The organism is Inhella sp. (genome assembly GCF_041912635.1).
Lineage (GTDB): Bacteria > Pseudomonadota > Gammaproteobacteria > Burkholderiales > Burkholderiaceae_C > Inhella.
Map to the genome: position 1 here is coordinate 1 of NZ_JAYRMO010000035.1, position 54,329 is coordinate 54,329.

Genomic DNA, 54,329 nt, shown 5'->3' on the forward strand with positions numbered 1-54,329 from the left:
CGAATTTGCAAGAAATCAAAGTCCATTGGATTGATTTCTTGCAACCCGCGCCATCGGCATTGGCCCGCTCACGGCATCTGCGCTCCTATGAGAACGAGGCCGGAGATGGGTTTTTCAGGGTCGACTAATTAGCTTCGCACCCGCAGCGACTGCCCCACCTCTTCCTTCGCCAAATCACCGCCAGCCGCTCCACCTGCCGATGCATGTCCAGATACAAATCAGCCCTTAATCCGTGTCTTGAGGCTTCCTAGGCGATTGGCCGCCCATCCGCTCGCCTTCTGAAAGGCTGCGGCAGAAGTTCGACCGACACCACCGGCCAGCTCTTTCGTGGCTTGAACTGATTGGCTCATACGACCTTCAGGACCACGCTGCATCGCCTTAAGAGCAAGGTCCAGGGCTTGCCTTTCTGCCGGCTCCAAAGGCCCAGCGGACTCAAGCATCTGCTCAAGGAATACACCGAACTCTTGGGCAATCGTGCGATGGTTGCAGTCTGGGTTTGCCGACAAAAACGAGCCCAGTTCGGTGGCCAGTTCCTCCACCGACGCCGAGAGCGCTCGGGGTGCAATGGCCGCAATTCCCTTGGCCACGAAGACTGGATCCAGACCCCACTCTTCGACCAGGTGGTCACCGATGCACCGCCACTCTTCTGCATCGACCTGACCATCGACGGCAGCAAGCCGGAGTGCAAGGGGGGTCATCAAATCGAAGATCGCCAGGCCGAGCGTGTCGAGCGGCGTGTTGAGGAACCTGGGAATCTCGATGACCCGTGATCCCTTGGAGTTGCCCAACACCCTATACAGGCCATAGCAAGCCCCGCCCGACGCCAGCGCAGCAAAGGCCACCCAGCCGATGGGTGTGGCGGCGGCACCAATACCAAGGGCACCAAGCAGTCCGCTGGGGGCAAAGAACGCGGAAGCAACCAACCCGGACTTCGCCACTGCCGCGCCGGTCGCGGCAGAGCCCAAGACGTCCCAGGCTTCCCGAGCAAGGTTGACAGTCCGAAGGGACGTGTATGCGGCTTCGCCAATTGCCAGCTTCGCCTTGAAGCGGAGCGGCTCAGCGACAACTTGCTCGACACCGTCCAGCAGGCCACTCTGCAGGAGCGAATCCGTGCTGCTCATGCCGCCAATCCGCGGAACTGGCCAGCAAATGCACGAACGCGTTCCGCCAAGTCGCCCTGCTCAAGTTCGGCTTGCGCGCCAACAGCCACGCCAAGCGCGAGAAGCAGGGGCGTGATCGCCGCGCCCAATAGCGTTCCCAGAACGGGCACGAACCCGAGGAGCACGCCCAGGACGAGCGCAATCAATGTGGCAAAGCCCAAGTGGGGAAATTGCTGGAGCAACGATAGCGCGAAGTCCAGGATCTTGCGCCCAATGCGAAGCATGGTTTGCCCGACGCGAGTTGCCAGCCGGAGCATGTCAGAAAGCAGTGCCTTGGCATCGGCCGAAACCGGCAGTGCTTCAATCTTGCGAAGAATCTGCGCGTCTGACCGCTCGGTCTGATTCACGAAGGTTTGCAGCTCTTGAATGGCCGCAGCGTCGACAGTCTTTGCCAAGTCCTGCATTGGGGCTCCCTGTTTTGAATGGAATCGAAGCGTACTGCAACAAGTTGCGACAAAAGAGGGGCGCTGGGGTCAGGAGCTATGGGCCCTTAATCCGAAGGGTTCCGCCACATGGCCTGGCCGCCCGCTCATAGCCGCCCCTTGGCCTTGCCCCGATTCGGCTCGTCGGGCTGCACAAACCCGATCGGCCGCTTCGGCGGCGCTGGCGGCTCCACGGGCGTCATCAACTGCCGCAAGGTATCAAACACCTGCTTCAACTGAGCCCGGGTATTGCGCCCCAGCAGTTCGTGGTCCAGCTCCAGCGAGGCCGTCTTGTCCTCCAGCTCGCTCAGGCGCAGGGCCAGGTCGGCATGGGTGGCCGCCAAGGCACGTACACGCACGAAGGTACGCATGATCTCGATGTTCACCGCGATGGCGCGCGGGCTGTTCAGCACCGAGGACAACATGGCGACGCCTTGCTCCGTGAAGGCGAGCGGCGGGGTGCGCCGGCCGCCATGCTCCACAGCGGGAAGGGCGGCACTTGAGATCACAGTTTGTGATCTCAAGTCGGCAAACTCCTCCGCGCTGAGGGTGAACATGAAGTCCTCGGGAAAGCGCGCGACGTTTCTCTTGACGGCTTGCACCAGGGCCCGGGTTTCGACGCCGTAGAGCTGGGCGAGGTCAGCGTCGAGCAGGACCCGCTGACCGCGCAGGGTCAGGATGCGGCTCTGGATCAGGGGCTGCAGCGCTTGGCTCATCGCGAAGCCGGCTCAGCCGCAGCGAGCCCCAGTGCGACGCGTACCGTCTCCCAGGGCACAACTTGCAAGGGCTCTGCCTCATGAGCCGCAAGCCGGCGCCGCAGTTCCGCCCGCTGAGCCGAGCTGGGCAACGGGGCATGTCGACGCCGCTGCTGGGCCTTCTCGGCAATGGTTCGACCCGTGACTGAAACCGGCACTTTCAAGCTCCCCCTGTGTGCCTGCCCCTTCGATGAAGACATGGCGCCAAGCTTTGTAGCGCAGCGGCCGGCTTCTTCCATCGGATCAGACCCCAGCTTCTCCAGAGGTGCCGGCCTCAGGCTCTTAGTTTGTAGGAGTTCAGATCAGGGGCCTGACGCCGAAGCCACCGACCCCGAAGCCTCGGCTACTCCACCACAACCGCCGTGCCGCTGGCCGACACCATCAGCATGCCGTTGCCCTGGCCCAGCACTTCATAGTCCAGGTCAATGCCCACCACGGCGTTGGCGCCGGCCAAGCGGGCGCGTTCGCTGAGCTCGGCCAGCGCGATCTCCCGCGCGCGCTGCAGCTCCTTTTCGTAGGTGGCCGAGCGACCGCCCACCACGTCCCGAATGCCTGCGAACAGGTCTTTGAACAGGTTCGCGCCCAAGATGGCCTCGCCCGTGATGACGCCGCAGTAGCGGGTGATCTTTTTGCCTTCGACGGAGGGGGTGGTGGTCATCAGCATGACAGGTACCTTCTGTGAAAAGTGCGCTCGTGCCTTGTGTGCCCGGCGATCGCGCAGGGTTTGAATCAAAGGGAAAACAGGACGTGTGGGTGGGGGCGATCGGCTTTGTTTGGCGCAGGGCTCAAGACTCAGGTTGCGCCTTCTGCCCCTTCACCCACTCCGACTCCACCGCCTCATCCTTCGCCAGATCCCCCGCCAGCCGCTCCACCTGCTCATGCAGCGCCTGGTCCACTTCCAGCCGCTTCTCGGTGGCCGAGATCAAGGGCATCAGGATCTTGCGGTACGTGATCGATAGCTGCAGCAAGGCCTCGGCCATCTTCAGTCCCTCGGTGGCCGGCGGGTTCAGCTGCAGGTCCTTGACGGCACCGGCCACGTCGAGCAGCGACGCCGCGATGCGCGTGTGCCCATCGCTGCCCTCGCCGCCGAGCTTCTTGCCGCGCACAAAGCCGTCGCAGATCGCGCGCCAGCGCGCGCTCTCTTCGGGCGTGGGCGAGCCGAGCAGGTGTGCGAGCTTGAGCAGGTTTTCCTCGGCGCCGCTGGTCAGCGTCTGCGCCTCGCCGCGGTAGTGGTCGCGTAGCAGAGCGTCCAGCTCGTCGTCGCGCATCAGCGCGGTGATCTTGGCCGCCAGCTTGCCCATGTTGCGGTAGCTGCCCTGCAGCTTGAAGGGCGGCTCGGTGCGGTAGCTGTCCGCCTGCGCGGCGCTTTCGATATAGGCGAGGTTGACCTTGAGAAGCAGGTCGCGCGCCTTGAAGAGGCGCAGCAACAGCTCGCGCAGTTCATCCAGTTCGGCCGCGCTGTAGGGGTGGGCGAAGTCGGTGGCGGGCACGTCCTGGCCTTGGGCCAGGCGCACCAGGCGGTGCAGGTCGGCGGGGTCGCGGCTGGAGAGGGGCTGCAGCGCCGGGTTGGCGGTCAGCGCGTTCTCGATGTAGCTGAGCGCGAACAGCTGTTCGCGGCCGCTGAGCACATCGCCCAGGTTGTAGATGTCCGCCCGGTTGGCCAGCATGTCGGGGATCTTGAAGACCTCGCCGCTTTCGGTGTACGGGTTGCCGGCCATGACGATGGCGAAGCGTTTGCCGCGCAGATCGTATGAACGCGGCTGGCCTTGCCACACGCCCTCCATACGGCGCGTGCCGTCGGCCAGGGCGATGAACTTCTGCAGGAACTCGGGGTTGGTGTGCTGGATGTCGTCCAGGTACAGCATCACGTTGTTGCCCATCGCAAGACCCAGGTTGAGCTTCTCCAGCTCCTGGCGCGCGGCGCTGTGCGTGGCGGCGCTGGGGTCGACGGACGTGATGTCGTGGCCCAGGGCCGGGCAGTTGATGCGCACGAAGATCAGGCCGAGGCGTTCGGCCAGGTACTCCATCAGAGTGGTCTTGCCGTAGCCGGGCGGGGAGATGAGCAGCAGCAGGCCCATGCGGTCGGTGCGGGCGCCTTCGCCCGCGGTGCCGAGCTGCTTGGCGAGGTTGTCGCCCACCAGGGGCAGGTAGACCTCGTCGATCAGGCGGTTGCGCACGAAGCTGGAGAGCGGCTTGGCCTGGAACTGCTCCAGGCGCAGGCGCTGCTTTTCCTGCTGCACCAGTTCAAGCCGGCGCGCTTGCAGGGCTTGGAAGGCGGGCAGCACCACGGTTTGGTGCTGGGCAAAGCGGCGCCAGAAGTCGTTCAGGTTCAGGCGCAGCTGGCCCTGCTGAAAGCGCGGGTGTTCGCTCAGCAGGCCGCTGACTTCGTGCTCCAGCTCCACGCCCAGGCGTTCGCGCGGCAGCTTGAGGGCCAGGCTGCTGGCGGCGTCGTCCAGCCATTGCAGCTGGTTCGGGTGCTCGGCCTGGGCAAAGGCCTGCAGCCAGGCGCGGGCCAGCTGCCAGCGCTCGGCCGGCGGGGCGGCGTCCAGGTCGTGGCGCAAAGCGCCGGCCTGGCCGCTGCGCTCCAGCGTGCGCCAGAGCTGGTCGGCCAGATCGCCGGCGGCGTTGGCGAGCGGCCAGCCGGGGTGGTCGGCCGCGAGCTGGCGCGCGAGGTAGGCGGCGGCGCGGGGGCTGTCGGGCGCTTGCTCGGGGGCGAAGGTGGCGAGTTGCTGCGCCAACTTGGCTTCCAGTTCCGCCTGCGGGGCCGTGGCCTTGAAGAGGGCGCGCATCTGCGCCGCCGCGCGGGCGCGGCGCTGCAGCGTGGCCTGCGCGTCGGCGTCCAGCGCCCAGGCCCAGAAGCGCATGGCCAGGGCGCGGGCGGCGGGTTCGAAGGCGAGCAGGCCGGCGCTGTCCTGCATCACCAGCAGGGGGGCGAGCAGCTTGGCGGCGTCTTCGTCGTGCACGCCCTTTTGGTAGCCCTCCTGGTAGCGCGGCGCAGCAAAGCGGCGCACGGCTTCCAGCAGCGCGGGGTGGCCATCCGGCCCGGCCAGTGCATGGCCCAGCAGCTCGGGTTGGCTGATCCCTTCCTCACCCGCCAGCGCCGCCTGCAGCAGGCTGCCGGCCAGGTATTCGGCACGGCTCAACTCAGGCGTTTCGCTCACCAGGGCCTGCTGCCAGTAGGGCGCCAGCTCGGCCAGGCGGGCGTCCTGCACGGGGGCGTAGTAATCGGTGCCGGTGAGGTGGAAGCACAGGACTTCACCACGCGGAACGAGCGTCAGTTCCAGCGCCTGGTGGTTGACGCTGAAGGCGTGACGGCCGAGCTTGAGCGCGTTGCCGCCGTCGCTGGCAAGGTCCTTCTGGTCGCGCACCACGCGCAGGGCGTTGTCGCGGGCGGTCTTGAGGCGGGTGTCCAGCTCGTCCGCGGCCACGGCGGCGCCGAGCTCGCGCAGGTCCTTGATCAGGCTGCGCAGCTTGCCCACCAGGGGGTCGGCGGCGAACAGGCTGTGCACCGCCGCTAGATCGGCCAGATTGCCCAGGCGGCGCGGCAGGCCGTCGAGGATGCGTCCTGCCGCGTCGGTGATGGCCTGGGCGCGGCGCTGGCGCGCGTCCACCAGGGTTTGGCGGCGCGCGGCAAAGGCCTCGACCACGGCCTCGCGCTTGTTGGTGATGTCGAGCAGGAACTCGTCGTGCTCGGCAAAGCGGCCTTCCAGCTCTTCCAGCTGGGCCAGCAGGCGGGTCAGGGCTTCGTCGCAGGCCTCGGGGGTGTCGGCAAAGGCGACGGCGTTGTCCAGCGCCTGGCCGAAGAGCTTGAACTGGGCGCCGAACTCGGCCTGGGCCTCGGCCGCGCCCATGCTCTTGCGGCGCTGGCGCGCTTCGGCGCGCAGCTTGTTGATGTCGGCGTAGAGCGCCGAGATGCGGTCGAGGATCTGCGTGCGCGTGACCGCGTCGCCACCGGGCAGGCTGCCCAGCTGCTCGGTCAGCAGGTCCAGGCCGGCGGCCTGCTCGTCCAGCGTGGCCAGCAGGGTGGCGATCTGCGTGGTCGTGTGGGCCTGTGGTAGATCGGCGGCCAGCTTGGTCAAGGCGGCGCGCTGGCTGTCAAAGGCCTTGTCGCCGGCCAGGAAGGCGAGGGCCTTTTCGCCGACGCGCTGCTGCTCGGTGGCGAGGGCCTCATCGAAGGCGGCGATGCGGGGCAGATCGGCGTAGCGCAGCTCCTTCAAGAGCTGCAGCTGGCCGCGGCGTTCGCGCAGGCGGGTCAGCGCATTGATGAAGTCGTCCGGCTGCTTCCACAGCGTGCTGGCGATGTCCGTCAGCAGCTCGCGCTGCAGGCCTTCGGCCTGCGCAAAGGCCTTGGCCGTGTCCTGGCGGATCGCCTCGACCTTCTCGAACTCGGTGAGGGTGGCGCGGGCGCCGTCCTGGATGTTCCTCAGCGCCTGCAGCAGGCCGCCGGCTTCCGCTTCATCCAGCCAGAAATAGGCGTCGACCACACGGCCGCATTGGCGCAGCAGGTCTTCGTAGGCGGTGCGGGTGGGCGGCTGATCGGCCAGCGCGCGGGCGATGCCGCTGAGCTCGGCAATGCCGCGCACCAGCTCGGCGTTGCCGATGCGGCCGAAGAAGCCCTCGGCCTTCGGTTGCGCCAGCGCATGCTCTTCGCTGAAGAAGGGCGTCTGCCACAGCTGCATGGGGTGCACGCGCGTGGGCTCGGTGCCTTCGGCCAGGAAGACCAGCACGCGGCCATCGGGGTAGCGCGCGTAACCGTTGGCCAGCAGGGGGGTGGCCAGGGTCTTGTTGATGAGGTTGTAGGTGAAGAGCGCGTAGTGGCCGCTGGCGGGTTCGTAGAAGACGAACAGCACGTCCTCGCCATTGGGCGAGCGCAGCATGCGCTTGAAGCGCAGTCCGTCCAGCACCTCGGCGGGCAGGTCGAAGCGCTTGGTTTCGCCGCTCTGCAGGTAGCAGCCGCCGGGGAAGAGGATGCCGTGGTCCTCGGGCAGCTGCACGCAGGAAGAGCCGATGGCGTCGATGCGCTCGACCGCGCGGGTGCGGGTGTTGAAGACCAGGTAGCGCGTCACCGTCTCGCGGTAGGGCCTGATTTTCAAGAGGATCAACGCGCCGAGCCGCGCGTAGGCGATCTCGGCATCCGCCAGGCTCTGGTTCCTGTCCTCCACCGGCTCGCTGTAGATGCCCAGGCCGCTCTCGGTGTTGTTCTCCACCTTGACGGTCAGGTCGCCGCCGGTGGTTTCGACGAACACGGTGTCGAGGATGTTGACGTGCGGGTGGCGGCCGGCCACCTGGTGCTCGCGCGCGGTCAGCGTCCACTCGAAGTCGTGCGTGGGCGGCAGGGCGATGTCGCGCTCGCCGCGGTTGTCGATGTACTTCAGCGAACCATCGCGCTCGATCTGCCAGCGGAACACGCGCAGGTCGTGCAGCTGCTGGCCGATCTGGAAGGCGGCGAGCAGCTTGTCCGCGGTGACGCGCAGCTGGATCAGCGTGGCGTTCTTGTAGTACGCGTAGAGCTCGCGGAAGTCCTGCGTGAAGCGGGCTTCGTCCAGGAAGCTGCCGGCCAGCGGCAGGGCTTCGAGCTCATCGCCGACACCGAGGCGGTAGAGCGCGAACACGTCCGACACGGCCGTTTCCTTGCGCAGGCCGATGAAGACGTTGAAGCCGAACAGCAGCTGCTCGCCAATGCGCACGATGTCGCGCGCATGGCAGTTGTTCTCGGTGCGGGCGCGGGTGCGCAGCAGCAGGGCCAGGTCGCTGCGGCCGAAGGCCTGCAGGCGCGCTTCGTTGAGCGCGCGGGTCTGCGCGGCCAGCGCCTCGCCCTGGGTGGCGAGGCGTTTTTTGAGCAGCTCGAAGCTGGCGCTGTCGGCGGCGTCCACGGGGGGAGATGCCGACATCGCTTATTGCTTCAGACCATTGATCAGAGTCGCCAGCGCGGCCTTTTGTGCATCGCTGCCGTCCTTCGCCACCTTGGCCAGCAGGTTGGCCACGGTGAGGTTCTGTAGTTCGCCGGCGGAGCCGCCCAGCGCGCCCACCAGGCCCTTCAGATCGCCCACCAGATCGCGCTCGCCGGTCAGGTGGTCCTTCAGGCCCACCTGCAGGGTGCGGCTGTTCTGGATCACGCCGTCGATGCCCTTGCCGATCGACAAGGCGCGGACGAAGCGGTCGAAGTAGTCGCCCTCGCCGCCGACGATGTCGATGTTCGCCTTCGAGAGCGCGCCGCCCAGCACCTCGGCCTGCTCGCGGGCGATGGAGGTCTGGGCATCGATGCCCTTCATGGTTTCGGTGTGCTGCTTCTCCAGCGCCATGCGGAACTCTTCGTGCTGGCGGGTGTCCGGGCTCATGGCCTTCATGGCGTCGAACTTCTCGCGCAGGCCCTTGGCCTCGGCCTGGAAGCGCAGCTCGATGTTGCGGGCCTCGGCCTCGCCGACCTTGATCAGCGCGTCCGATTCGGCGGCGCGCACATGCACGTCGGCCAGGCCGAGCTTTTCCTTGCCCTCGGCCTCGGCCAGCAGCTTGGCCTGCACCACCTGGGCTTCGGCCTGGCCGGCCTTGAGCGTGGCATCGGCCTCGGCCGTGCGCACCTGCACCTCGGCCATGCCGATCTTCTGCTTGCCGGCGGCCTCGGCTTCCATCTGCGCCAGCTTGGCCTCGGCACCCACCTTGGCCACCTTGGCCTGGGCAAAGCCGGGCGCGGCGGTGATGGCCTCCAGGCCCTCGGCTTCGCGCTTCTTGGCCTCGGCCTCGCGCTCGGCCACCTTGAGCTTGGCATCGGCCAGGGTGAGTTCCTCGGCGGCCTTGTGGCGGGCGCGGCGCTCCTGCGCCTCGGCGGCCTTCACTTCCAGCAACAGCTTCTCTTCGGCCTGGCCCTCGGCCATGACCACGGTGGCCTTTTTGTTGCGCTCGGCCTCGGCCACGGTGCGCAGTTCCTTGATGGCCTCTTCCTGCTCGGCCACGGTGCGCTCCACCACGATGCGCTCGCGCACCACGTCAGCAATGGCCTTCTTCTGCACCTCCACCGCGCGGTCCTTGTCGATGCGCTGCAGGGTCACTTCCTTCTCGCGGTCCACCACCTCCAGCTCGCGGGCGCGGGTGACCTTTTCCTCTTCGATGGCGACGGCGCGCTTGCGGTTGTTCTCGGCCACTTCCTTCTCGCGCAGCACGTTCTCCTGCTGCACGGCGAGCTGCTGCTCGGCCTGCAGGCGGGCCAGCTCGGCCTTGGTGCGCTCCTCGGCCTGGATCTTCTGGGTCTCGGCTTCCTCGCGCGCCTTCACGCTGGCGATCTCGCGGCTCTGCTTGGCCTGCGCATCGGCGGCCTGGCGCTCCAGCTCCAGCATGGTTTCCTGGGTCTCGACGTCCTTCTTCTTGATCTGCATCTCGCCGTTGCGGCGCAGCTCGTTGGTACGCACGTGCTCGACGGCGGTCAGCTCGGTGATCTTCTTGATGCCCTGGGCGTCGAGGATGTTGTTGCTGTCGAGCTTCTGGATCGGCGTCTGCTCCAGGTAGTCGATGGCGGCGTCTTCGAGCACGTAGCCGCTCAGGTCGTCACCGATCTGGCGCAGGATCTCGTCGCGGAAGCGGTCGCGGGCCTGATAGAGGTCCACAAAGTCGAGCGCCTTGCCGGCCGTCTTCAGGGCCTCGGAGAACTTGGCGGAGAACAGCTCCTCCAGGGTTTCCTGGCTGCTGGCGCGGGTGCAGCCGATGGCCTGCGCGACCTTGAGCACATCGTCGGCCGTCTTGTTGACGCGCACGAAGAACTTGACCTTGATGTCGGCGCGGATGTTGTCCTTGCAGATCAGGCCCTCGTTGCCGCTGCGGTCGATCTCGATGGTCTTGAGCGAGATGTCCATCAGCTCGGCGCGGTGAATGATGGGGTAGACCATGCGCCCGGTGAAGGTCACCTCGGGCTCGGCGCGCAGGGTGTTGACGATCAGCGCATAGCCCTGGTCGATCTTCAGATAGAACTTGGCGAACAGCGCCACCATGCCGAGCAGCAGGACGGCGAGGATGACGACAGCAATGATCAGAGGCTCCATGTGGCTTCTCCAGGTTGTTCTTAGACGGGTTCGATGCGGTAACGCGCACGCTGCGCGTCGTATTCGGCAATGCGGGCGGTGGAGCCACGCTTGAATTCATTTGGGCTAGGCGCCCACACGCGCACGTTCAGGCTGGCGCCGGACTGTTTGATCTCGGCTTGGCCGAGCTTCTCGTCCACGCTGCCGGTGAGCACCGTGCAGGCCTGGCCGACCAGGTCGGCATTCAGCTGGGCCTGGTGGGTCTTGAAGAGCGGGCGCAGCGGGCGGATCAAACGCGAGGTGAGCAGCACGCCCCAGGCCAGCGAGAGCAGCAGCACGCCGGTGCCGGCGCCGATCTGCATCAGCAGCCCCGGCTCGGTGGGCAGCACCCACATGGCGGCCAGGCAGCAGAAGGTCCAGGCCAACAGCACCACCAGGCTGGCGGCGATGGAGAAGGGCACACCACCCAGGCCCAGGCCCACCAGCAGCGCGGCGGCGCCGCTGAGTTCGCCGGCGTCCACATCGGCCTGCCATTCCAGGCCATCGGTTTCAAAGTCCGCCAGGCCCACCAGGGCCAGCAGCCAGTACACCAGCACCACGGCCAGCAGGGCGCTCAGCAAGCCCGTCGGGTAGCTCAGCGCGGCGTCGATGAATTCCATCAGCTCTTCCCCTTCTGGCGCAGCGCGGCCTTGCGCGGCAGCGCCGGGTGTTGTTCGGCAAAGGTGATCAGCTCGGCCGTCACCTGCTCCTTGATGGCGAGGCGGTCCTCCGGGTCCAGACCATAGCGCGCGGCCAACAGCGCGTAGTCCTCGCTTCCGAGGGTGACGGTCAGGCGCGGACGCTTGGGGCGCTCGGCCGTGGGCAGCTGCAGCAGGCGGCGGATCTGGTCCGAGGGCGAAACCTCGGCCAAAAAGGCCGCGGTGCGCACCGCGTCCATCACGCTGAGCTCGACGTCAAAGGCGACCTGCACGGCTTTCAAGGCCTCGTCCGTGCTTTTCCAGCGGGCGGGTTTGCGGATGGCCATCAGCGCAGATCCTGGCTGCGCGCGCGCAGGCGCTCGAGCAAGCGGCGGCGCGGCTCGCTGGCGGGGTCGGGCATCAGCCCGGCCTCCACCAGCTGGCGCTCCAGCGCGTCTTCGCCGGCCATCTGGTCCGCCATTTGGGCGGCCGCTGCGCTGCGGTCGGCCTCGGCCTGGCGGCGCTCGCGCAGGCGGCGCAGCGCCGCGCCATCGGCGAGCTGATCGGCCACCGTGCGGGTGGTGCGCGCCACCGCGGCGCGCGTCTCGGCCATCTGCAGCTCGCGCTCGAACTCGCGCAGGCGCGCCTCGGCGGCCTGGATCTGCGCGCGCAGCTGCTGCGCCTGGGTGCCCAGCAGCTCCAGCTGCTGCAGGCGGGCCTGGGCGTCGGCCTGCTGCGCCAGGATGCGGTCGGCCAGCGCCTCGGCCAGGTCCTCGCGCCCCTGGGCCAGGGCCTTGGTGGCCAAGTCTTCCAGGCGCGCAGTTTCCTGCGCCCCCTGCTCCTGCTCGCGGCCCAGGCGCAGCTGCTGCGTCAACAGCGTCTCCAGGTGCTGGCGCGCGTCGCGCAGATCGGCCCGGGCGGACTGCAGGCGCTGGGCGTCCAGCTCGGGGCCGAGCAGGGTCTCACCCAGTTCCTGCACGCTGGTGCGCAGGCTGGTCAGCATGTGGCGGATGGCGTTGGGCATGGTCACTCCTCGATCAGGAACTCGGCCAGCGCCTCCAGCGCGTCGAGTGCGTTGTCGCTCAGCACGGCCAGCTCCTTGGCCACGTCCTGCACCGCGGCCTCGCGGCGCAGCGCGCCGATCAGCACATAGCGCTCGCCGACGCGGCCGAAGTCCGACAGCGGCACGGAAGGATTCAGGTCCAGCAGGGTCTCCAGCAGCTCGGTGCGGCGCTCGGGCCGCACCTGGGCTTCGTCCCAGAGGTAGCAGATGCAGAGGATCTGGTGCTCGGAGCCGGTCAGGAAGATCGGCAGCTCCTCGCGCCCTTCAATGCTGACCTGCAGCACCGTCACCGCACCGGGAATCGGCTGCAGCTGCACGCTCAAGGACCCGAGCTGCTCGCTCAGCAGCCCGTCCAGGCCCTTCAGCACATCCATCAAGGGGGTTGCCAGGCTCACCGTGTTCTCCAGACATAACATGTCGGCACACGATAGCGGCCTGACATTTCATGTCAAGCCGTTCTTTGTGAGGATCTGTATCAGCGGCAGCTGGCGTAGGGCGCGCGCTCGCCCGGCAGGCGGTCACAGACCTTCAGCGGCGCCAGCTGCTGGAAGCGCGCGGCCCATTGCTCCATGACCAGCGCCGGTGCCTGCTCCAGCGCGGCCGCGCGCTCGGTCCACTGCAGCGTGAAGTACAGCTCGGCGCGCTTGATGCTGACCACCAGCACCTGCTCGGCGCGGCGCTGCGCGCCCTCGCCCAGCGCGCCGCAGCCCAGCACGGCGGCATGCAGGGGGTGGCCCTCGGGCAGGGCGGCATCGGCCAGGGTGCGGGTGGCAAAGCTGCGCGGGCAGGCCTGCTGGTAGGCGGCCGCCAGGCCGCGCACCAGCGCGCCGGGCGAGGCCTCCAGGCCGTCGGGGCTGCCGCGGTGCACCAGCACGGTCAGCATCTGCGTCCAGTTGCCGCGGTCCTCACCCTCGGGCAGGGCCTCGCGCAGGTAGAGCCCGCCCTGCTGCTGCTCGCCCAGCAGCACGAAGCCGGCGGGCTGCTGGAACACGAGCAGTTGGCCGTGCAGGGGGATGACGATGCGGGTGCCGGGCTCTGCGGCAGCAGCCTGCGCCCGCAAGGGCGCGCCGTAGCAGGCACAGGCAGCCAGGGCCAGCAGTCGGAACAAGGTCGCCAAGGGCATGGGGCAGGGCACGCGGAGTGAGTGAGCCGCAGTGTGACCCGTTGGCGCGCGCGGCCCCGCCCCCGAAGCGCAAGCCTCAGGCGCCGGTGTGGACGCCAAGGCAGCTGAGCAGGTGTCCGATCTTGAAGGGCTTGCCCAGCACATGCTGCACCGCCAGGGCCTTGAGGCGGTTGGCGTCATCCGGGCGCAGCTCAGCGGCCAGCACGATCACCGGGATGTCGGACGGGCTGACGAAGTCCCCGCGCCTCAAGGCGCCCAGCAACTCGAATGCCGCTGTGCTGTCCTGGAAGTCCAGCACCAGGCCGGCAAAGGCCGTGGTGCTCAGCTGCGGCCGGGCGCGATCGATGCTGCTGCATTCGTCCAGCTGCAAACCGGCGTAGTCCCTTGCCACGGTGACGATGGTGCGGCGCAAGACAAACTGCGGTTCCACCAGCAGGTAGCGGAGCGACGAGCGATTCATGCCTCGTCCCCCTCGCCGTTCAGGGCCTCGTTCACCAGCCCGCGCAGGGCTTCAAGAATGGAGCGCTCCAGGGGGCTGAGCGCCCGTGGCACGGTGTCGATGACGCAGAGCGTGCCAATGGCGTGCCCATGCGGCCCGCGCAGCGGCGCGCCAGCATAGAAGCGGATATGGGGGGCGCCGGTGACCAGCGGGTTGTCGGCGAAGCGCGGGTCGAGCTTGGCGTCTTCCACCACGAACAGCTCGGGCCTCATGATCGCGTGGCCGCAGAAAGAGATGTCGCGCCCGGTCTCCGGCGCAGCCAAGCCGATGCGAGCCTTGAACCACTGGCGATGCTCGTCCACCAGGCTGACGAGGGCGATCGGCATGTCCAGCTGCTCGGCGGCAAAGCGCACCACGCGGTCAAAGCGCTCCTCCGGCGGGGTGTCCAACAGCAGCAGCTCGTGCAGTTCGCGCAGACGTTCGGTCTCGTTGGCGGGAATGGGGGCGGGGGTCATGGGGACGCTCCGTGGAGGATGTGAAGGTCGGGCAGGGACCTGAAGCGCTCAGCCCAGCAGATGGGCGATCTGGACCAGATCCACCACCACCAGATTGGCCGCGGCGGGTGAGCCCTTGGCATGGATCAGGCAGAGCTCTCCCATGGTGCCCATGCGCATGCCACTGCGCTCGGCGCTGTGAGCCGGCAGCCAGTCGCGCAGGGACTTGATGGCGATGCCGATGGGCGGCGCCTGCGCGTCGGGCTGGACCATTACGGCCAGCTGCGCGTCCATGGCGCCGGCGGGGGTACCGGCAGGCCCGGCAATGGGCGGCAGCTTGACGACGTGAACCGCACGGCCGCGCCAGTCCATCACGGTGCGGGAGGCCTCACGCAGCGCATCGCGCGCCGCGGGGGGCAGCTCGATCACGCCGACGATGCCGTCGACCGGCGTGGCGTAGGCCTGGTCGGCCTCGAACACCAAGTAGGGCACAGGCTCGGTGGCCTCGGAGGGTGCACCCGCCGCAGGCGCTGCCGCCGACCGCAGGCTGATCGCAGCCTCAGGCGTCCGGCTGAAGAGCTTGGCCGGCTCCAGCACGCGCAGGCGGCCCCACTCCGGCCGCACGGCGATGCCCGCCAGCAGCGCATCACCGGGCGTGCAAGCCAGCGCGTCGTCATCCAGATCGACAAAGCCCATGCAGGCGGACACCGTCAAGCCCAGCGCCAGCGGGCCCTGGTGCAGCAGCACCATCCAGGGCGCTTGCTGGTGGCTGCTGGCCTGGCCGCCGGTGCTCAGATCCACCAGCGCCAGCTTGCGCCCTTGCCATTGGCCGATGGCCCAGCTGAGTTCGCCGCGGCGCAGGTCCAGCTCGGCCGCCGGTACCGGCACCACCTGTCCCAGGGCCTCGATCGGCACCGCCCAGCGTTCGGTGCCGATCTCGAACACCGCATGGCGACGCGCGCGCTGTGCGGGCGCTGCCGGCGCGGGGGGCTCGGGCGGTGGCGCCGCTTCAGCGCCGCGCTCGCTGTGCGCGCACCAGGCTTGGGTGAGCCGCATCAGCCGCGCCACCTCCAGCAGGCACAGCGCCGGGCCGTGCGCGCCAGCGGGCAGCACGGACTGGAACAGCTCCTGCTCGTCGTCCCCATGCGCCACCCGCTGCAGGCCGCCGGGCGGCACCTGCTTGACGCCCAGCACCGCGTCCACCCGCACGGCGACCCGTGCATCCTGATGCTGCAGCACCAGCAGGCGTTGCTGCGCCGGGTCACCGCCGGCCTCCATGGGCAGCCAGCGCTCCAGTGCCACCACGGGCACGGCCGCGCCCTCGGCGTCCACCAGGCCCAGCAGGGCCCCGCTGCGCCGCGGCAGCGGCGTCAGGCCCTGCGCGGGCAAAGGCAGGGCGAAACGGACCTGCCCGACCGGAATGGCCACATCACAGCGGCCCACCCGCACATGGACATGCGCGCCCGCGGCAGCGGGGAGCGCCGGCGCGCTGGGCGGGTTCATGCCGACGCGCTGGACCCACCGGCCTGCAGGGCCTGCAGCAGATTGGCCACGTCCTGCGTCGCGCCTTCCTGCTCCAGGGTGGCCGTGCGAATCTCGTTGATGGAGCGGGTGGTGTTGTCCACCGCGCCGAGGATGCGCGCCAGCGCGGCTTCCACTTCCTCGGAAAGTCGGCTGCCCTCGGCCACGCGGCCGACGGTCTGGTGGATCAGCTTGGCAATTTCGCGGGCCGCCAGCGAGGACTTCTCGGCCAGCTTGCGCACCTCATCGGCCACCACCGAGAAGCCCACACCATGCTCGCCGGCACGCGCCGCCTCGATGGCGGCGTTGAAGGCCAGCAGATGGGTCTGGCTGGAGATGTCGCTGATCGTGTCGACGATCTCGTGGATGTCCGCCGAGGAACGCTCGATGGCCAGATTGGCTTCGCGCGAACGGCGCACCAGCTGGCTGCCCTCGCCCGCCTCGCGCTGGGTCTGCTCGGCCAGTTCAGAGGAGCGCTCGGCGCCGCGCGCCAGGCGCTTGATGGAGCCGCTCATGGCCTGCAGCACGGCGGTGATGTCCACCACCTTCTGTGCCACCGCTCGCTCGCGCAACACCTGGGCCGTCACGTCCACCGCGTACTTGACCACCTTGTAGGGCCGGCCGTCGACGTCCAGGATGGGGTTGTAGGTGGCCTGGATCCAGACCTCGGCGCCATGCTTGCCGATGCGCCGGTAGCGCGCACTCTGGAACTTGCCCTCGCCCAGGTCGGCCCAGAAGTCGCGGTAGGCCTGGCTCTTCACCAGATCGGGCTCGCAGAACAGGCTGTGGTGCCGCCCCTGAACCTCCACCAGGGTGTAGCCCATGGTGCGCAGGAAGTTCGGGTTGGCGCTGAGCACATTGCCCTGCATGTCGAACTCGATGACCGCCTGCGACAGGCTGATCGCGTCGAGCTTGCCCTTGGTCTCGGCTGCCAGGGCCATGTCGCGCGTGATGTCGGTGGCGAACTTGACGACCTTGTAGGGCTTGCCGGCGGCGTCCAGGATGGGGTTGTAGGTGGCCTGGATCCAGACATGCTGGCCGTTCTTCGCCAGCCGGCGGTAGCGCCCGGCATTGAACTCGCCGCGGCCCAGGCGCTCCCAGAAGCTCGCGTACTCACCGGAGCCGGCGAACTCGGGCTGGCAAAAGATGCGGTGGTGCTGGCCGATCAGCTCTTGCGCGGTGTAGCCGAAGCTGGCCAGGAAGTTCTCGTTGACATCCAGGATGCGGCCACTGAGATCGAACTCGATCACCGCCTGCGCCCGGTTGATGGCCGCGATCTTGCCCTGGTAATCGGCCTGCAAGCGCAGGCGCTCGGTCACATCGGTGGCCAGCTTGATGACGCCGATGGTGCGGCCTTCGGCATCCAGCAAGGGGTTGTAGGAGGCCTGCAGCCACACCGGCTGGCCGCTCTTGGTCAGACGCATGAACACGTCCTCGCGCACCTGGCCGGTGCGCAGGCTCTGCCACATCGCCGCATAGGCCTCGCTGGCCACCACCTCGGGCGGGCAGAAGATGCGGTGGTGCTGGCCCCGGATCTCATCGGCCGTGTAGCCCATCAAGTCCAGAAACAGCGGGTTGGCGCGCAGCACGCGACCGTCCAGGTCGAACTCCACGACGGCCTGCACCCGTTCCAGTGCCGCCACCAGCGCCGCCAGGCGCGCCACCTCGTGCTGCGAGGCAACGGGCAATTCGGTTGAAGCATTCATGGGATTGAGTCCGTTTGGGGTGGGCCTGCGGAGAGCGCGGCGGTGAGGCCGCGGGGAGCGACCCATTCTGCGGTGGGGCCGCCAAGGCCTGCGGGCTGTGGGGCAACACCATCAACCAGCCGGCGCAGTTTTCACGCTCTGGCGCACGACTCCGGGGCGCAGCGGCCCAACTCAAGGCAGCCCTGCGGACTTGCAGCACCGAAGCGGGGCGAATCAGCGGCGCCGGCAGGCGGCCCGGGCTGGCACGCCGCTTGCGCTAAGGAAGGAGCCGGGGCGACGGGCCCCGGGCACTCAAAGGAGTTCACACCATGAAGACCTTGACCCTTGCGCAACCGCTGACCGTGGTGGCCCTGGCCCTGAATCTGGCTCATGCACCCGCGCAGGCGGCGGTGCCGGAGGCGGCGCCGCAGGCCACCGCCCCGGCCACGGCCGTGCGCGCGCTGTGGGACGCCGAAGGCGAGTACGAGCTGCAGGACGGGCGTTCGCTCTCCCTGCATGTGCGCGGCCAGCGCGTCAGCGTGGCCGTCGGCTTCCAGCCCGAGGAGCGCTGGCAGCTCGTCAGCCCCGAGCTGATCGTCAGCCCCGATGGCCTGCAGCGCCTGCATTTGCACCGCAATGCGACGGGGCGCGTGGAGCGGGTGAGCCTGGAGCTCAAGCGCGCGCCTTGAACAGGAACGGCGCCAGCGGCGCTGGCGCCGCGTCTCAATCCCCGCGGGCCGGCAGGCGCTGCAGCAGCGCCTGGATCTCCTCGATCACCAGCCAGGGGTCCTGCTCGTCGAACAGGTGCGAGGCGTAGTGCATGCGGCGCTGGCGGGTGTCGCTGGACTCCTGCGCCAGGCGAGCCTGGGCCACGTCCCAGCTGGCGTTGTAGGCGTCCACATCGGCGTAGCTGAAGCGGGCCTGGCGCAATTGGGTGTGCGGTATGCCGCGGCTCAGCACGGTGACCGGCAGCGGCAGCGCGCGGCGGCGCGCCTGCACGCTCTGCACCGCCTCGGCAAAGTCTTCGTGCGCGTGCACGTCGCGCTCCCAGCGAATGATGCCCTGCATCAGCTGCCAGCCCGCCGGGCTGAGGGCCTGCTGCATGCCCGCCCACCAGGACTCGTGCACGGCGTCCACGAACACGATGCCGCGCACCTGCTCGGGGTGGTCGAGCGCAAAGGAGCGCGCCACCAGGCCGCCGAAGGAATGGGCCACCAGCACCATCGGGCCCCAGTTCAGCGCCTGGGCCAGGCCGGCCAGTTCATCGCTCAGGGCCTGCAGCGGGCGTGCCGCCTGCAGCGGGCTGCTCTGGCCCACGCCGGCACGGTCGTACAGGCACAGGCGCACGCCCTCCACGGGGAAGTGGCGGTAGGTGTTGCGGAAGGTGGCGCGCACGTCCAGGCCCATGCCGGCCACCAGCACCACGGTTTGCGGGCCGCTGCCGCGGCATTCCCAGGAGAGCTCGTGCGCGCCGACGCGCTGGCGCGCCTCGGTGCGCGCCGGCTCGGCAGCCTGGGCCAGGGGGGCGAGGGCGAGCGTGAGCAGCAGGCCGAGGGTCGGGTGGAGAAGCTTCATGGGTCAGGTCCTTGGGAAGGGTGGGCTCAGCCGTAGTGCAGTTCGGTCGCCTTGCCCCAGAACACCCGGTAGGCGAACACCGTGTAGCCCACGATGGCCGGTACGGTGATGGCGCAACCGATGCCGATGACGATCAGCGAGTCGACATGGCTGGCGGCTTGCCAGAGCGTGAGCCGGTCCATCACCACATAGGGGTAGAGGCTGTAGGCCAGGCCCAGGCTGGCCAGCACGAGCAGCAGCACGCTGAGCGCGAAGGGCAGCCAGCACAGGCGGCCCAGCACGCGCTCGCTCTTCAGCACCGCGCGCTGCGCGCCCAGTGCCAGCAGGGTGCACAGGGGGATGGGCAGCAGGGCGATGAACTCGGGCAGCGCGAACCAGCGCTCGCGCACGGTGGCGCTGACGATGGGCGTGGCGATGGAGATCAAACCGATGCCCAACAGCACCGGCCACCAGGCCTGGCGTGCCCAGTGGCGGGCGCGCTGCTGCAGCGGGCCTTCGGTCTTCATCAGCAGCCAGCTCGCGCCCAGCATCACGTAGGCGGCGGGCAGGGCCAGGGCGATGAGCAGCGCGAAGCCCTGCGCCGCCCAGCCTTCCGCAAAGCCGGTGATGTAGCGCCCGAGCATCCAGCCCTGGGCCGCGGCGGCCAGGCCCGAGCCGGCGACGAAGGCGGCGTTCCACCAGCCCTTGTGGTGCGCCTCGGCCTTGCTGCGGAAATCGAAGGCGACGCCGCGCAGCGTGAGGCCGATCAGCATCACGGCCACCGGCAGGTAGAGCGCGGTGAGCACCAGGCCATGGGCCTTGGGGAAGGCGATCAGCAAGACCCCCACGCCCAGCACCAGCCAGGTCTCGTTGGCGTCCCAGAAGGGGCCGATGGAGGCGACCATCAGGTCCTTGTCGGCCTCGCTGCCGGCGCGCGGCAGCAGCAGGCCGACACCCAGGTCGTAGCCATCGAGCACCACATAGGCCAGCATGGCCAGGCCCATCAGGGCCAGGAAGACTTGCGGCAGCCAGTGCGCGGCGTTCATGCGTTCACTCCCAGCAGTTTCTCGACCGGCGTGCGGGCCAAATGCCGCATCACACGGAAGTAGGCGTAGAGCAGGCCGGCGTACATCAGCAGGTAGGCCGCAAGCGTCAGGCCGATGTGGCTGCTGGGTGTGCTCGATGCCAGGTCGGCCGTGCGCAGCAGGCCGTAGACGAGGAAGGGCTGGCGGCCGATCTCGGTGACGTACCAGCCGGCCAGTGTGGCCAGCCAGCCGGACACCGACATCCAGGCCAGGCCGTGCAGCAGCAGACGCGGCAGGCCCTCCGGGCGCCAGCCGGCGCGGCGCAGCAGGAATACGCCGAGCCAGCTGCTCGCCAGCATCAAGAGGCCCGTGCCCACCATCAGGCGGAAGCCCCAGAACACCGGCGCCACCGGCGGGTGCGCGTTCGGGAACTCGTTCAGGCCCTTGATCTCGCCCTCGGCCTCATGCGTGAGGATCAGGCTGGCCAGCTTGGGCACACCGATCTCGAAGCGGTTGCGGCGCTCGGCCTCATCGGGCCAGGCGAACAGCAGCATCGGCGCGCCACGCTCGGTCTCCCACACGCCTTCCATCGCGGCGATCTTGGCCGGCTGGTGCTTGAGCGTGTTCAGGCCGTGCAGATCGCCCACGAAGATCTGCAGCGGGATCAGCAGCGCCCCGAGCGTCAGCCCGGTGCGCAGCACCTTGGCGGTGCTGGCGTTGGCGTGGCCGCGCAGCTGCTGCCAGGCCGAGACCCCGGCGAGCAGGAAGGCGCCGGTGAGGCCCGAGGCCAGCAGCATGTGCGTGAGCCGGTAGGGGAAGCTGGGGTTGAAGACCACCGCGGCCCAGCTCTCGACGAAGAACTCGCCGCCCTCGATGCGAAAGCCCGTGGGCGTCTGCATCCAGCTGTTCAGGCTCAGGATCCAGAAGGCCGAGAAGCTGGTGCCCAGGGCCACCAGCAGGGTGGCGAGCAGGTGCACGCGCTCACTCACGCGGCCGTGGCCGAACAGCATCACGCCCAGGAAGCTGGCTTCGAGGAAGAAGGCCGTCAACACCTCGTAGCCCAAGAGCGGCCCGGCGATGTTGCCGACCTTTTCCATGAAGCCCGGCCAGTTGGTGCCGAACTGGAAGCTCATGGTGATGCCGCTCACCACCCCGAGCGCGAAGCTGAGCGCGAAGACCTTTGTCCAGAGCCGGTAGGCGGCCAGCCAGGCGCTGTCTTGCGTGCGCAGCCAGCGCCAGCGGAAGAACAGCAGCACCCAGGCCAGGACGATGGTCAGCGTGGGGAACAGGATGTGGAAGCTGATGTTGGCGGCGAACTGGGCGCGCGCCAGCAGTAGCGCGGTCTCATTCATGGCTGGGCACCCTGGCCTTGATCGCGCCCGTGGCTTCGAGCAGCTTCTGCACCTTGGCGCCCATCTTCATCAGCTTGGCCAGGGTGTCGGGCTCCAGGCGCTGCACATCGTCGAACCAGGTGGTCATCAGCTCGATCAGGTCGTGCATGCCGCGCATGCGCTCCTGCGCGATGCGGTCGGCCTCATGGGCCGGCTCTTCGAGCAGGGCGTTGCGCAGCATCGAGAGCGTGGGCTCGATCTCGCGCCGGCGGCGTTCCTCGGCCAGGGTGCGGAAGACCTCCCAGGCGTCGCTGGGGGCCTCGAAGTACTCGCGCCGGTCGCCCGGCAGGTGGCGCAGCTTCACCAGGCGCCAGGCCTGCAATTCTTTGAGGCCCATGCTGACGTTGCTGCGGCTGAACTCCAGCGCGGCGGCGATGTCGTCGGCGTTCAGCGGCTCGGGGCTGACGAAGATCAGCGCGTAGATCTGCCCCACCGTGCGGTTGATGCCCCAGCGGCTGCCCATCTCGCCGAAATGGCCCACGAAGGCGCGTACCAAGGGAGTCATCACATTGCCCGTCACGAGTGTTTGATGGGCGTCAGCGTATCTGCAATTTTCAGGAATTGCTGAAAATTCAGCAATTAGGCCTGTGGGGCGATGGGGCTTTCAGTTCGGCTCCTCCACGGCCTGCAACTGCTCCAGATAGCGCCGCCCGGCCACGATGTCGCGCCCGGCCAGCTGGTCGGCCAGCGCGCGCAGGCGGGGGTGCTTCCACCAGCGCGCCGGCAGCAGCCGCGCCAGGCCGATGGCCAGCGGGATGAACAGCAGCCCGATCAGCAACTGGCTGACCACGAAATGCGGTGCGGTCTCGACCAGGTTCACGCCGGTGAGCGCCTTCACTCCCACCACCAGGAAGGGGACATACCAAACCAGCTGCCCAATCAGCAGCGCCCACTTGAACAGGCGCAGGCGCTCCAGTCGCAGGGCCTCGAAGCGCCGCTGCAGGTCCAGCACCGGCTGCGCCCAGTCCAGCGCGCGCTGGGCGCGGCGGCGGCGCACGTTCAGGACCAAAAAGATGAGGCACCAGAGCACCATGGCCAGGGCCATGGCAGCCAAGACGGGGTCGCGCCCATGCGTCCAGAGAAAGGCACTCAGCAGCACCAGGGCCAGGCTGCCGGCCACCCATTCGTAAATATCGAACCAGCCCATGCGACGGCTGGCGCGTTCGGCCTGCTGGCGCAAGGTCTGCAGCAGGCGCTGCGCGTCCGGCGCCGGGCCGCGCGCCAGGGCGGCGTCGCGCTCGGCCCATTCGCTGCGCAAATCGTCCAGGTTCATGGGGTGTTCTCCTTGGCGCTGCCGGCGGCAAACTGGGCCTGTAGCTTGGTCTTCAGACGGCTCAGCCGGGTCGTCACATTGCTCGGGCTCAGGCCCAGGATGGCGGCGATCTCCTCGGTCTCGCGGCCGTCCAGGAACAGCAGGATCAGCGCCCGGCTCAGCTCGTCCAGCGCGGCAATCAGGCGGTCCAGCGTGCGCAAGTTGTCGCTGCGCGCGTCCCAGAAGCGCTCGGCCTCGGCGATGTCAAGGCCTAACTCCTCCAGCGGCAGATGCTCCGCGACGTGGCGGCTGCGCTGCCGGTGCGCGCTGATGGCCACGTTCATCGCCACCCGGTACATCCAGGTGCTGAAGGCCACGCGGCCGGGCTCGAAGCGCGGGTAGGCGTGCCAGAGCTGCAGCAGCATGTCCTGGATCAGGTCGGCCCGCTCGTCCCCGCGCGGGCCGTAGCTGAAGGCCAGCTTGAACAGGATGCCCCGGTGCGCGGCGATGTCGCGCGCAAAGCGCTGGTGCAACTCCGCGTCGATCATGGCGCCATCGTGCCAGCACGCCACAGAGGCACGCGGCGGCGCCCGTTCAATGCAGCGCCCAGCCAGCTGGCGCGCACCCAGGCACGGTCACTCAGCCAAGCCAGCGCCAGCGCGAGGGCACAGACGGCGCCGAACTTCAGCCCCAGCGGCAGGGCCAAGGGTTTGAACAGGGCTTGCAGCGCCAGCACCAGGGGCAGGTGCACCAGGTAGATCCAGTACGAGGCCTGGCTGAGTTCGGCAGCCCAAGGCGGGCAGCGCCAGCCCTGCGCCGCGCCCAGCAGCGCCGCCATGCCAAAGGAAGCCGCGCCGGCATAGGCCAGGGCCAACACCGCCTTGCGCAGGCCCTGGGCCTCGGGCAGCAGCGCCGGCGCCAGGCCCAGGGTGAACAGGCCCACCCCGAGGCCCACCGCACAGAGCAGCGCATGGCCCCGCCACCGCCGCGCCCAGGCGCGCAGCAGCGCCGGGTGCGCGGCCAGCAGCACGCCGCACGCGAAGCTCAGGCCATAGGCGGTGAGCGCGGCGCCGCCCGGAAGCAGCGAGCGGTCCGGCGTCGGCACACCGAACCAGGCGATCCAGTAGGGCGTGCGGTAGAGCACCAGCGCCACGGGTAGAGCCAGCAGCAGCGGGCCCCCGGGCCTCGCCAGGCCCAGCGCCAGCGGCGCCGCAACACGTTGCAGCCCGCGCCCCAGCAGCGCGCGCAGCAGCAGCCAGCCGCCGTAGCAGCCCAGCAGCAAATACAGAAACCACAGATGCGCCAGCGGGAAGTCGTCCACCGTGAAGCGCGGACCGGGCGGCGGCGGGGGCGCGTGTGGGCCGTGCTGGATCAGGCTGGCCAGTACCAGCGCCGCCACCAGACCCGCCATCACCAGCGGCCAGCCCAGCAACAGCGGCAGCCCGATGCGCCGCGCCCGATCCCGCACGAAGGGCCCCACGCCCTTGCGCTGCAGGCTGTGCCAGGCCCAAAAGCCGGCCAGCGCAAAGAACACCGGCATGCGCAGTGCGTGGATGACATAGAACAGCGGGCTGAGGGCCAGCAGGCCTTCGCGCTGCGGCCCGCCATCCGGCACCAGCCAGAAGTAGTGCGCGCCGGGCAGATAGGCCAGGCTGGCGTGCAGCACCAGGCCGGCCACCAGGGCCGAGGCGCGCAGGGCGTCCAGGCCGGGCAGGCGTTGGATCGGCGCTGTCATGGTGCCCCGCGCCGGAAGCGGCTGGCGTCCAGCACCGGGTTCAACTCCACGCGCTCGATGGCCATGATGATGGGATGCGGCAGGCCCGGCACGCGCACCTCGATGCGGTGCGGGATCTGCAGGCTGCCCACGCGGCGGTAGTCGGTGCTGAAGGTCTCCACCGCCAGCTGCTGGCCGTGCACGTCCTGCTGCTGCGCGCGCTTGTGTTCCAGCAGGCTCTTGGCATCCAGGTAGAGGGTGACCGGCGCCTGGCCGGGCATTGCGGTGCGCAGCAGGCGCAAGGGCCGCCCGTCTTCGCTGCGCGTTCCCAAGTCTTCGATGGGCCAGCCCTGCTGCAGCGCCTGCGCCAGCAGGCCGTCGAACAGGGCCTCGTGGCGCAGGCTGCTCAGCTCGGCAGCCGGCAGCTCGGCCGCGCCGCCGGGCACGAAGGGGTCGATGCGCCAGGCGCGCTGGCCGTCAAAGCCGGTGATCTGGCGCTGGCCCTGGATGTCCACCTCGCGCCGCAGCTGCGCGGGGCGGCGGGCCTCCACCACGATGGGCAGCTCAAACGGCGCCAGGCCCACGGCCCGCAGGTGCACGCGGCGGGTCTGCACCGGGGCGGCGTCGCCCACAGCGGCCAGATGCTGGCGGGCCAGCGCCGCGCCGCCCTCAGGGGACGCGGCAGCGTGCAGGGGAAGACTGCTGAGCAGCGCAAGAAGCAACGCAGAAGCAAGGGGAGGCAGGGCTTTCATGGCGACGAGGAGTGATTGACTGATGCCCCGTTATTCGCCGGCGGAGCCGAAAATTCACAGCCCGGGGAAGTCTTTTTCGCCTCAGTCGCGCCGTGCGGCCCCGATAGCGGCGATGTCGATCTTGCCCATGGTCATCATGGCCTCGAAACAGCGCTTGGCCACCGCGGGGTCGGGGTCGGCCAGCGCGTCCATCAGCGCGCGCGGCGTGATCTGCCAGGACAGGCCCCAGCGGTCCTGGCACCAGCCGCAGGCGCTGGGCGCGCCGCCGTGGTCGATGAGGGCGTTCCACAGCCGGTCGGTCTCGGCCTGGTCGGCGGTGGACACCTGGAACGAGAAGGCCATGCCATGCGGCACGCCCGGCCCGCCGTTCATGCCGATGCAGGGGATGCCCATCAGCGTGAACTCGACCAGCAGCACATCGCCGGCCTGGCCGGCCGGGTAGTCGCCCGGCGCGCGCAGGATGCGGCCGACGCTGCTGTCGGGAAAGGTCGCGGCATAGAAGCGCGCGGCTTCTTCGGCGTCGCCGTCGTACCAGAGGCAAATGGTGTTCTTGCTCGGCATCGCGGTCTCCTCGGCGGGGTGGGTGGGAGCTCAGCCCAAGCGGCGGTTGTAAGCCCAGAACACCTCGTCGCGCACCCAGCCGAGCGACTCGTAGAGCGACTGCGCGGCCCGGTTGGTCTTGGCGGTGGTCAGGTCCATGCGGCGCTTGCCGTCCTGCACGGCGCGCGCCTCGGCCGCCAGCAGCAGGGCGCGGCCCACGCCGCCACCGCGTGCCGCGGGGCCCACGAACAGGTCGTACAGCACATAGATGGGCGCCGCCTCCACCGAACAGAAGCTCGGGTAGAGCTGGCAGAAGCCCAAGCCCTGACGCTGCGCGTCCTCGGCCAGCAGGATCACCGACTCCTGGCGCTGCAGGCGCTCGGCAACGAAGCGCGCCGCCAGGGCCGCATCGGGCGCCTGCTCGTAGAACTGGCGGTAGGCGTCGAACAGGGGGGCGATGCGGTCGAGGTCGGCCAGGGTGGCGGGGCGGATCTGAAAGGCAGTCACGGCGGGTCGGCGGGCAAGAGCAGGGGGCGCATTGAAGCGCATCGCGGGCATGCCGTCGCTCAGACGCGCACCGTGCGACCCAGCACCCAAGCCAGGGCCAGCAGCGCCAGGGCGGCGGCATCGACCCAGAGCACGCGCTGCAGCGCGGTGTTGGCACCGCCCTCCGCCAGCGTCAGCAGCATGAAGCCGGCCATGCTGAGGCCCGCCATCCACGCCGCCGGCCCTTGCCAAGCGGGCCGGAAGGCGGCCGCGCACAGGAAGGCCCCGAGCAGGCCGAACAGCAGCGCGCGATGACGCAGCAGGATCTGCAGATTGGGCTCCTCGGCCGGCAGGCCGTAGAGGCGCTGCAGGGCCTCGGGGCCGAGCAGGCCGGCCAGAGGCAGCAGGTGGATCAGGCCGGCGAGCAGCAGGGCGGCGGGAATGAGGTGGCGCATGGCGCGCATGCTCGCGGCCGCGGCGCGGTGCGGCAATGACCTGTCAGGTCATGGCGACCGGCATGATGCGCGCCATGCCCATCGAACTGCCCAAGGAACTGCGCGACCAGGCGGTGCGCTCGATCGAGCGCTACTTCCAGGAGGAGCGCGAGGAACGCATCGGCAACCTGGCCGCGGCGTCGCTGTTGAACTTCTTTCTGCAGGAGATCGGCCCGACGGTCTACAACCGCGCGGTGGCCGATGTGCAGGAGCGCCTGCAGGCCCGCGTGGCGGAGCTGGATCTGGAGGTGCATGAGGAGGAGTTCGGGTACTGGCGCCAGGCGGGGGTGGCGCGGTCGCCGCGGCGGTGAGCTGTTGGCTGTTGAGGCTGCTGCCCCTATGCGCTGCCGAGAAGCGCAGCTTGGCTGGGCAGCGTGCGAAGCACGCGTTCAAAACTGACTCGGCCCAACTGTCTGAGCGGAGTGAGCGAAGCGAACGCAGCGAGTTTTGGGCCGGCCCAGCCAAGCGAGCATCGCAGGGGACCCCGGCCATCGGCCGGGGCTGCGCATCGGGGCTTGACCTTTTGGTTCCTTTTGGGTCAAGCCAAAAGGAACTCGGCTGCCGGGACGAAACCCCGGCGGGCTGCTGCGAGTCACCACCCTCGAATGAATGAAGCTCAGTGGCGCCGCCAATGCTCAGCCCATCAACTCCGCATAGACGCAGTACGGCCCCTCCTCATCCACCACCCGCTCCCGCAAACACAGCCCCGCCCGCTCCAGCAAGGCGATGCAAGCCGCGTTCCCCAGATCCACACTCGCCCGCACCCGCAAGCCCAACCCTTGCGCCTGCTGCCGCAACGCCCGCACCACCGCCAGGCCCAGGCCCTGGCGCCAATGCTCGGTCGCGATCAGCACACCGAGTTCGCACTCACCCTGCGCATCCGGTGCCAGCAGCCAGGCGTGGCCGGCGTAGCGGCCGGCGCGTTCCACCGCCCAGGCCTGCAGGCGCCCGCCGCGCAAGGCGGCAAAGCACTCGCGCGCCTGCGCGTCGCTCAGCGGGCCGCCGACGAAGCGGCGCACCGCCGGGTCGGCATTCAAGGCCGCGAAGGCGTGGAAGTCGGCCTCGCGGTACGGCCGCAGAAAGCACTGGCTGAGCGGGGCAGGCTCCGCCCCGCGCCAGCGCCAAGCACTGCGGCCCAGTTCGGACAGGCGCGCGATCACAGCACCGCCACGCCCTCGCACAAGCGCAGCGCCGTGCTGCGCACCGCGGCGGCGCTGGGCACGAAGGCGGCTTCCAGGCTGTGGGCGGCAGGCGTGGGCACATCGGGGCTGGTGATGCGGCGGGCCGGGGCGCGCAGGTGCTCGAAACCCTCCTCGGCCACGCGGGCGATGACCTCGGCGCCGATGCCGCACATCGGCCCGGCCTCGTGCACCACCACCAGGCGGCCGGTCTTGCGAACCGAGTTCAGCACCGTGCGACTGTCCATGGGCTTGAGGCTGCGCAGGTCGATGACCTCGGCGCTGACGCCATCGGACTCGAGCTGCTTGGCGGCCTCCAGGCAGGTGGCCACGGTCTTGCCGTAGCTCACCAAGCTGACGTCGCGGCCCACGCGCAGGGTGCTGGCGCGGCCCAGCAGCACCAGGGTCTGCTCGGGGTCGGCGGGCACGGCGCCGGGCACGTAGCCGAGCGGCATGTCCAGGAACATCAGCACCGGGTTGTCGTCGCGGATGGCGGCCTTGAGAAGGCCCTTGGCGTCGGCCGGGTTGGAGGGGAAGGCGATCTTCAGGCCCGGCACATGGGCGAACCAGGCCTCGAGGTTGTGCGTGTGCTGGGCGCCCACGCCCCAGCCCGCGCCGGTCTGCGCCAGCACCACCAGCGGGAAGCTGAACTGGCCGCCGGAGAGGTAGCGCAGCTTGCCGGCGCTGTTCACCAGCGCGTCCATCGAATAGGCGAGGAAGGGCGCGTAGAGCAAATCGATGACGGGGCGCAGGCCGCTGGCGGCAGCACCCACCGCCGTGCCGGCAATGATGGCCTCGGCCAGCGGGGTGTTGCGGACGCGCTCGGGGCCGAAGGCCTGCAGCAGGTCGGGGCGGGTGGTGGCCACGCCCTCGCCGAACATCAGCACGCGGCTGTCACGCGCCATCTCTTCATGCAGGGCCTGGGTGATGGCCTCGTTCTGGGTCAGGGTCAGCAGTTGGGACATGAGAGGCTCCTCAGGCGTAGACATCGGTGAGCAGGGCGCCGGGGGCGGGCGCGGGGGCGGCGCTGGCTTCCTCGTGCGCCAGGCGGATCTGTTCGGCGGCCAGTTGGCGCAGCATCTGCAGGCCCTCGGCGTCCAGGTCGCCGCGCGTCTGCAGCGCGTCGGCCAGCTGGGTAATCGGGTCCAGCGCCTGCCAGTGGGCGCGCTCGGCGGGGTCGATGTGGGCGCCGTTGTCGCCCGAGTAGTGGCCGCGCTGGCGGTAGGTCCAGGTCTCCAGCAGATAGGGCTGGCCGGTGGCCTCGATGTAGGCGCGCGCGGCCTCGGCGGCGGCGCGCACGGCGCGCACGTCGTTGCCGTCCACGGTCTGGTGGGCGATGCCGTAGCGCTCGGCCCAGGGGGCGATGTGCTCGCCCACCATGGTCTCGCGGCGCGGCACGAAGGCCTGCCACTGGTTGTTCTCGCACACATAGAGCAGCGGCAGCTGCCAGACGGCGGCGAGGTTCAGCGATTCATGAAAGATGCCCTCGGTGGCGGCGCCGTCGCCAAACAGGCAGGCCACCACGCCGGGGCGGCGCGCCATCTTGCGTGCCAGCGCCACACCGGTGGCCATGCTCAGCTGGCCGCCGACGATGGTGGACGTGAGCACCACGCCGAGCTCCTTGGCGGAGATGTGCAGCGAGCCGCTCTTGCCCCCGCAGTAGCCGGTGGCCTTGCCGTAGAGCTCGCCGAGCAAACGCGCCGGGTCGGCGCCGCGGGCCAGCAGGTGGCCGGCGCTGCGGTGCGCGGTGAGGATTTCGTCCTCGGGCTGCAGCGCCGCCATCAGGCCCACGGCCGAGGCCTCCTGGCCTTGCGAGGAGCAGACCATCGGCGCGGGGCCGCGCGCGGCCAGCTCGGCCAGGTGCTCCTCGTAGGCGCGGATGAGCAGCATGCGGGCCAGCAGATCGAGATCGCTGGGGGAATCGAGGTGCGTGTCGGCTTTCATTCGAGGGCTCCTTAGATGCCGCGGCGCAGGGCCGGCAGCCGGGGTTTGGAGGGGTGCGAGACCACGGTGGGGCCAGGCTGCTGCAGGGCGTGCATGCGTTCGTCCCAGCGGCCCAGCGCGGCATGCACCTGCTGCGTCAGGCGCTGGCCGTCGGTATGGCCCTGGCGTTCCGCGGCCTGGCTGAGCTGGGCCACGCTGTGCAAGCGCAGATAGAGCTTCCAGTCGGCCAGGGGTACATCGGCCAGCAGGCGCGAAAGGCCGGCCAGGCTGGCCGGCTGGGCCAGGTGCAGCGGCGCATCGGCCGGCACGCGCGCGGCGGCCAGGAAGACCGGCCAGTTGAAGCCGGCGGGCAGCTCGGCGCGGCTGGCCAGCGGCTTGCCGCCGTCCTGCTGCACCCAGCGGGCGGCCAGGCGGCGTTCCAGGCTGAGCAGGCGGTTGGCGGCGTCCAGCGGGTCGGGCTCGCCGGCCTGCAGGGCCAGGCGCTGCAGGCCCAGGCGGTAGCTGCCCAGGTTGGCCTCGCTGTAGCGCAGCGCATCGCCCAGGCCCAGGCCGCCGCGCTGCAGCTCCAGCCGCGGTGCACCACCATGGCCGTCCACCAGCACCAGGCGCACCGGGGTGTCCAGCAGGCCCTGGGCACTGCCCAGCCAGGCGGCCAGGTGTTCATGGGTCTGGATGGCCTGGATGCCGTGGAACCACAGCGGCCAGGGGGCGGGGGCCGCGGGGGCGGAGAGGCTGGCGAGAGCCGGTGCGCCGGCCGCCGGCAGCGGCAGGCAGGCACCGACCACCTGCAGCAGCCAGGACACGAGCAAGGGACGCAGACGAAGCGAAGACATGGAGAACCTTTCAGGCACTGACCGGTGTGACATGGGCCGGCAGGGGAACGACCGCAGGCGCGCCGACGGCGGCGCACAACTTCGACCAACCGTGGGCATCGAGATGCGGCTGCACGTGCTCCAGCACCACCTGGCGCACCGGCGGGGGCATGCCGCCGAGCAGGCCGGCACGCTCGGCCGGGCTCAGCGCCGGCACCATCCAGCGCAGCGTGCGCAGCATCTCGTCGGCCGGGATGGAGGCCAGCAGGCGCTGGTGCAGGGCTTCGAGCTCGGCGTCGCTGTACAGCTCCCAGAGCAGGGCGTTGTGGCGGGTTTCCTCTTCCAGCATGTGCTCGAAGTTCTCGGCCACGAAGCGGCTCAGGCGGCGGTACAGATGCAGGGCGGCGGCGGCGCTGGGTTGCTGGGCCAGGGCCTGGCCTTCCGCCTGCAGGCCGGCAATGGCGTCCACATGCCCCTCGTGCTCGGCGCCGATGCGAGCGCTGGCGCCGGGGCGGCGCGCCTCCAGCGCGGTGTGCACGAACTCGTTCTCGTGGCGCAGATGGCTTTCGCACTCCTGCAGCAGCTCCTGCAGCTGGGCCAGCACCTGGCTGCGCTCGGCGGCGCAGTCCACGTCCAGGCGGCCCAGGCGCGTCAGCGTGTCGGCCATGAACAGGCGCAGGGCCTTGTGGATGGGGGCGTACAGGTCGAGGCGTTGGGCGGTGGTCATGGCGGCGGCGGCTTGTGGGTTTGGAATGGACGCCAGTGTTCCCAGGCATCCGCCCGCGCACATCGCCCGTATGGGCCAGTGGGCCGCCCGCCAGCGGGCCATTGAAGGTCGCCCGCATTGGCCCGTTCGGCCCATGACAACTTGATACGCGAGCGCGAGACTGCCGGCCCATCGAACAAAGGAGAGCCCCCATGCGTCCCTGGATCCGCCGCCTCACCCTCGGGGCCCTGGCCACCGCCGCCCTGCTGGCCACGGCCGGCGCCGGCGCCGTCTGGATGGGCCATCGCAAGATGGACCGCCAGATCAGCACCCCCACCCCCGCGCCCTGGGCCGTGCCCAGCAGCGCCGAGGCCCTGGCGCGCGGCGCCTACGTGTACGCCTCGCGCGGCTGTGCCGACTGCCATGGCAAGGACGGTGGCGGCAAGGTCTTCATCCAGGACGGCGACAGCCTGCTGGTGAAGGCGCCCAACATCAGCCCCGGCACCGGCTCGGTGGCGGCGCGCTACACGCCGCAGGACTGGACGCGCCTGCTGCGCCACGGCGTCAAGCCCAACGGCCGCCCCGCCTTCATCATGCCCAGCGAGGACTACGCCCGCTGGACGCAGGAAGACCTGGCCGCCCTGGTGGCCCATGTGCGCCAGCTGCCGCCCGTGGCCGGCGAGGGCCTGGTGGCCAAGCTGCCGCCGCCCCTGGTGGGCGCCTATGGCCTGGGCCTGGTGCAAGACGCCGCCGAGAAGATCGCCGCCCGCCCCGCGCCGCCCTCGCAGCCCGTGCCGCCCAGCGTGAGCGTGGCGCACGGTGCCTACGTGGCACAGATGTGCGCGGGCTGCCACGGCCCCGAACTGAAGGGTGGCCGCATTCCCGGTGGCCCGCCGGACTGGCCCGCCGCCGCCGCGCTCTCGGGCCCGCAGAGCGTGATCAGCCGCTACCCCGACGCCGCCAGCTTCCAGCAGATGCTGAAGAGCGGCCGCCGCCCCGATGGCAGCGCCATCCAGGTGATGCCGTTCGAGTCGCTGCGCGAGCTCAACGACGTGGACGCGCAGGCCCTGCATCTGTACCTGAAGCAGCTCTGAGCGCTTAAGGGGAAAGCCAAGGGCCTTGGCGTTGAAGTGTGCTTGGCGGCCTTGCAAGAGCCCGCAGGGGTCTTCAACCCCTGCACCCCGACCCGCATTTCTTTGCTGCGCCAAAGAAACGCGGGGCAAAGAAAGGCGCCAACCCACACAGTCGCCCTAGGGGCGAACTGTGATGGCGGTGCTTGGGCTCACACTGACACGAGCCCTCATCTGACTTCGACGGTCAGGACGACGAAGGCGCCCGGGGTACCGGTCGTCCCGGGCACCGCAAACCATCACCCGCTGCGCTCCGAAGAACAGACCCCCAATGAGCATCAAACCCCGCCCGCGGATGGTTGGGGGTCTGTTCATCGCAGAAAGCCCGTGATGGTTTGCGTGGGTCTAGTCGGCCGGTACTCCGGCCAGCTTAGCGGGCAGGTTTTCGCAGGCAGAGGAGGGCTGTGGGAGCCATGTGAACCAGCCGTGCAGTCGCGGCCGGCCCGAGGCCGGCTGCGTGCATTGAGCGCCTTTCTTTGCCCCGCGTTTCTTTGGCAAGACAAAGAAATGCGGGTCGGGGTTCGGGGGTGAAGCCCCCGAGGGCTGCACCGCACGTCCCCCAACTTGAAGCACAAGCAGCCTGCAGCCCCCCCCACTACAGCCGCACCAACTCCACGCGCCGGTTCTTGGCGCGGCCGGCCTCGGTGCGGTTGTCGGCCACCGGCACCTGGCTGCCCTGGCCCACGGCGCGCAGGCGCGCGGCGGCCACGCCGCGCTGCACCAGGTAAGCCACCACGGTCTGCGCGCGCTGCTGCGAAAGCGTCAGGTTGGCCTTGGCGTCGCCCACGTTGTCGGTGTGCCCCTCGATCGACAGGCGCAGCTTGGGGTCGCCCTTCAGCAGCGCCAGCACCTCGGCCAGCAGGGGTTCGGCACCGGGCTGCAGGGTGGCGCGGCCGGTGTCGAACTGCAGGCCGTACAGCGCCACATTGCCCTGCGTCTTGAGCGCCTGCGCCATCTCGCTGGCGTTGAATTCGAGCTTCTGCTGCATGGCCGCCACCTCGACGATGGTCAGCTGGTAGCGCGAACCGCCATGGTCCACATTCATGTGCACCCAGCGCTCACCGCCGCCCGGGCCGCTCATGCGGTACACGGCGCCGTAGTCATTGCGGTAGACCAGCGCACCACCCAGGCGGCGGAAGGCGTTCTCGTAGTTGCGGATCAGCTCGATGGTGCTGGGCTGGCGCGCGCCGTCGCGCAAGCAGTAGTCCACGAACCAGAAGCGCCCGGCCTTGGTTTCGCTGCGCTCGGCGCTGAGCGCGAACTCGAACTCCTGGTAGTCGAACTGCTGGCTGTTGTCCAGGAAGAAGCCCGGGAAGCGCTTGATCTCCGGGTGCTCGCTGGTGTCGTCACCATCGCCCGGCTCGCGGGCCAGGCACAGGGGGGCGGTGGCGGCCAGCAGGGTCAAGGCCGCGAGGTTTCTGAGGAAGGTTTGGCGAATCATGGTGAAGCCATGGGGTGTGACGCAGGCCCGCCGCGCGGGTGGAAGCGGCGCATTCTGGAAAGCGCGGGCCCGCGCGTGAATGGCCCGTATGGCCCATGCGGCCGGGCCGCGGCGCCAGAACAATTCGCTCCACCCTGTTTGCGCATCCCCTGACCCATGCGCTTGCTCTCGCTGCCCTGACTTGCTACACCCGCAGCCTCAGCCCAGCCAACGGAAACCACCATGCCCACCCTGCGTCCCCTCTCCGCCGCCCTGCTGCTGCTGGCCCCCGTGCTGGCCGCCGCCCAAACCAGCAAACCCGCCCAGGTGGTGAAGCCGCCGGTGGCGCAGGCTTGGCTGGATCTGGCCACCCACCACAGCGACATGCCCGGCATCGCCCAGATGATGGGCGGCGGCATGCCCAGCTTGGGGCAACTGTTCGGCAAGAAGGGCGACCAGAGCCGCGGCAATGTGTTCGGCCAGACCCAGAGCATGGGCTTTTCGGCCGCCGGCCAGTACCTGGACGTGAGCGTTCACACGCGCGCCAACCCGGGCTTGAGCGAGGCCCTGCAGGCGGTGCCGCCGGCCTCGCAGCTCAGCCCCACGCTGCAGCTCATCGCCCCGCAGCCCGTGGCCGAGAAGCCGCCCGAGCCGGTGCGCGACGACGAACCCAGCGAGCCCAAGTACGAGAAGCCCAAGGGCAAGCTGCTGCTGTACTGGGGCTGCGGCGAGAAGGTGCGCGCCGGCCAGCCGCGCGTGCTGGACTTCGCCAACATGAACCTGGAGGACGTGCAGCGCATCATGGTGGCGCGCGGCAACACCCCCAAGGGCGCGCGCAGCCAGCCCGGCGTGCCCGCCTGGCCGAACAAGCAGGACGACCGCAAGGTGCCCGCCGGCGCCAGCCTGAATGGCGAGCATGGCTTCAGCGGCCAGGGCATCCCGGAAGGCTTCAAGTTCGAGCTGCGCCCCGAGGTGGACTTCATGGCTCCGCTCAAGCCCCAGCGCAGCCCGGGCGCTGAGGGCGCCACCCAGGTGCGTTGGGAGCAGCTGCCGCATGCGCGCGCCTACTTCCTGAGCGCCATGGGCGCCAAGCCCGGCGCGGCCCGCGACGAGGCCGAGATGGTGCTGTGGAGCAGCTCCGAGCTGCCCGACACCGGCTTCGCCCTGCACGACTACCAGACCCCCGGCGGCATCACCCAGCTGCTGAAGGACAAGGTGCTGCTGCAGCCCAGCGTCACCGAATGCGCCATCCCCGGCGGCATCTTTGGCCAGGGCGCCGAAGGGGGCGCGGGCATGCTGCGCATGAGCGCCTACGGGCCCGAGCAATCGGTGGCCTACCCGCCCCGCCCCACGGACCCCAAGCAGGCCTGGGAACCGCAATGGGCCGCGCGCGTGCGCACCAAGTCCACCTACATGGGCATGCTGGGCGTGCAGATGCCGACGCAGGGCGAGCAGCAGCCCGCGCCCGAGGTGAAGAAACCCAAGGTGACCGACGTGCTCAAGGGCCTGCTGGGGCGCTGAGATCGAGCTGTGAGAGCCCGGCGTCCAGGGCCCGCAGCCACTGCGGGTCCAGGTCGCGCTGGCACATCAGGTGGCGGGTGGGCGGCGCCACCATGCCGGGCAGCACGAACCACTCCAGCGCATGGCCCTCGGGGCCCAGCTCCTTCAGCATCTGCACCGCCTGGTGCTCGTCGCTGAACATGAACTCGGCGTGCCCACGCAGCAGCATGTGCAGCTGGCGCGGCGGCGGCGCGGCCACGCGCAGCACCGCCGGCCCGCGCTGCTGAATCCATTCGTCCAGCGGCCCGTAAGAGGCGCCGTCCGTCAGCAGCAGGCGCTGGCTGCGGTCCGTCACCAGGGCCTGCGCGCTCGGGTACTGCTTCAGCCGCTGCGCCAGCGCCCGGGTGGCAATGAAGACCGAAGGCGACTCCCGAAAGATTGGGTTCGAGAACCAGGCCTGGGCTGCACGCTCGGGCGTCATGAACACCCCCAGCAGGCAGACCGGCTCGCGCCGCTCCAGGATGTCGTGCAGCGAGCGCTTCAGCGGCGCCAGGCGCAGCGGCGGCATCTCCAGCCCCGCCGGCCAGATCTGGCGCAGACGCTCCACCATCGTGCCGGCCGGCTGGCCCTTGGCATCGGCAAAGCTCATCGGCGGGATGTCGAAGTAGTGCAGCTCGCGCGGCGGCGCCTGCGGCCCGGCCGCCTGCGCCACGCCCAGGCCGGCCAGGCCGGCGAGCAAGAGCGGCAGGAGCAGGGCGAAGCGGCGGTGCACGGCGGTGCGGGCGGCAGCGGCGGAAGTGTTGCCAAGTGTGCGCCCGGCGCCGCCCCGCGCGCGTGCGGGCCTTCCGCAAGGCCCCCCCGAAGCCGGTGCCTTCAACCGGCGCGCTGCGGCAGGGCGCTCAGCAGGGCCCGGTACAGCGCCAGGTCCTCGGCACCGAAACAGCAGAACTGCACCTCCAGGCCCTTGGCATGCCCGCGCACCGTGCCCACCGCGATGGCCGCCGCCCGCGCCGGCGGAAAGCGGTAGATGCCGGTGCTGATGCAGGGGAAGGCGATCGAGCGCACGCCCAGTTCGCGCGCCACGCGCAGGCTTTCGCGGTAGCAGCTGGCCAGCAACTCGTCCTCCCCCGCCAGCCCCCCCTGCCACACCGGCCCCACCGTGTGGATGACCCAGCGCGCCGGCAGCCGAAAGCCCGGCGTAGCCTTGGCCTGTCCGGTGTGGCAGCCGCCGAGCTTGCGGCAGGCCTCCAGCAGCTCCGGCCCCGCCGCCCGGTGAATCGCCCCGTCCACCCCGCCACCGCCCAGCAAGCGGCTGTTGGCGGCGTTGACGATGGCGTCAACCGCGAGGGTGGTGATGTCGGCTTGGAAGGCGCGCATGGGTGGGGCGTTTCTACCTCGGGGCGAGGGGCTCGCCCACCCCGCTGTAGGGGCCGCTGGAGTCCCTGCGAGCAGGCCTTCGGCAGGCACTTGCCGTCTCGGGCAGCAAAACCACCAGCGCCAGCGTCGGCTCGCCCAGGAAATAGAAGGCCAGCGCAAACATCAGCAGATGCCCGAGCAGGGACAACTGCCAGATCCACAGGCGCTGGCATGCCGAAAACCGGCCAATGGCACCCAGGAAATGGAACTGCCCCGCATAGATGCCCAGGCAAGCCAACAGCAGCGGCGGCCAAGCGGACTTCGTGGCGAGGGTGAGCGCCAACGCCATGAATGCAAAGAACATCACCAGCGAGCTGCTGAGAAAGCCCAGCGCCCAACGCGCCAGGCGCTCCTCAGGAGTGGGCGCATTCCGTTGACGCGCAAACTGCATTTGGTTTCTCTGGCCGGTGGATTCAATGAGCCAGCCAGCGGAGCTGGTCTAGGTCGGTCAACGACTGGACAGACGACGGAGCTCGCCGCCTGAACGAAGGTTCCGTGTCTTGTTCGAACCAGCTGATCAAGATCCCGTCCTGTTAGAAGGCTGTTGCCCTCGACTTCCCATCAGCGCAAGCCAAAGAAAGAACGTACCGATGATTAAGCCCAGGCAGCCATACACCGCGTAAGACGAGACGCGACCGTAAACGATGAGTATTGACGCGCCGTAAATACCAACAAGGCCTGCGGCAGCCAATATCAGGCCACCGCATAGGGCTAGGGCCGCTCGCAGCGTTCGCGGGTGAGAACTGGGGATCAGCATCGGTAGCCACACGGGAAAAAAGATCAACACCCATGCGGTGGTGGAGAGCGCAGTGGCCGCTAAGGCCCAAAGAACGAATGACCAGTCGGCGGCAAAGAGCGGAAGCACCGAAACACCTTGGACAAGTGCTGCGCCTAACGCGGCACCAACGACCAGCCCTCTCACTCGAAGGCCATGCAGAAGTGCGCACGACCAAACTGTCGTTGCATCGACGCAGTCGCTCTGTGGCGGGGCATAACGATTGGTGCTCATGGATAAGCAATCGGATTTGGAGCTCAGCAGACCGGACGGCGCTGCCAGCCAGGGGCGGCTGCAATGACTAACTGGCGGAGAAATTGGCCGGCCACGCCCGCAATTCGTCCGAAGAGCAAGTTGCGGCCACGGCTCCAGGGCCCGGTAGCTCAATCATTCAGGGCGACCTACTTGAGAGAGACTGCACTTTCACCAAATTCGCCAGTTTATGCATTGCGCGGCGCGGCCGCGTCTTCTTCATTGTGCAGGGTGAAAACAGCGTCTTCGCCATACTTCACTTGCAACTGTTTAACGGCACCTTCTAGGTCTTCCGCCCAAAAGGCTTCTCGCTTGCCGATTGATTCAGGGTCAGGTGCCCAAACAATTGCGCGGAACTCACGGACCGGCATTGGGCTCTGCGAAAGTAGAAAGTCAGTCGACATGTGCCGCCAAACGAATGAATTTAGTTGGCGCAAGTCGGCTGCAATGAAAGCCTGAGCATCATGGTGCCCGCCATTGCTCAAGGCGCTGAACTTTTTTAATTGAACCCGAGAACAGATTCACATGGCCCTTGTCTTCCATTGCGAAGACCCCTTCCACCAGGACATATTTATTATTGACCTTGGAAAGCTCTTTCCTTGGCATTTCTTCCACGTCCAGCCATAGACCATTCTTTGGAATGCCGCGCAGATGATCTTCTCTGTGGAGATAGATTGCATTGCCCTCGAATTCAAAGTGCGCGAAACCAATGAGGCGCACAAGCTTCCCATCGAATTCTTTCGGACTGCCAATCAAGCTAAGAAGCGATACGTCAATCGGCTGAGCCGCGAGCCCCGGCAATGAGAAGAGAAGACATGCAAGAAGGGCAGCAACCTTTTTCATGAGGCTCAACGTGCTAGGTGAGGGGCCGCCGGAGCAGCGCAGCTGGCAGGTTCCCTCTCGACCGGCGGGCGCCGAGCTTGAGATTCTCAGCACGATGCGCCCTGTTTGGCAAAAACTTCCGCCACCACGCCCGGAATGAACTCATGGATTGACGAGCCACCCTCCTCTGGGATCAGTAGTTTGTCGCGCATTCGTCCGCGGGCAAAACCCAATATCGGAACGATATATTCGTCTGGTCCTTCAATGTATACAGACCCATCAACAAGAGCACCGACGGAGAAAGCCAACGATTCGACCGTATCCCGAAGGACTTCACCTATGAGTCCAGCGGCCTTGAGTTTGTTATTGATATCTTCAACCAATGCGACTGCCATGGTGTGTTGGAGTTCGTCGTACTTGGCGGAGTCGTGAATGCGGCGCATGGTAAATACTGCTCTGATAGTGGAAATGGGGTGTAGCAACTGGAGCGCGTATTCGGTGTCTAACGTGGAAGTGAGGGGCAGCCGGAGCGAAGCGGAGGGAACCACAAGCGCAGCTAGTGGCTGTCCCGCTCGACTGCAAAGTTAGGGGCATGCGGCGAACTCATGGCTGTACTCCCGGAGCTAAACCCTCAAAACCGCCGGCGAGACGCTGCCGGGCTTCTGTTAATAGCAGAGCGTAATTTGGTGAAAGTGGCTGAGCCAGACTCTTGTCGAGCTGAGCACTGATGGCAGAAAGCGCCAGAAACTCGGCGTTGTTTTGCAAACGCAGAACGTTCGTTTCTTGGAACCGCGCAAGAAACTCAAAGAGAACCAACGCCTGATCTTCGGACAGCGATATTTCAATAGGCGCAGACATAGCTGACCCTAACGTGTTCTAGGGCGAGAGGCGCCGCCTGATAAGACCGCATGGTGCTGCATAAGAAGGTCTCCTATCAATCCTGCAAGTGGTTGATCCGAATGATGTTTCATCGGTATCAGCTCAGCGTCAGCTGCCACTAAAAGCCCGCGAAAAGCGGACGCAGGTTAGCGGCTGTCGAAGACCCACACGAGCGCCCAGATTGGGGAGCCCGGCCTCCCCCAACCTGGGCCCCCATGGCTCCTCGGCACCCCGCCCATGGCCCATGCAGGCGATGCCCGCGCGCCGCCCGCTGCGCACCATGGCCGGCATGCGCCAACTGCTCCTCATCCTGCTGCTCATCGGTCTTTCGCTGCTGGCCTTGCCCGCCCAGGCCGAACCCCCAGCCCTGCTCAGCCAGACCGGCCTCTGGGCCCCGGGCAGCCAGCAGCCCGCCCCCGGCGTGCGGCCCTTCACGCCGCTGCATGTGCTGTGGTCCGACGGCGCCGACAAGCAGCGCTGGATCCGCCTGCCGCCCGGCGCCCAGGTGGACGCCCGCAACCCCGACGCCTGGCAATTCCCGGTCGGCACCCGGCTGTGGAAGGAGTTCCGCCACGGCGGGGTGGCGGTGGAGACGCGCTTCATGGAGCGCACGGCGCGCGGCTGGGCCTATGCCAGCTACCGCTGGCGGCCCGATGGACGGGACGCCGAGCGGGTGCGCGCCGCGGGCGAGACGGTGGCACTGGCCGTTGCACCGGGCGGGCGCTATGACTTCCCCCCCAACGGCGACTGCCTGGCCTGCCATGCCGATGCGCGCAGCCCGGTGCTGGGCTTTGCCGCGCTGCAGCTGGGCCCGCAGCTGCCGGCCTGGCTGCAGGCCGGCCTGATAGCCCACGCCCCGGCGCGGTGGCGCACGCAACCGCCGGCCGTGCCCGGGGCCACCGAGGTGGAGCGTGCCGCGCGCGGTTACCTGCACGCCAACTGCGCGCATTGCCACCACGGCGCCGGCGTGCCGCGCCCCCTGCGCCTGGCGCTGGAGGCTGACCGCCCCGCACCGCCCGCGCCGGACCTGGAGGCGCTGCTGCGCCGCATGGGCACGCGCAACCCCTATGTGCAGATGCCACCGCTGGGCACGCGGCACATCGACCCGGCAGGCCTGGCCCTGCTGCAGGCCTGGGCAAATGAAAGAGCCATGGCCTGCGATGGCTCCTCGTCGCCGCGCTGATGGCCCGCTCGGGCGATGTGCCCGGCAGCGCGTCGCCCGAGCATGAAGCCCTGTTGTTTCTGCTGTTCCGGAGCCCCCGATGACCCGCTCTCGCCTGATTCCTTCCCTGCTGGCCGCGCTGCTGATGGCCCTCGCCCTCCCCGCCGCGGCGCAGCCTGCGCCCTCCACCGCCAAGGCTCCCAAGGTCAACACCGCCCAGGTGCTGCGCGGCGCCTACCTGATGAAGACCTCGGCCTGCATGGACTGCCACACGCCGCTGAAGATGGGCCCCAACGGCCCGGAGCCGGACATGAGCCGGCTCTACTCCGGCCACCCGCAGGGCACGCAGCTCAGCCCGGCGCCGGCGCTCACCGGTTCGTGGATGACGGTGGCCAGCGACACCATGACGGCCTGGGTCGGCCCCTGGGGCACCAGCTTCACCGCCAACCTCACGCCCGACCCCGAGACCGGCCTGGGCCGCTGGACGGAGAAGGACTTCATCCAGACGATCCGCACCGGCCGCCACCTGGGCCGCGGCCGCCCGGTGCTGCCGACCATGCCCATCCCCGTCTACAGCCAGATGACGGACGCCGACCTGAAGGCCATCTACGCCTACCTGCGCACCCTCCCGCCCATCCGCAACCAGGTGCCCGACCCGCTGCCGCCTGCAGCCCCTACAGCCCCTGCGGCCAGCCAGCCCTGAACCGATGCAAGGGAGCCACCGCATGAACACCGACCTGCTCGCCAACATCACCTGGGCCGCCCTGGCCGGCCCGCATGCCGCACATGCGCTGGGCACCGGCCAGGCGCGCCGCTACCGGCCCGGCTTTGCCGCGCTGATGGGCTTTGCCGACCCGCACCGGCCCGAGCTGGACGCGCTGCGCGCCCACGCCCGCGCGGGTGAGCGCCTGTTCTGCGACGGCTGGGCCGGCGCGCTGCCGGCCGAGGGCTGGCGGCTGGAATCGGAAACCGTGCTGGCGCGCATGGTCTGGCAAGGGCCCCTGCCCGGCCCGGCCTCTGCAGGCCTGGCCTTCGAGCGCCTGGGCCCCGCGCAGGCAGCCGAGGTGCAGGCCCTGGTGCAGACCGCCGCACCCGGCCCTTTCGGCCCGGAGGGCCTGCAGCTGGGCGAAAGCCTGGGCCTGCGGGACGCTCAGGGCCGGCTGGTGGCGATGGCCTGCGAGCGCCTGTTTGCCGGGCCCTACCGCGAGATCGCCAGCGTGGCCACGCACCCCGACGCACGCGGCCGCGGCCTGGCCTCGGCGCTGGTGCGCGAGCTGGTGCAGCGCCAGCGCGCGCGCGGCGAGGTGCCCTTCCTGCATGTGCGCTGCAACCACGCCAGCGCCATCCGCCTTTACGAGCGCCTGGGCTTTCGCACCGCGCTGGTGACGCCAGCGCGCGTGCTGGTGGCGCAATGAGAGCCGGGAAGCGCCGCAACCCGTGGCAAGAAGGGGCTCAAAGCCCGGCGTGAAAGCGCGCCGCCGCCTGGCCGCGCGAATCCACACCCAGCTTGCCCAGGATGTTGGCGACATGGCGCTTCACGGTGTGCGGGCTCAGCTCCAGCCGGCGCGCGATGAGCTTGTTGCTTTCCCCTGCGGCCAGCAAGGCCAGCACCTCGTGCTCGCGCGCGCTCAGGGGTTCGTCCGGGCCGGCGCCCGCCGGTGCCGGCGCCAGCGCCGGCGCGGGCAGGGGGGCCGCCGGGCCGGCCGGCGCGGCGTGGCCGCACAGGGCCTGCAGCTGCGCCTGTTCTTCGGGCTGCAGGCGCAAGCCGGCCGCGGCCAGCGCGGCCAGGTGGCGCGGCCCTCCCATGCGCGCGCCCAGCGCGTAGCCGCCACGGCGCTGCAGCGCCAGCAGCTCGCGCACTTTCTGCGCCGCGGCCTCGGGCTCGCCGGCCTGCAGGTGCAGGGCGGCGCGCTGCACGCGCAGGGCGCTGGCAATGCCTTGCGCATCGAGCTCGCCGTACAGGTTCAGGGCCTCGTCCAGCAGGGTCGTGGCGCGGGCGCCGTCGCCCGCCAGCCAGGCGCTGTAGGCGTCGATGCAGAGCTGCACGCCGGTGTGGCTCTCGCGCAGGGTCGGCGGCAGCATGGAGCGCAGGGCCTGGGCGATGGCCTGGGCGGCGGCCCAGTCGTCGGCCAGCAGGGCGCAGCGCAGCTCGAACCAGCGCAGGTACCAGTTGGGCCGGTGCTCCAGCCCGCCCATCTGCTGCAGCTCGCGCAGGTGATCGGCCTGCGCGGCGGCGAATTCCCCCTGGGCGCTGCGGCACACCAGCCGGGTCGTCAGCGCGTAGACGCAGACGTTGTGCGGGCGGTTGCTCCAGGCGGCCAGGTCGGCGGCTTCGTCCAGCGCCGCGCGCGCGCTGGCCAGCTGGCCGCGCCAGAGCGCCGCGCCGCCCTGCATCGTCAAGGCCACGGCGCGCAGGGCCGGGTAGTCGTCGCCGGCCACGCGCAGCGCGGCCTCGGCGTAGCGCTCCAGCACGGCTTCGAGTGGGCGCACGCCCAGCAGTGCCAGGCCGGGCAGCACCTGGTACCAGAGCGCCGGTTCGCGCTCGCCGGCCAGGGCATCCAACACCGCGTGGTAGTGGCGCGCCGTGCCCTCGCAGTCGCCCAGGTCGAAGGCATGCCAGGCCTGGTGCAGGGCGTGGATGACGCGGGTGCGCGGCGCGGTGTGCGGGCCCACGGTGATGGCGAAGGCCGGGTCCAGCTGCGGCGCGCCGATCGGGCTCAGGCCATTCAGCGCCAGGCCGGCATAGGCGCAGGCCAGCTCGTGGCCGTCGGCGTCGCCGCGCGCGGCGTACAGGGCCACGGCGCGGCGCATCTGCTCCAGCATGCGCGGCACCTCCAGGCGCTCCCAGGCGATCAGGCCCTGCAGCAGCGCCAGCTCGGGGGATTCGGCCGCGGCCGCGGCCGGCACCTGGCCCACCATGCGCTGCACGGCGTCGTTCAGGCCGGCGGTGATCAAGGTGGGCGCGGCGGCGCTGAGCGCCTGGATGGCGGCCTCCGGGTCCTCGGCCTGTAGCAGGTAGTTGAAGCGGCGCTGCGGGTCGCTCTCGCCGGCCGCGGCGCGCTGCCACAGTGCGCGCTGCTGCTCGGGGCTCAGGCGGCGGCGCTCCAGGGCCAGCGCATCGCGGAACAGATCGTGCAGGCGCAGCGTGCGCTCGGCGCTGTCCACCTCCTGGAAGAACAGGCCACGGCGCTCGATTTCGTCCAGGAAGCGCTCGGCATCGGCCTGGCCGCTCACGGCCGCGCAGCGCAGCGCGCTGAGCTCGGGCAGCACCGAGCACTGCACCAGGAACTCGCGCAGCGGCGACGGCAGCGCGTCCAGCACCTCGTGGCGCAGGTAGTCCAGCACATGGCGCTCGCTGCGCAGCGGGCCGGCACCACCTTGCACACCCGCATGGACACCGAGCGCCAGACTCACGCCCACCGGCCAGCCCTCGGTGCGCGCCAGCAGCTGCCCGGCCTGGCCGTGGCCGGCGGCCTGGCAGAGCTGCTCGATCTCGGCCAAGCTGAAGCGCAGCCGGTCCTGGCGCAGCTCCAGCAGCTCGCCGGCGGCACGCCAGCGCGCCAGCGACCAGGGCGGCTCGCTGCGCCCCAGCCAGGCCAGGCCCCAGCTGCCGGGCAGGCGCTCCAGCAGGCCGGCCAGGAAGTCGAGCAGGCGCGGCTCCTGCAGATGGTGGGCGTCGTCCAGCACGATCAGGCCCTGCGCCCCCTCGCTGGCGGCCAGCGCGTTGACGAGCGCATCGCGCAGCGCGCGCGGCCCCTCGGGCGCTTCAAGCTGGGCGATCAGCGCCTCGGGCGATTGGCGCCAGGGCAAATCGAAGGGCTCCAGCGCGGCCACCAGGCTGCTGGCCCAGCGGCCCAGGGTGTCGGCCTCCTCGCAGGCCAGCCAGGCGCAACGCAGCTGCAGGCCGGCCAGGGCCTGCAGCAGCAGGCTGCTCTTGCCAAAGCCGCCGGGCGCCACCAGCAGGCTCAGGCGCGCCTGCTGCGGCCCCTTCTGCAGGCCCTGCTGCAGACGCTGCGCCAGCGCGGGGCGCGGAAGCAGGTCGGCCCGCAGGCGCGGGGGCTGGATCTTGGTGCGGGCGAAGCTGTGCACGGTGCGGGTTTTGAGATCAGTGGCCGTGTTCACGGAACCAGGCCGCCGCCTGGCCACGCGAATCGACGGCAATCTTGTGCAGGATGTTGGCGACGTGGCGCTTGACGGTGTGCGGGCTCAGCTCGAAGCGGCGCGCGATGAGCTTGTTGCTGTCGCCGGCGGCAATGCGCGCCAGCACCTCCAGCTCGCGGGCACTCAGGGTCGGGTTGGCCGGGGTAGGCGTCGGTGCCGGGGGCTGCGCGCCCACGCGCGCCGCCCAGGCGCGCAGCGCAGCCTGCTCGGCATCGGTCAGCAGGCCCTGCCAATCCAGCGCGGCCAGTTCATGCAGCAGGGCACTGGCCAGCAAGGCGCCGCCGGGGCCGTCGCGGCGGGCGCGTTCAAACAGCGGGCGCAGGCTCTGGGCGGCGGCCTCCGCCTGGCCCGCGCGGCGCTGCAGGCGCGCCAGGCGCAGGCGCAGTTCGGCGGCAAAGCCCAGCACGTCCACGGCGGCCTCCTGCGTCAGGCAGGCCTGCAGCAGGGCCGGGGCATGGGCGGCATCGCCTTGCAGATCGGCCAGCACGGCTTCGAGCGGCAGTTCGCGCGCCCGGCGCACCGGTTCGCCACCCGGCAGGTCAAGCGGACGCAGCGCCTGGGCCTGCTGCAAGGCTTCGGCCAGCGTGCCGGCATCGCCCGCGCTGGCGGCAATGCGCGCCCGGTACAGGGCCAGCAAGTAGCGGTGCCAGGCGCTGGCGCTGGCACCGAATTCCTGCTGGCGCTGGGTGGCAGCGGCCACGGCGGCGGCGCCATCGCCCTGCGCAAGCGCGAGCGCGGCGGCCAGGCAGAGCTGGTGCGCGCGCACGGCGCCGCTGCGCCCGCTCCAGTGCGCGTCGTCCAGCGAGCGCTCGATCTGCCGAGCCGCTTCGTCCAGCTGGCCTCGCCACAACGCGCACCAAGCCTGGGTTTGCAGGGCGATGGTGCGCAGCGGCGTGGGGGCTTCGCCGGCCACAGCCAGCATCAGCTCGGCATGGCGCTCCAGCAGGGCGGTGATTCCGGGTAGACCGGGCAGGCGCAGTGGCGGCGTGCTCTGGTACCAGAGCTCGATGCGGTCGGCCCGCTGCAGGCTGTCGAGCATGCGCGCCAGCAGCGGAGCCACGGCGTCGAAGCGGCAGTCCTCAATAGCGGCCCAGACCTCGGCGTTCTGCACGATCACCTGGCAGGCGGGCGCCTGGGCCTGCAGGCCGGCCAGGCGGGCGCGGCCCTCATCGGGCCGGCCCATGGCGATCAGCGCGGTGGCCTCGTAGGCTTGCGCCAGCTCGGCGGCCTCGCCCTGGCCCTGGCCGGCGAAGCCGGCGGCGGCGCGCTCCATTTGCTGACGCAGCAGCGGGAAGTCCCAGCGCTGCGCCCAGCCCGCCAGGCCGCGCACGAAGGCCAGCTCCGGCCGCTGTTCGCGCGCGGCGGGCGGGAACTGCTCGATCAGGTGCAGCGCCGTGGGCGCGCCGGCAGTGACGATGCTGCCCGGCAGATGCTCGAAGGCCAGCGCGGCAGCCTCGGCCACGGCGCCGTCTTCCAGGCGCAGCTGCAGGCGGCGCAGCGGGTCGGGCTCGGTGCGCGCGGCCAGCTCACGCAGGGCCTGCCAGCGTTCGGGCTGTTCGCGGCGCAGGCGCAGCTGCAGGGCCTCGCGGAACAGATCGTGCAGGCGCAGGCTGCGGCCGCCGGCGGCGTCTTCCAGCAGTTCCACGAACAGGCCCAGATGCTCCACCTCAGCCAGACGATCGGCGGCGCAGGCGTCGCCGGTGAGCGCGGCACAGCGCGGTGCCTGCAGCTCGGGCAGCACGCTCACGGCCTGCAGGAAGTCGGCCAGCGCAGGCGGCAGCTGCTGCAACACCTCGGTAAGCAGGAAGTCGAACCACGAGCGCTCGCTGGCGCGCAGCAGGCGCTCTGCGCTGCCGGGCCCCACCCCTTGCAGCACGCCCAGTGCCATGCGCAGGCCGGCAGGCCAGCCCTGGGTGCGCGCCAGCAGGCGCGCCTCCAGCTCGGGCGCCAGCGCGGTGGCGCCCAGCAGCGCGCGCGCCTCGGCTTGCGCAAAGCGCAGCTGCGGCTGGCGGAACTCGGCCAGCTCACCGGCCGCGCGCCAGCGGGCCAGCGCCAGCGGCGGTTCGCTACGGCTGCTCAGGGCCAGCGTCCACTTCGAACTCAGGCGCTCCAGCAGCTCGTCCAGGAAGGCGAAGAAGGCCGGGTCGGCGACACGGTGCAGGTCGTCGAACACGATCAAGCCATGGACCTGATCGCACAGGTCCAGCGCATTGATCAGTTCAGCCAGCTTGGCACGGCGCGCCTCGGGCTCACCGCTGGCCAAGCCCTTGAGGATGGACTCGGGCGCACTGCGCCAGGGGGGGTCAAAGGGCTCCAGCGCGGCCAGCATGCATTCGAGCAGGCGCTGCAGGTCGTCGCCTGCGTCGGCGGAGACCCAGGCCAGCGCCAGGCCCGGTGCCGCCGCGGCCGTCCGCGCCAGCAACGCCGTCTTGCCAAAGCCGGCCGGCGCACACAGCAGCACCAGGCGCTGCTGCTGCAGGGCCTGAAGCAAGCGCGCCTGCAGCGGCCCCCGGTCCACGAGGGCGGCGCGCAGGCGCGGGGCTTGGATCTTGGTGCGGGCGAAGCTCACGGCGGCGGCAGTATCCCGCCGCCTGCTTCAGCTGTACTTCACCGAGCAGCCGTAAGGCGTGGTGGCCGGCTTGCTGATCGGCTGACCGGCCTTCAGCTCGCCCAGCGCCTGGGTGACGAAGTTGGTGGCCTTGGGGATGTCGGCCGGGTTGGCGCTGGGGATCGAATCGATCGCACCGGCGTACACCAGCACGCCGGCCGGGTTGACGATGTACATGTGCGGCGTGGTCTTGGCGCCCCAGGCCCTGCCGGCCGTGCCGGAGTCGTCCATCAGCAGCGCGCTGGGCGTGGCGCCCTGGGCCTGCAGCCAGGCGCTCAGCTCGGCGGGCTTCTGGTAGTCGCTGCTGCTCGGGGCGGTGGAGCTGATGCTCAGCCACACCGCGCCCTGCGCCAGCGCCGCCTTCTGGGTGCCCTGCATGTTCTGCGCGCCGTAGTGTTTGCGCACGAAGGGGCAACCGGGGTTCACCCATTCCAGCACCACCGTCTTGCCCTTGAAGTCCGCCAGGCTGACGGTCTTGCCCTGCGCATCTTTGACCTGCAGGGCCGGGGCGGGCTGGCCCAGCTGGGCATTGGCCTGGGCGCCGGTGACGGCGGCCAGCAGGGCGGTGATCAGAAAGCTGCGTTTCAACATCACGGGTACTCCTGGTTCAGCGGGGGAGCGATTGAAGGCGCGCACGCAGCGCGTCCACCGAAAGAATCTCGGGCATCAGCTCGGGCTCGGCGCGGCCCGGGGTGTAGAGCGCGTACACCGGCACGCCGCTGCGGCCCAGGCGGCGCAGCTCGGCGGTGATGGCGGCGTCGCGCAGCGTCCAGTCGGCGCGCAGGCGCTGCACGCCGGCGGCGGCGAAGTCGGCCTGCACGCCGGCATCGGCCAGGGCGTTGCGCTTGTTGTACTGGCAGGTGATGCACCAGGCGGCAGTGAAGTCCACGAACAGGGGCTTGCCGCTGGCGATGGCGGCCTGCTGGGCCTCGGGGCTCCAGGCCCCCCAGCCAGCGGCCGGCACGGCAGCCGCGGCCGGCGCGCCGGCGGGCTGGTGCAGCGAGGGCGCGGCCCACAGCCCGCCCAGCGCCAGCACCACGGCGGCACTGAGGCGCCAGCCCCAGCCGCGCAGCGCCCAGGCCCACAGCGCATAGGCCAGCGCCAGCAACAGCACCAGCAAGGCCACGGCGGCGTCCAGCCCGGCCTGCTGGCCCAGCACCCACACCAGCCACAGCACGGTGGCCAGCATCGGGAAGCCGAGCAGGTGGCGCAGGCGTTCCATCCAGGCACCCGGGCGCGGCAGGCGCGCGCCCAGGGCGGGCACCAGCGCGAAGGTCACGTACGGCGCGGCCATGCCCAGGCCGAGCGAGGCAAACACCGCCAGCGCCTGCACCGGCGGCAGGGTCAGCGCCGCGCCCAGCGCGGCCCCCATGAAGGGCGCGGTGCAGGGCGAAGCCACGGCCACCGAGAGCACGCCGGTAGCGGCCTGGTCCAGCCAGGGGCGCTGCGCGCGCCAACCCGCCACGCCCGAGGGCAGCCAGTTGCCGAACTCGAACAGGCCGAACAGGTTCATCGCAATCAGCGTGAACAGCCCCGCCAGCCCCGCCACCACGGCGGGCGATTGCAGCTGGAAGCCCCAGCCGATCTGATCGCCCGCGGCGCGCAGGCCCAGCAGCAGGGCGGCCAGCAGCACGAAGCTCAGCACCACGCCGGCCGTGTAGGCGGCCGCGCCCACATGGCGCTCGTGCGGGGCCTCGCGCACCAGCGCCAGGGCCTTCAGCGAGAGCACCGGGAACACGCAGGGCATCAGGTTCAAGATCAGCCCGCCCACGAAGGCCAGGGCCAGCGCGGCCAGCAGGCCCACGTCGCCCCCCGCAGCTTGCGCCGGGGGGCTGGCGGGTGCGCCGCCGCCCAGGTGCTGCACCGGCGCGGCCGCGGCCTCGGGCGCGTTCGCCTGCCAACCGCCTTGCAGCGCAAAGCGCAGGCTGCCGGTCTGCTCGCCCGCGCGCAGCACCACTTCCAGCTCGGCCGGCGATTCACCGCGCTGCGGCGAGAGCGGCAGCGCCAGGCTCAGGCGCTCGCCCTGCCAGCTCGCCTGCTCGGGGCGGGCGTGGTCGTACACGCCGGCATCGGCGCCGAAGGCCTCGATGCCCTGGCCGCGCCAGCCCGCGGGCAGGCCCTCGATCTCCAGCTGCAGGGCCTCGGCCCCTTGGCGCGCCTGCACCTTCACGCCTGGCAGGGCCTGCGGCTCGGCCGCCAGCGCTGCCTTGAAGGCGGCGGCATGGTCAGTGAGCGCCTGGCCCTGCGGCAGCTCCACGCTGAACTCGCCGCGCTCGGGGATGCAGACCTCCTTGCACACCAGCCACTCGGCCAGCACGCCCAGCTTCACCGCGCCGGCGGGCAGCTCGGCCGGCAGCTTCAGCGCCACGGGCAGCAGCAGCTCGCCCTCGAAGCCGTAATTCATCAAGGGGCCCAGCGGCATCTTGTGCGGCGCCGGCCAGTGGATGGCGCCGGCCTGCGCGCCGGCTGGCAGCGTCCAGTTCAGGCGCGTGGGCAGGCCGGAATCGCCGGGGTTGCGCCAGTAGGTGTGCCAGCCCGGCTCGTGCTGCATCTGCACGCCGGCCCAGATCGTCTTGCCCGCGCCCACGCCGTCGGGGGCATGCACCAGCAGACGCGCGGTGGCCTGTTCGCTGCGCACGCTCGCGCTGGCCTGCTGGGCCTGCGCCGCGCCCACGCCCAGCACTCCGAGCAGCAACCCGATCCCGATTCCTCGCCAGCCCCGCATGCGCGCTCTCCGCCGTCGTCAAAACCCGCCACTGTAGGAGCCTGGGCGGGCTTTGCCGGGGGTCAGGGTCTTGCGAGACTCACTTCGGACGGCCAGGCGCTTCGGTTCAACCGGTACAGCACCTGGCGGCGCAGCGGCGAGCCCGCGGGCACGCGTGGGTGGTCAAAGTCCTGGCCGCTGTTCTGCAGGCCGATGCGCTCCATCACCGCACGCGAGCGCAGGTTGCCCACCGCCGTGAAGGAGACGATGGCCTCCAGCCCCAGCTGCGCAAAGCCAAAGCCCAGCGCGGCCCGCGCCGCCTCGCTGGCATAACCCTGCCCCCAGGCCGAACGCGCCAGCCGCCAGCCGATTTCGGTGGCGGGCATGAAGGACGCTTCAAAGCCCGGCACGGCCAGGCCCACGAAGCCGATGAAGGCCGGCCCGCCCTTGACCTCCACCGCCCACAGGCCCCAGCCCTGTGCGTCCAGCTTCGCCCGGATGCGCGCGGCCTGGGCGGCGCTTTCCTCGCGGCTCAGCAAGGCAGGAAAGTGGCGCATCACCTCCGGGTCGGCGTTCAGCGCGGCGTAGGGGGCGAGGTCGGAGTCGCGCCAGGGGCGCAGCAGCAGGCGGGGGGTTTGGAGGGAGTTGTTCAGCAAGACTCAAACCTCCGGGTTATTGAATGGGGCCGCCCTGCTCATGCGCTGAAGACTGGTTCTGGTCGAAACACCGACCCCTTGAATGCAACATTAAGAGCAGGCAACCAGAACCGCTTTGAATGGAATACCCAACTAGCGCTTGGCCAGAGGGGGAGTCCCTGTAGAAGGCTTGGATGGAATCGCTGGCAATCTAATTAGCCTCGGGATTCCGGTAGTACTGACATTTCTTACAGTAGTAGAGCCCAGGCCCTTGCACTTTTCGCTGATTGAACCGGTGGCTCGCCCTGTAAACCAGTAGGGCACCAGCAACTGCAAAACCTACCACCAAATAGCTGTGGTCCGAAAAGCTCACGACTGCGATAGCGGTCAATCCAACTATTGCCCAGTGCGTAAGCTCTCGGCTCAGCCATCCCAATAGTGGTGTGTGTTTAAGGGGAGGCTGAAATTCCATATCGCCCGCGCACTTCGGGCAGATTGGTGAGGGCGAAATCACTCTGCCGGCCAACGTGGAGTTGAGGGGGCTGCGCGGCTTTTAGCGCAGCTCCCCTCGAACGTAGGGTTCGCCATTGAACGCAATACGCTAGAGAGCCCCAAAATTAATGTAATCGCAGTCTCCACGCATGACAGATGCTTTGGTGATAAGGACACCATCACCAGCGCGACTAAGAGTATGGATGTATTCCAGCTTTCCTGAGTTGGTCTTGAGGAACGTATAGACCTCAGCTGTTTTGCCCGGATAGACGACCAAGACTGAAACCACATTTTTCCCGCGGTTGAGAAGTAGGACTTGGCCACCATCCTGGCGCGCGGAAATGATTTCCTTCCGAGTATCGACAAACAAAATGTCGTATTCGTTGTCGCCTCGCTTTGAAAGCTTGGTTATGCCGCCAGTAATCTTCTCTTCGTTCCACCCACTGTCTTTGGCTGTGACGAAACCTGTCTCGGGAAAGTAACCTTTCCCGCTTGGGTTGGAGCACGAAGCAATGTCGGCGGCAAACAGAGGCAGACTTAGCAGAGCTAGGATTACGGACGCTACATGCTTCATGGTTGTGTCCTTCAATGGCCAACGTCGGAGTTCAGCGGGCGCCGAAGGCGTCCGCTGCAATGACCGGTTAGCGATCATCGCGCCTCCTCGCGGTCTGGCCTTCGAATCCGCAGGACGCGCCGCCATAGGAAGCGCATTCATGCGAGCTCACCTTAACTTGCTTCCAGCTGCGATCAAACTCGAAATTCACTTTGCAAGCTTCGCCGCCGGGGACTTTGACGTAAGGCTCAATGCTCAGAACCCGAGACCGAATTTGACCCACCCCGGAAACCGAAGCGGAGCACGTGCCGACGACAACCACGGCACTGGCTGCGGCTACGCCCTTTTCCGGATCAAGCAGCACCACGCGCACGGTAGTAAGAGGCGACGTGAACGTGCCCTCCGAGCGCGCGAACTGTGCGTGAACAGCATTCACACCAAGGATGGCTGCAATCGCCAAGCAAACACGACTCTTCATCTTGATTGCTAACGTGAAGATGAGCGGAGGCCGCAGGCGGTCCGCTCCAATGGCAGGTTATGCAATTTGCTCATTGCTCCAGCGCCTCACGGGCAACATCGCAAACTTCCTCGGCGCGCTCGGAAGGAGTGGGGAAAAACGCAATGCGCTCAAGCTCTGGGCGAAGGGCAGAAATCAGTTCCTGGGATTGAGCTACGACCGTTCCGATGAGGTGGTACTTCCACGTTTCGTCTTCGCCCGCCAGCACTCGACGGACATAAGGCGCAAGCGGCGCACCAACAGTAGCCAGTGCAGGAGCGAGGACTTGCGCAACAGGCCAATTGGCATCCTGAACCCACTGCAGGAGTCGATCTGCGCTAGGTTTGATCGCAGGCCACCCTGCCTCGACTGCAGCGTTCGCGGCGGCAAGATCGAACTTGTCGCTTGGCACGACCGAAGTTTCAGGATGCATAACGTTGGAGTTCAGCGGCCAAGCCAGCGAAGCTGGCGCAGATCCGCTGCAACGGAAGGTTAAACATCATTCTTCGTCAACAGATGGCCATATATTTCTAACGCAAACTCTAAGTCATTTGCGATTCGATCGATTGCGGTGAGATGCGCGCTTGATCTGTCACCCATCGGTACGATGCAGAAAAAATCAATCTGCCAGAGCAGTGACGTCCCGAGTTGGATCAATTCGCCTGCTTGAGGAGGCAAAGCAAACGGCCTGAGCTGGATGGGCACTCCTCCCCGTGATTGGTCACGGACAAACCAGGCCAAGAACTCGATTGTGTTGGGATAGCGCGCAAGAGGTTCAACGCGGAATTCGGTTTGAACAAGTGCCTCTCCATCCAGACCGCCGAGAGTTCTACGGATGGCGCCAAGCGGAAGCCGAGCAAATTCGAGTGAGCCAAGTTGCTCCGATTCCAAACCTTGGAGACCGAAAATGTTGCTTGAAATCTCAACCAGACCTGGCAATGAACTCAGGACTGTGTGCAAGTGCTCGATCTCTGCCGGATACATGAGGTTTAACTTGGATTTAGAGCGCACGCGCTCCGTTTAACACTCGCACCGCGGTGTAACACCGGCCGAGCGGCACACAAAATTTCTTTGCCAGTCATCAACTTAGCTCCATTGGTCGAAGCACGCCCGGGCAAATAAAAATCTGCAATCTACCGCGGCACCTTGCTCTGTGCGCGGAGCCTGCGCTGGAAACTGGGTCGAACCAGTATCTCGCCGGCTCGTGCCGTTTGAATCCGCCAAGAAGGGGGATGCGGCCAAGGGCGAGGGCTCGGTGCGCCGCTGGCCAAGGGCGCTGCGGCGCCCCCGCCCAGCGCCGCTCACTGTCCCTCCGGCGGCTGCCACAGCTCCAGCTTGTTGCCCTCGGGGTCGATCACCCAGCCGAACTTGCCGTATTCGGATTCGTCGACCTTGTCCTCCACCTGCACCCCTTCGGCGCGCAGCTGGGCCAGCAGGGCGTGCAGATCGGCCACGCGGTAATTGACCATGAAGGGGGCGGTGCTGGGGGCGAAGTAAGCGGTGTCGGCCGCGAAGGGGCTCCACACCGTGCTGCCCACGCCCTGCGGGTTGTCGGGGCCGTTCCAGCTGAAGGCGGCGCCGCCCCAGGGTTGGACGTCGATGCCCAGGTGCTTCTGGTACCAGGCGGCCAGGGCCTTGGGGTCTTGGGCCTTGAAGAAGATGCCGCCGATGCCGGTAACGCGTTTCATGCGGGCTCGCTTTCGGGTTGGGTTGCAAGGGGCGGCCAAGCTTAGGCCAGGGCCCGGCGGCGCCTCACTGGGCGCACATCTCAGAACCCGAAGTTGACCGCCGTGTTCCCCACCACCAGCAGCCTTTGGCTCCTTGCCCCAGGCCGTGGCCACACCGGTGGTGCTGGAGGCGGTCTGCACCGGCGCCACGGATGGCGCTGGCCCCTGTGTCCTATGGCCTCACTGCTCCGGATCCCCATCCACCACCCGCACCGCCGCAGCCCCCAGCTGCGCCACATCACCCGCGCGCAGCTTGCAGTATTGGGTCAGGCCTCAATACTGTTCGGTTAGGTGATTTTCGCCCACAATGAGCGCCACCTACTCTGTGGAGCTCGGCATGGCGCGAACCAAGGCGGTACTGGGTGCGGGAGCACGACTGGCTGACTACCTGAGCGCCAGCC

Annotated in this window: 57 protein-coding genes; 7 read left to right on the plus strand and 50 right to left on the minus strand. The window is 69.1% G+C overall.

Annotated features, from left to right (window positions below; genetic code table 11):
- Positions 1–218 precede the first annotated feature (218 nt).
- From ACE3QP_RS17860 to ACE3QP_RS17935, 16 genes are all read right to left on the minus strand, one after another.
- Positions 219–1,121, minus strand: coding sequence for a hypothetical protein (locus ACE3QP_RS17860; RefSeq protein WP_374437850.1), 903 nt, complete (start codon positions 1,119–1,121; stop codon positions 219–221).
- Positions 1,118–1,564, minus strand: a complete 447-nt coding sequence (locus ACE3QP_RS17865) for a hypothetical protein (protein ID WP_374437852.1) — start codon at positions 1,562–1,564, stop codon at positions 1,118–1,120. The genes ACE3QP_RS17860 and ACE3QP_RS17865 overlap by 4 nt, the downstream gene beginning before the upstream one ends.
- A 125-nt stretch (positions 1,565–1,689) precedes the next feature.
- Complete coding sequence (locus tag ACE3QP_RS17870) at positions 1,690–2,298, minus strand: ORF6N domain-containing protein (RefSeq protein WP_374437854.1); 609 nt, start codon at positions 2,296–2,298, stop codon at positions 1,690–1,692.
- Entirely contained in the window at positions 2,295–2,576 is a 282-nt protein-coding gene (locus ACE3QP_RS17875) for an addiction module protein (RefSeq protein WP_374437855.1), read from the minus strand. The genes ACE3QP_RS17870 and ACE3QP_RS17875 overlap by 4 nt, the downstream gene beginning before the upstream one ends.
- A gap of 104 nt (positions 2,577–2,680) precedes the next feature.
- Positions 2,681–3,001, minus strand: coding sequence for a heavy metal-binding domain-containing protein (locus ACE3QP_RS17880; RefSeq protein ID WP_374437856.1), 321 nt, complete (start codon positions 2,999–3,001; stop codon positions 2,681–2,683).
- Positions 3,002–3,122: 121 nt separating this feature from the next.
- Positions 3,123–8,228 (minus strand): DNA repair ATPase, encoded by a 5,106-nt coding sequence (locus ACE3QP_RS17885; protein ID WP_374437858.1) that lies wholly within the window; start codon positions 8,226–8,228, stop codon positions 3,123–3,125.
- A gap of 3 nt (positions 8,229–8,231) precedes the next feature.
- Positions 8,232–10,367, minus strand: a complete 2,136-nt coding sequence (locus ACE3QP_RS17890) for a hypothetical protein (RefSeq protein WP_374437860.1) — start codon at positions 10,365–10,367, stop codon at positions 8,232–8,234.
- A gap of 20 nt (positions 10,368–10,387) precedes the next feature.
- Positions 10,388–11,005, minus strand: coding sequence for a ubiquinone biosynthesis protein (locus ACE3QP_RS17895; RefSeq protein WP_374437861.1), 618 nt, complete (start codon positions 11,003–11,005; stop codon positions 10,388–10,390).
- On the minus strand, positions 11,005–11,370 hold the full coding sequence (locus tag ACE3QP_RS17900; protein WP_374437863.1) for a hypothetical protein: 366 nt from the start codon (positions 11,368–11,370) through the stop codon (positions 11,005–11,007). Before ACE3QP_RS17900 ends, ACE3QP_RS17895 begins: the two co-directional genes overlap by 1 nt.
- Complete coding sequence (locus ACE3QP_RS17905) at positions 11,370–12,047, minus strand: PspA/IM30 family protein (RefSeq protein WP_374437865.1); 678 nt, start codon at positions 12,045–12,047, stop codon at positions 11,370–11,372. Before ACE3QP_RS17905 ends, ACE3QP_RS17900 begins: the two co-directional genes overlap by 1 nt.
- A gap of 2 nt (positions 12,048–12,049) precedes the next feature.
- Complete coding sequence (locus ACE3QP_RS17910) at positions 12,050–12,481, minus strand: DUF2170 family protein (protein ID WP_374437867.1); 432 nt, start codon at positions 12,479–12,481, stop codon at positions 12,050–12,052.
- Positions 12,482–12,561: 80 nt separating this feature from the next.
- The gene (locus ACE3QP_RS17915) at positions 12,562–13,209 is read right to left on the minus strand and encodes a hypothetical protein (protein ID WP_374437869.1); all 648 of its coding nucleotides are present in this window, start codon (positions 13,207–13,209) and stop codon (positions 12,562–12,564) included.
- A gap of 76 nt (positions 13,210–13,285) precedes the next feature.
- The gene (locus ACE3QP_RS17920) at positions 13,286–13,669 is read right to left on the minus strand and encodes a response regulator (RefSeq protein WP_374437871.1); all 384 of its coding nucleotides are present in this window, start codon (positions 13,667–13,669) and stop codon (positions 13,286–13,288) included.
- Positions 13,666–14,163 carry a GAF domain-containing protein gene (locus ACE3QP_RS17925; RefSeq protein ID WP_374437873.1) on the minus strand — a complete coding sequence of 166 codons (498 nt, stop codon included), beginning with the start codon at positions 14,161–14,163 and terminating at the stop codon, positions 13,666–13,668. The genes ACE3QP_RS17920 and ACE3QP_RS17925 overlap by 4 nt, the downstream gene beginning before the upstream one ends.
- Positions 14,164–14,211: 48 nt before the next feature.
- Positions 14,212–15,645 carry a chemotaxis protein CheW gene (locus ACE3QP_RS17930; protein WP_374437875.1) on the minus strand — a complete coding sequence of 478 codons (1,434 nt, stop codon included), beginning with the start codon at positions 15,643–15,645 and terminating at the stop codon, positions 14,212–14,214.
- Positions 15,642–17,369 (minus strand): PAS domain S-box protein, encoded by a 1,728-nt coding sequence (locus ACE3QP_RS17935; RefSeq protein WP_374437877.1) that lies wholly within the window; start codon positions 17,367–17,369, stop codon positions 15,642–15,644. The genes ACE3QP_RS17930 and ACE3QP_RS17935 overlap by 4 nt, the downstream gene beginning before the upstream one ends.
- 308 nt (positions 17,370–17,677) lie before the next feature.
- Here ACE3QP_RS17935 and ACE3QP_RS17940 point away from each other — a divergent pair, with 308 nt between their 5' ends.
- Positions 17,678–18,037, plus strand: a complete 360-nt coding sequence (locus ACE3QP_RS17940; RefSeq protein ID WP_374437879.1) for a hypothetical protein — start codon at positions 17,678–17,680, stop codon at positions 18,035–18,037.
- Positions 18,038–18,071: 34 nt separating this feature from the next.
- Here ACE3QP_RS17940 and ACE3QP_RS17945 read toward each other — a convergent pair whose 3' ends face one another.
- The 11 genes from ACE3QP_RS17945 to ACE3QP_RS17995 all read right to left on the minus strand — a co-directional run bounded on the left by ACE3QP_RS17945 (position 18,072) and on the right by ACE3QP_RS17995 (position 26,517).
- Positions 18,072–18,923, minus strand: a complete 852-nt coding sequence (locus ACE3QP_RS17945; RefSeq protein WP_374437881.1) for an alpha/beta fold hydrolase — start codon at positions 18,921–18,923, stop codon at positions 18,072–18,074.
- A gap of 26 nt (positions 18,924–18,949) precedes the next feature.
- On the minus strand, positions 18,950–19,948 hold the full coding sequence (locus ACE3QP_RS17950; protein WP_374437883.1) for a cytochrome d ubiquinol oxidase subunit II: 999 nt from the start codon (positions 19,946–19,948) through the stop codon (positions 18,950–18,952).
- Positions 19,945–21,279 carry a cytochrome ubiquinol oxidase subunit I gene (locus tag ACE3QP_RS17955; RefSeq protein ID WP_374437885.1) on the minus strand — a complete coding sequence of 445 codons (1,335 nt, stop codon included), beginning with the start codon at positions 21,277–21,279 and terminating at the stop codon, positions 19,945–19,947. Before ACE3QP_RS17955 ends, ACE3QP_RS17950 begins: the two co-directional genes overlap by 4 nt.
- The gene (locus ACE3QP_RS17960) at positions 21,272–21,823 is read right to left on the minus strand and encodes a GbsR/MarR family transcriptional regulator (protein WP_374437887.1); all 552 of its coding nucleotides are present in this window, start codon (positions 21,821–21,823) and stop codon (positions 21,272–21,274) included. Before ACE3QP_RS17960 ends, ACE3QP_RS17955 begins: the two co-directional genes overlap by 8 nt.
- Before the next feature lie 99 nt (positions 21,824–21,922).
- The gene (locus tag ACE3QP_RS17965; RefSeq protein ID WP_374437889.1) at positions 21,923–22,591 is read right to left on the minus strand and encodes a hypothetical protein; all 669 of its coding nucleotides are present in this window, start codon (positions 22,589–22,591) and stop codon (positions 21,923–21,925) included.
- Positions 22,588–23,118: an RNA polymerase sigma factor gene (locus tag ACE3QP_RS17970; RefSeq protein ID WP_374437890.1), complete on the minus strand. Its 531-nt coding sequence runs from the start codon at positions 23,116–23,118 to the stop codon at positions 22,588–22,590. The genes ACE3QP_RS17965 and ACE3QP_RS17970 overlap by 4 nt, the downstream gene beginning before the upstream one ends.
- On the minus strand, positions 23,115–24,305 hold the full coding sequence (locus ACE3QP_RS17975) for an acyltransferase (RefSeq protein ID WP_374437891.1): 1,191 nt from the start codon (positions 24,303–24,305) through the stop codon (positions 23,115–23,117). Before ACE3QP_RS17975 ends, ACE3QP_RS17970 begins: the two co-directional genes overlap by 4 nt.
- Positions 24,302–25,036 carry a hypothetical protein gene (locus ACE3QP_RS17980; RefSeq protein ID WP_374437893.1) on the minus strand — a complete coding sequence of 245 codons (735 nt, stop codon included), beginning with the start codon at positions 25,034–25,036 and terminating at the stop codon, positions 24,302–24,304. The genes ACE3QP_RS17975 and ACE3QP_RS17980 overlap by 4 nt, the downstream gene beginning before the upstream one ends.
- Positions 25,037–25,117: 81 nt before the next feature.
- Positions 25,118–25,597, minus strand: coding sequence for a VOC family protein (locus tag ACE3QP_RS17985; RefSeq protein ID WP_374437895.1), 480 nt, complete (start codon positions 25,595–25,597; stop codon positions 25,118–25,120).
- Positions 25,598–25,627: 30 nt separating this feature from the next.
- The gene (locus tag ACE3QP_RS17990; protein WP_374437896.1) at positions 25,628–26,083 is read right to left on the minus strand and encodes an N-acetyltransferase family protein; all 456 of its coding nucleotides are present in this window, start codon (positions 26,081–26,083) and stop codon (positions 25,628–25,630) included.
- Positions 26,084–26,142: 59 nt separating this feature from the next.
- Positions 26,143–26,517 carry a phosphopantetheine adenylyltransferase gene (locus ACE3QP_RS17995; protein WP_374437898.1) on the minus strand — a complete coding sequence of 125 codons (375 nt, stop codon included), beginning with the start codon at positions 26,515–26,517 and terminating at the stop codon, positions 26,143–26,145.
- 74 nt (positions 26,518–26,591) lie between these two features.
- Between ACE3QP_RS17995 and ACE3QP_RS18000 the strand changes: the two genes are divergently transcribed.
- A complete protein-coding gene (locus ACE3QP_RS18000; RefSeq protein WP_198110592.1) occupies positions 26,592–26,867 on the plus strand; it encodes a DUF2164 domain-containing protein in 276 nt (91 codons plus the stop codon).
- A gap of 324 nt (positions 26,868–27,191) precedes the next feature.
- On the opposite strand, the gene ACE3QP_RS18005 is transcribed toward ACE3QP_RS18000, so the two are convergent.
- From ACE3QP_RS18005 to ACE3QP_RS18025, 5 genes are read right to left on the minus strand one after another with little or no spacing between them, the layout of a single operon-like run.
- Entirely contained in the window at positions 27,192–27,716 is a 525-nt protein-coding gene (locus ACE3QP_RS18005) for a GNAT family N-acetyltransferase (protein WP_374437899.1), read from the minus strand.
- Complete coding sequence (locus ACE3QP_RS18010) at positions 27,713–28,699, minus strand: alpha-ketoacid dehydrogenase subunit beta (protein ID WP_374437901.1); 987 nt, start codon at positions 28,697–28,699, stop codon at positions 27,713–27,715. The genes ACE3QP_RS18005 and ACE3QP_RS18010 overlap by 4 nt, the downstream gene beginning before the upstream one ends.
- Before the next feature lie 10 nt (positions 28,700–28,709).
- Positions 28,710–29,678, minus strand: a complete 969-nt coding sequence (locus ACE3QP_RS18015; protein WP_374437903.1) for a thiamine pyrophosphate-dependent dehydrogenase E1 component subunit alpha — start codon at positions 29,676–29,678, stop codon at positions 28,710–28,712.
- 11 nt (positions 29,679–29,689) lie between these two features.
- The gene (locus tag ACE3QP_RS18020; protein WP_374437904.1) at positions 29,690–30,511 is read right to left on the minus strand and encodes a hypothetical protein; all 822 of its coding nucleotides are present in this window, start codon (positions 30,509–30,511) and stop codon (positions 29,690–29,692) included.
- A 10-nt stretch (positions 30,512–30,521) separates the two neighbouring features.
- Positions 30,522–31,217, minus strand: a complete 696-nt coding sequence (locus tag ACE3QP_RS18025; protein ID WP_198110582.1) for a hemerythrin domain-containing protein — start codon at positions 31,215–31,217, stop codon at positions 30,522–30,524.
- A 191-nt stretch (positions 31,218–31,408) separates the two neighbouring features.
- On the opposite strand from ACE3QP_RS18025, the gene ACE3QP_RS18030 reads away from it, so the two are divergent.
- Positions 31,409–32,290 (plus strand): c-type cytochrome, encoded by an 882-nt coding sequence (locus tag ACE3QP_RS18030; protein ID WP_374437906.1) that lies wholly within the window; start codon positions 31,409–31,411, stop codon positions 32,288–32,290.
- A gap of 631 nt (positions 32,291–32,921) precedes the next feature.
- Here ACE3QP_RS18030 and ACE3QP_RS18035 read toward each other — a convergent pair.
- A complete protein-coding gene (locus ACE3QP_RS18035; protein WP_198113665.1) occupies positions 32,922–33,767 on the minus strand; it encodes an OmpA family protein in 846 nt (281 codons plus the stop codon).
- Positions 33,768–33,989: 222 nt separating this feature from the next.
- Here ACE3QP_RS18035 and ACE3QP_RS18040 point away from each other — a divergent pair, with 222 nt between their 5' ends.
- The gene (locus ACE3QP_RS18040; protein ID WP_374437908.1) at positions 33,990–35,267 is read left to right on the plus strand and encodes a hypothetical protein; all 1,278 of its coding nucleotides are present in this window, start codon (positions 33,990–33,992) and stop codon (positions 35,265–35,267) included.
- On the opposite strand, the gene ACE3QP_RS18045 is transcribed toward ACE3QP_RS18040, so the two are convergent.
- The 7 genes from ACE3QP_RS18045 to ACE3QP_RS18075 all read right to left on the minus strand — a co-directional run bounded on the left by ACE3QP_RS18045 (position 35,245) and on the right by ACE3QP_RS18075 (position 39,369).
- Positions 35,245–36,018 (minus strand): substrate-binding periplasmic protein, encoded by a 774-nt coding sequence (locus tag ACE3QP_RS18045; RefSeq protein WP_374437910.1) that lies wholly within the window; start codon positions 36,016–36,018, stop codon positions 35,245–35,247. The two genes, ACE3QP_RS18040 and ACE3QP_RS18045, sit on opposite strands and share 23 nt — an antisense overlap.
- Positions 36,019–36,119: 101 nt before the next feature.
- Entirely contained in the window at positions 36,120–36,623 is a 504-nt protein-coding gene (locus ACE3QP_RS18050) for an O-acetyl-ADP-ribose deacetylase (protein ID WP_374437912.1), read from the minus strand.
- Between the two features lie 13 nt (positions 36,624–36,636).
- On the minus strand, positions 36,637–37,053 hold the full coding sequence (locus ACE3QP_RS18055; protein WP_374437914.1) for a hypothetical protein: 417 nt from the start codon (positions 37,051–37,053) through the stop codon (positions 36,637–36,639).
- Between the two features lie 824 nt (positions 37,054–37,877).
- Positions 37,878–38,060, minus strand: coding sequence for a hypothetical protein (locus ACE3QP_RS18060; protein WP_374437916.1), 183 nt, complete (start codon positions 38,058–38,060; stop codon positions 37,878–37,880).
- Positions 38,061–38,151: 91 nt separating this feature from the next.
- A complete protein-coding gene (locus ACE3QP_RS18065; protein ID WP_374437918.1) occupies positions 38,152–38,532 on the minus strand; it encodes a hypothetical protein in 381 nt (126 codons plus the stop codon).
- An 86-nt stretch (positions 38,533–38,618) separates the two neighbouring features.
- Positions 38,619–38,954: a hypothetical protein gene (locus ACE3QP_RS18070; RefSeq protein ID WP_374437920.1), complete on the minus strand. Its 336-nt coding sequence runs from the start codon at positions 38,952–38,954 to the stop codon at positions 38,619–38,621.
- Between the two features lie 160 nt (positions 38,955–39,114).
- On the minus strand, positions 39,115–39,369 hold the full coding sequence (locus ACE3QP_RS18075; RefSeq protein ID WP_374437922.1) for a hypothetical protein: 255 nt from the start codon (positions 39,367–39,369) through the stop codon (positions 39,115–39,117).
- A 274-nt stretch (positions 39,370–39,643) separates the two neighbouring features.
- Here ACE3QP_RS18075 and ACE3QP_RS18080 point away from each other — a divergent pair, with 274 nt between their 5' ends.
- The 3 genes from ACE3QP_RS18080 (at position 39,644) to ACE3QP_RS18090 (ending at position 41,967) form a co-directional block, all read left to right on the plus strand.
- A complete protein-coding gene (locus ACE3QP_RS18080) occupies positions 39,644–40,573 on the plus strand; it encodes a hypothetical protein (RefSeq protein ID WP_374437924.1) in 930 nt (309 codons plus the stop codon).
- Between the two features lie 79 nt (positions 40,574–40,652).
- Positions 40,653–41,255, plus strand: a complete 603-nt coding sequence (locus tag ACE3QP_RS18085) for a cytochrome c (RefSeq protein ID WP_374437925.1) — start codon at positions 40,653–40,655, stop codon at positions 41,253–41,255.
- A gap of 22 nt (positions 41,256–41,277) precedes the next feature.
- Positions 41,278–41,967, plus strand: coding sequence for a GNAT family N-acetyltransferase (locus tag ACE3QP_RS18090; RefSeq protein WP_374437927.1), 690 nt, complete (start codon positions 41,278–41,280; stop codon positions 41,965–41,967).
- Positions 41,968–42,004: 37 nt separating this feature from the next.
- Here ACE3QP_RS18090 and ACE3QP_RS18095 read toward each other — a convergent pair whose 3' ends face one another.
- From ACE3QP_RS18095 to ACE3QP_RS18140, 10 genes are all read right to left on the minus strand, one after another.
- Positions 42,005–44,674, minus strand: a complete 2,670-nt coding sequence (locus ACE3QP_RS18095) for a LuxR C-terminal-related transcriptional regulator (protein ID WP_374437929.1) — start codon at positions 44,672–44,674, stop codon at positions 42,005–42,007.
- Positions 44,658–47,282 carry a LuxR C-terminal-related transcriptional regulator gene (locus ACE3QP_RS18100; protein WP_374437931.1) on the minus strand — a complete coding sequence of 875 codons (2,625 nt, stop codon included), beginning with the start codon at positions 47,280–47,282 and terminating at the stop codon, positions 44,658–44,660. Before ACE3QP_RS18100 ends, ACE3QP_RS18095 begins: the two co-directional genes overlap by 17 nt.
- Before the next feature lie 27 nt (positions 47,283–47,309).
- Complete coding sequence (locus tag ACE3QP_RS18105) at positions 47,310–47,912, minus strand: redoxin domain-containing protein (protein ID WP_374437944.1); 603 nt, start codon at positions 47,910–47,912, stop codon at positions 47,310–47,312.
- Positions 47,913–47,928: 16 nt separating this feature from the next.
- Positions 47,929–50,016 carry a protein-disulfide reductase DsbD family protein gene (locus ACE3QP_RS18110; RefSeq protein ID WP_374437932.1) on the minus strand — a complete coding sequence of 696 codons (2,088 nt, stop codon included), beginning with the start codon at positions 50,014–50,016 and terminating at the stop codon, positions 47,929–47,931.
- 92 nt (positions 50,017–50,108) lie between these two features.
- The gene (locus tag ACE3QP_RS18115) at positions 50,109–50,681 is read right to left on the minus strand and encodes a GNAT family N-acetyltransferase (protein WP_374437934.1); all 573 of its coding nucleotides are present in this window, start codon (positions 50,679–50,681) and stop codon (positions 50,109–50,111) included.
- Positions 50,682–51,261: 580 nt separating this feature from the next.
- A complete protein-coding gene (locus ACE3QP_RS18120; protein WP_374437936.1) occupies positions 51,262–51,726 on the minus strand; it encodes a hypothetical protein in 465 nt (154 codons plus the stop codon).
- A 67-nt stretch (positions 51,727–51,793) separates the two neighbouring features.
- Positions 51,794–52,183, minus strand: a complete 390-nt coding sequence (locus tag ACE3QP_RS18125) for a hypothetical protein (protein ID WP_374437938.1) — start codon at positions 52,181–52,183, stop codon at positions 51,794–51,796.
- Positions 52,184–52,253: 70 nt separating this feature from the next.
- Entirely contained in the window at positions 52,254–52,634 is a 381-nt protein-coding gene (locus ACE3QP_RS18130; protein WP_374437940.1) for a DUF5071 domain-containing protein, read from the minus strand.
- Between the two features lie 59 nt (positions 52,635–52,693).
- The gene (locus tag ACE3QP_RS18135) at positions 52,694–53,161 is read right to left on the minus strand and encodes a hypothetical protein (protein ID WP_374437942.1); all 468 of its coding nucleotides are present in this window, start codon (positions 53,159–53,161) and stop codon (positions 52,694–52,696) included.
- A gap of 341 nt (positions 53,162–53,502) precedes the next feature.
- Positions 53,503–53,889 (minus strand): VOC family protein, encoded by a 387-nt coding sequence (locus ACE3QP_RS18140; RefSeq protein WP_374437943.1) that lies wholly within the window; start codon positions 53,887–53,889, stop codon positions 53,503–53,505.
- Positions 53,890–54,329 lie beyond the last annotated feature (440 nt).

Coding starts and splice junctions, on each gene's coding strand:
- ACE3QP_RS17955 (WP_374437885.1), bottom strand. CDS start 21,279: ATGAATGAGACCGCGCTACTGCTGGCGCGCGCCCAGTTCGCCGCCAAC.
- ACE3QP_RS18070 (WP_374437920.1), bottom strand. CDS start 38,954: ATGCGCCGCATTCACGACTCCGCCAAGTACGACGAACTCCAACACACC.
- ACE3QP_RS17970 (WP_374437890.1), bottom strand. CDS start 23,118: ATGATCGACGCGGAGTTGCACCAGCGCTTTGCGCGCGACATCGCCGCG.
- ACE3QP_RS17900 (WP_374437863.1), bottom strand. CDS start 11,370: ATGGCCATCCGCAAACCCGCCCGCTGGAAAAGCACGGACGAGGCCTTG.
- ACE3QP_RS18130 (WP_374437940.1), bottom strand. CDS start 52,634: ATGCATCCTGAAACTTCGGTCGTGCCAAGCGACAAGTTCGATCTTGCC.
- ACE3QP_RS18090 (WP_374437927.1), top strand. CDS start 41,278: ATGAACACCGACCTGCTCGCCAACATCACCTGGGCCGCCCTGGCCGGC.
- ACE3QP_RS18040 (WP_374437908.1), top strand. CDS start 33,990: ATGCCCACCCTGCGTCCCCTCTCCGCCGCCCTGCTGCTGCTGGCCCCC.
- ACE3QP_RS17930 (WP_374437875.1), bottom strand. CDS start 15,645: ATGAACCCGCCCAGCGCGCCGGCGCTCCCCGCTGCCGCGGGCGCGCAT.
- ACE3QP_RS18030 (WP_374437906.1), top strand. CDS start 31,409: ATGCGTCCCTGGATCCGCCGCCTCACCCTCGGGGCCCTGGCCACCGCC.
- ACE3QP_RS18125 (WP_374437938.1), bottom strand. CDS start 52,183: ATGAAGAGTCGTGTTTGCTTGGCGATTGCAGCCATCCTTGGTGTGAAT.
- ACE3QP_RS18025 (WP_198110582.1), bottom strand. CDS start 31,217: ATGACCACCGCCCAACGCCTCGACCTGTACGCCCCCATCCACAAGGCC.
- ACE3QP_RS18085 (WP_374437925.1), top strand. CDS start 40,653: ATGACCCGCTCTCGCCTGATTCCTTCCCTGCTGGCCGCGCTGCTGATG.
- ACE3QP_RS17980 (WP_374437893.1), bottom strand. CDS start 25,036: ATGAAAGCCCTGCCTCCCCTTGCTTCTGCGTTGCTTCTTGCGCTGCTC.
- ACE3QP_RS18075 (WP_374437922.1), bottom strand. CDS start 39,369: ATGTCTGCGCCTATTGAAATATCGCTGTCCGAAGATCAGGCGTTGGTT.
- ACE3QP_RS18080 (WP_374437924.1), top strand. CDS start 39,644: ATGCCCGCGCGCCGCCCGCTGCGCACCATGGCCGGCATGCGCCAACTG.
- ACE3QP_RS17870 (WP_374437854.1), bottom strand. CDS start 2,298: ATGAGCCAAGCGCTGCAGCCCCTGATCCAGAGCCGCATCCTGACCCTG.
- ACE3QP_RS17940 (WP_374437879.1), top strand. CDS start 17,678: ATGAAGACCTTGACCCTTGCGCAACCGCTGACCGTGGTGGCCCTGGCC.
- ACE3QP_RS17965 (WP_374437889.1), bottom strand. CDS start 22,591: ATGAACCTGGACGATTTGCGCAGCGAATGGGCCGAGCGCGACGCCGCC.
- ACE3QP_RS17950 (WP_374437883.1), bottom strand. CDS start 19,948: ATGAACGCCGCGCACTGGCTGCCGCAAGTCTTCCTGGCCCTGATGGGC.
- ACE3QP_RS17885 (WP_374437858.1), bottom strand. CDS start 8,228: ATGTCGGCATCTCCCCCCGTGGACGCCGCCGACAGCGCCAGCTTCGAG.
- ACE3QP_RS18055 (WP_374437914.1), bottom strand. CDS start 37,053: ATGCAGTTTGCGCGTCAACGGAATGCGCCCACTCCTGAGGAGCGCCTG.
- ACE3QP_RS17920 (WP_374437871.1), bottom strand. CDS start 13,669: ATGAATCGCTCGTCGCTCCGCTACCTGCTGGTGGAACCGCAGTTTGTC.
- ACE3QP_RS17915 (WP_374437869.1), bottom strand. CDS start 13,209: ATGCCCTTGGCGACCTTGTTCCGACTGCTGGCCCTGGCTGCCTGTGCC.
- ACE3QP_RS18020 (WP_374437904.1), bottom strand. CDS start 30,511: ATGTCTTCGCTTCGTCTGCGTCCCTTGCTCGTGTCCTGGCTGCTGCAG.
- ACE3QP_RS18140 (WP_374437943.1), bottom strand. CDS start 53,889: ATGAAACGCGTTACCGGCATCGGCGGCATCTTCTTCAAGGCCCAAGAC.
- ACE3QP_RS17880 (WP_374437856.1), bottom strand. CDS start 3,001: ATGCTGATGACCACCACCCCCTCCGTCGAAGGCAAAAAGATCACCCGC.
- ACE3QP_RS18060 (WP_374437916.1), bottom strand. CDS start 38,060: ATGCCGGTCCGTGAGTTCCGCGCAATTGTTTGGGCACCTGACCCTGAA.
- ACE3QP_RS17995 (WP_374437898.1), bottom strand. CDS start 26,517: ATGCGCCACCTCATTCCCGCCGCCCTGCTGCTCGCCGGCCTGATCCAC.
- ACE3QP_RS17925 (WP_374437873.1), bottom strand. CDS start 14,163: ATGACCCCCGCCCCCATTCCCGCCAACGAGACCGAACGTCTGCGCGAA.
- ACE3QP_RS17875 (WP_374437855.1), bottom strand. CDS start 2,576: ATGGAAGAAGCCGGCCGCTGCGCTACAAAGCTTGGCGCCATGTCTTCA.
- ACE3QP_RS17935 (WP_374437877.1), bottom strand. CDS start 17,369: ATGAATGCTTCAACCGAATTGCCCGTTGCCTCGCAGCACGAGGTGGCG.
- ACE3QP_RS17975 (WP_374437891.1), bottom strand. CDS start 24,305: ATGACAGCGCCGATCCAACGCCTGCCCGGCCTGGACGCCCTGCGCGCC.
- ACE3QP_RS17890 (WP_374437860.1), bottom strand. CDS start 10,367: ATGGAGCCTCTGATCATTGCTGTCGTCATCCTCGCCGTCCTGCTGCTC.
- ACE3QP_RS17860 (WP_374437850.1), bottom strand. CDS start 1,121: ATGAGCAGCACGGATTCGCTCCTGCAGAGTGGCCTGCTGGACGGTGTC.
- ACE3QP_RS18000 (WP_198110592.1), top strand. CDS start 26,592: ATGCCCATCGAACTGCCCAAGGAACTGCGCGACCAGGCGGTGCGCTCG.
- ACE3QP_RS17895 (WP_374437861.1), bottom strand. CDS start 11,005: ATGGAATTCATCGACGCCGCGCTGAGCTACCCGACGGGCTTGCTGAGC.
- ACE3QP_RS17985 (WP_374437895.1), bottom strand. CDS start 25,597: ATGCCGAGCAAGAACACCATTTGCCTCTGGTACGACGGCGACGCCGAA.
- ACE3QP_RS17945 (WP_374437881.1), bottom strand. CDS start 18,923: ATGAAGCTTCTCCACCCGACCCTCGGCCTGCTGCTCACGCTCGCCCTC.
- ACE3QP_RS18120 (WP_374437936.1), bottom strand. CDS start 51,726: ATGAAGCATGTAGCGTCCGTAATCCTAGCTCTGCTAAGTCTGCCTCTG.
- ACE3QP_RS17865 (WP_374437852.1), bottom strand. CDS start 1,564: ATGCAGGACTTGGCAAAGACTGTCGACGCTGCGGCCATTCAAGAGCTG.
- ACE3QP_RS18035 (WP_198113665.1), bottom strand. CDS start 33,767: ATGATTCGCCAAACCTTCCTCAGAAACCTCGCGGCCTTGACCCTGCTG.
- ACE3QP_RS18010 (WP_374437901.1), bottom strand. CDS start 28,699: ATGTCCCAACTGCTGACCCTGACCCAGAACGAGGCCATCACCCAGGCC.
- ACE3QP_RS17905 (WP_374437865.1), bottom strand. CDS start 12,047: ATGCCCAACGCCATCCGCCACATGCTGACCAGCCTGCGCACCAGCGTG.
- ACE3QP_RS18050 (WP_374437912.1), bottom strand. CDS start 36,623: ATGCGCGCCTTCCAAGCCGACATCACCACCCTCGCGGTTGACGCCATC.
- ACE3QP_RS17960 (WP_374437887.1), bottom strand. CDS start 21,823: ATGACTCCCTTGGTACGCGCCTTCGTGGGCCATTTCGGCGAGATGGGC.
- ACE3QP_RS18105 (WP_374437944.1), bottom strand. CDS start 47,912: ATGTTGAAACGCAGCTTTCTGATCACCGCCCTGCTGGCCGCCGTCACC.
- ACE3QP_RS18065 (WP_374437918.1), bottom strand. CDS start 38,532: ATGAAAAAGGTTGCTGCCCTTCTTGCATGTCTTCTCTTCTCATTGCCG.
- ACE3QP_RS18015 (WP_374437903.1), bottom strand. CDS start 29,678: ATGAAAGCCGACACGCACCTCGATTCCCCCAGCGATCTCGATCTGCTG.